This is a genomic window from Labrenzia sp. THAF187b, from assembly GCF_009363375.1.
GTDB classification, from domain to species: Bacteria; Pseudomonadota; Alphaproteobacteria; order Rhizobiales; family Stappiaceae; genus Roseibium; species Roseibium algicola.
In genome coordinates, this window is sequence record NZ_CP045344.1 from 3226026 (window position 1) to 3283696 (window position 57671).

48 protein-coding genes and 1 other RNA gene (2 of these 49 cut by a window edge) are annotated in these 57671 nt (G+C 60.1%); 35 read left to right on the forward strand and 14 right to left on the reverse strand.

Features of this window, described 5'->3' with window-relative positions; all coding sequences use genetic code 11:
* From rsmH to recN, 18 genes are all read left to right on the forward strand, one after another.
* Positions 1 to 755, forward strand: the 3' portion of a protein-coding gene (gene rsmH / locus FIV03_RS14775; protein ID WP_152510083.1) for a 16S rRNA (cytosine(1402)-N(4))-methyltransferase RsmH. It extends 286 nt beyond the left edge of the window; the window shows 755 of its 1041 coding nt (coding positions 287-1041); its start codon lies off the left edge, out of view; the stop codon is at positions 753 to 755.
* 1 nt (position 756) lies between these two features.
* Positions 757 to 1110: a hypothetical protein gene (locus tag FIV03_RS14780; RefSeq protein ID WP_023000486.1), complete on the forward strand. Its 354-nt coding sequence runs from the start codon at positions 757 to 759 to the stop codon at positions 1108 to 1110.
* A gap of 10 nt (positions 1111 to 1120) precedes the next feature.
* A complete protein-coding gene (locus FIV03_RS14785; RefSeq protein WP_023014553.1) occupies positions 1121 to 2833 on the forward strand; it encodes a penicillin-binding protein 2 in 1713 nt (570 codons plus the stop codon).
* 101 nt (positions 2834 to 2934) lie between these two features.
* Positions 2935 to 4404 (forward strand): UDP-N-acetylmuramoyl-L-alanyl-D-glutamate--2,6-diaminopimelate ligase, encoded by a 1470-nt coding sequence (locus FIV03_RS14790; RefSeq protein ID WP_152510084.1) that lies wholly within the window; start codon positions 2935 to 2937, stop codon positions 4402 to 4404.
* Positions 4401 to 5831, forward strand: coding sequence for a UDP-N-acetylmuramoylalanyl-D-glutamyl-2,6-diaminopimelate--D-alanyl-D-alanine ligase (locus FIV03_RS14795; RefSeq protein ID WP_152510085.1), 1431 nt, complete (start codon positions 4401 to 4403; stop codon positions 5829 to 5831). The genes FIV03_RS14790 and FIV03_RS14795 overlap by 4 nt, the downstream gene beginning before the upstream one ends.
* Before the next feature lie 10 nt (positions 5832 to 5841).
* Positions 5842 to 6927 carry a phospho-N-acetylmuramoyl-pentapeptide-transferase gene (gene mraY, locus FIV03_RS14800; protein WP_023000490.1) on the forward strand — a complete coding sequence of 362 codons (1086 nt, stop codon included), beginning with the start codon at positions 5842 to 5844 and terminating at the stop codon, positions 6925 to 6927.
* Positions 6928 to 6931: 4 nt separating this feature from the next.
* On the forward strand, positions 6932 to 8332 hold the full coding sequence (gene murD / locus FIV03_RS14805; RefSeq protein ID WP_152510086.1) for a UDP-N-acetylmuramoyl-L-alanine--D-glutamate ligase: 1401 nt from the start codon (positions 6932 to 6934) through the stop codon (positions 8330 to 8332).
* Position 8333: 1 nt separating this feature from the next.
* Positions 8334 to 9491, forward strand: coding sequence for a putative lipid II flippase FtsW (ftsW, locus tag FIV03_RS14810; RefSeq protein ID WP_152510087.1), 1158 nt, complete (start codon positions 8334 to 8336; stop codon positions 9489 to 9491).
* A gap of 17 nt (positions 9492 to 9508) precedes the next feature.
* Positions 9509 to 10615 (forward strand): undecaprenyldiphospho-muramoylpentapeptide beta-N-acetylglucosaminyltransferase, encoded by a 1107-nt coding sequence (gene murG, locus FIV03_RS14815; protein ID WP_152510088.1) that lies wholly within the window; start codon positions 9509 to 9511, stop codon positions 10613 to 10615.
* Positions 10612 to 12012 (forward strand): UDP-N-acetylmuramate--L-alanine ligase, encoded by a 1401-nt coding sequence (gene murC / locus FIV03_RS14820; RefSeq protein WP_023000494.1) that lies wholly within the window; start codon positions 10612 to 10614, stop codon positions 12010 to 12012. Before murG ends, murC begins: the two co-directional genes overlap by 4 nt.
* Before the next feature lie 12 nt (positions 12013 to 12024).
* Complete coding sequence (murB, locus tag FIV03_RS14825) at positions 12025 to 12996, forward strand: UDP-N-acetylmuramate dehydrogenase (RefSeq protein ID WP_152510089.1); 972 nt, start codon at positions 12025 to 12027, stop codon at positions 12994 to 12996.
* A complete protein-coding gene (locus FIV03_RS14830; protein WP_023000496.1) occupies positions 12996 to 13922 on the forward strand; it encodes a D-alanine--D-alanine ligase in 927 nt (308 codons plus the stop codon). The genes murB and FIV03_RS14830 overlap by 1 nt, the downstream gene beginning before the upstream one ends.
* A 23-nt stretch (positions 13923 to 13945) precedes the next feature.
* Entirely contained in the window at positions 13946 to 14824 is an 879-nt protein-coding gene (locus FIV03_RS14835; RefSeq protein ID WP_023000497.1) for a cell division protein FtsQ/DivIB, read from the forward strand.
* On the forward strand, positions 14821 to 16143 hold the full coding sequence (gene ftsA, locus FIV03_RS14840; protein ID WP_023000498.1) for a cell division protein FtsA: 1323 nt from the start codon (positions 14821 to 14823) through the stop codon (positions 16141 to 16143). Before FIV03_RS14835 ends, ftsA begins: the two co-directional genes overlap by 4 nt.
* Before the next feature lie 115 nt (positions 16144 to 16258).
* On the forward strand, positions 16259 to 18037 hold the full coding sequence (gene ftsZ / locus FIV03_RS14845) for a cell division protein FtsZ (RefSeq protein WP_152511940.1): 1779 nt from the start codon (positions 16259 to 16261) through the stop codon (positions 18035 to 18037).
* 257 nt (positions 18038 to 18294) lie between these two features.
* On the forward strand, positions 18295 to 19239 hold the full coding sequence (gene lpxC, locus FIV03_RS14850) for a UDP-3-O-acyl-N-acetylglucosamine deacetylase (RefSeq protein ID WP_023000500.1): 945 nt from the start codon (positions 18295 to 18297) through the stop codon (positions 19237 to 19239).
* Between the two features lie 228 nt (positions 19240 to 19467).
* Positions 19468 to 20316 carry an outer membrane protein assembly factor BamD gene (locus FIV03_RS14855; RefSeq protein ID WP_209009667.1) on the forward strand — a complete coding sequence of 283 codons (849 nt, stop codon included), beginning with the start codon at positions 19468 to 19470 and terminating at the stop codon, positions 20314 to 20316.
* Between the two features lie 122 nt (positions 20317 to 20438).
* Positions 20439 to 22106, forward strand: coding sequence for a DNA repair protein RecN (gene recN / locus FIV03_RS14860; RefSeq protein WP_152510090.1), 1668 nt, complete (start codon positions 20439 to 20441; stop codon positions 22104 to 22106).
* Positions 22107 to 22193: 87 nt separating this feature from the next.
* Here the strand turns inward: recN and FIV03_RS14865 are convergent, their stop codons facing one another.
* The gene (locus FIV03_RS14865) at positions 22194 to 22427 is read right to left on the reverse strand and encodes a hypothetical protein (RefSeq protein ID WP_023000503.1); all 234 of its coding nucleotides are present in this window, start codon (positions 22425 to 22427) and stop codon (positions 22194 to 22196) included.
* 148 nt (positions 22428 to 22575) lie between these two features.
* Here FIV03_RS14865 and ligA point away from each other — a divergent pair, with 148 nt between their 5' ends.
* From ligA to FIV03_RS14880, 3 genes are all read left to right on the forward strand, one after another.
* Positions 22576 to 24729 carry an NAD-dependent DNA ligase LigA gene (ligA, locus tag FIV03_RS14870; RefSeq protein ID WP_152510091.1) on the forward strand — a complete coding sequence of 718 codons (2154 nt, stop codon included), beginning with the start codon at positions 22576 to 22578 and terminating at the stop codon, positions 24727 to 24729.
* 321 nt (positions 24730 to 25050) lie between these two features.
* On the forward strand, positions 25051 to 25347 hold the full coding sequence (locus tag FIV03_RS14875; protein ID WP_152510092.1) for a GIY-YIG nuclease family protein: 297 nt from the start codon (positions 25051 to 25053) through the stop codon (positions 25345 to 25347).
* 390 nt (positions 25348 to 25737) lie between these two features.
* Positions 25738 to 28176 carry a UvrD-helicase domain-containing protein gene (locus FIV03_RS14880; protein ID WP_023000506.1) on the forward strand — a complete coding sequence of 813 codons (2439 nt, stop codon included), beginning with the start codon at positions 25738 to 25740 and terminating at the stop codon, positions 28174 to 28176.
* A gap of 134 nt (positions 28177 to 28310) precedes the next feature.
* On the opposite strand, the gene FIV03_RS14885 is transcribed toward FIV03_RS14880, so the two are convergent.
* Positions 28311 to 28877: a tetratricopeptide repeat protein gene (locus FIV03_RS14885; RefSeq protein ID WP_152510093.1), complete on the reverse strand. Its 567-nt coding sequence runs from the start codon at positions 28875 to 28877 to the stop codon at positions 28311 to 28313.
* A gap of 139 nt (positions 28878 to 29016) precedes the next feature.
* Here FIV03_RS14885 and FIV03_RS14890 point away from each other — a divergent pair, with 139 nt between their 5' ends.
* Entirely contained in the window at positions 29017 to 29907 is an 891-nt protein-coding gene (locus FIV03_RS14890; protein WP_152510094.1) for a 50S ribosomal protein L11 methyltransferase, read from the forward strand.
* A 214-nt stretch (positions 29908 to 30121) separates the two neighbouring features.
* On the opposite strand, the gene FIV03_RS14895 is transcribed toward FIV03_RS14890, so the two are convergent.
* A complete protein-coding gene (locus FIV03_RS14895; protein ID WP_051990144.1) occupies positions 30122 to 30325 on the reverse strand; it encodes a hypothetical protein in 204 nt (67 codons plus the stop codon).
* A 246-nt stretch (positions 30326 to 30571) separates the two neighbouring features.
* On the opposite strand from FIV03_RS14895, the gene FIV03_RS14900 reads away from it, so the two are divergent.
* Complete coding sequence (locus FIV03_RS14900; RefSeq protein ID WP_152510095.1) at positions 30572 to 32386, forward strand: aminopeptidase P family protein; 1815 nt, start codon at positions 30572 to 30574, stop codon at positions 32384 to 32386.
* Between the two features lie 70 nt (positions 32387 to 32456).
* The gene (locus FIV03_RS14905; protein WP_152510096.1) at positions 32457 to 33491 is read left to right on the forward strand and encodes a phytanoyl-CoA dioxygenase family protein; all 1035 of its coding nucleotides are present in this window, start codon (positions 32457 to 32459) and stop codon (positions 33489 to 33491) included.
* Positions 33492 to 33533: 42 nt separating this feature from the next.
* Here FIV03_RS14905 and FIV03_RS14910 read toward each other — a convergent pair whose 3' ends face one another.
* The gene (locus FIV03_RS14910) at positions 33534 to 35186 is read right to left on the reverse strand and encodes a chloride channel protein (RefSeq protein ID WP_152507600.1); all 1653 of its coding nucleotides are present in this window, start codon (positions 35184 to 35186) and stop codon (positions 33534 to 33536) included.
* 262 nt (positions 35187 to 35448) lie between these two features.
* On the opposite strand from FIV03_RS14910, the gene FIV03_RS14915 reads away from it, so the two are divergent.
* Entirely contained in the window at positions 35449 to 37263 is a 1815-nt protein-coding gene (locus FIV03_RS14915) for a chloride channel protein (RefSeq protein WP_152510097.1), read from the forward strand.
* A gap of 75 nt (positions 37264 to 37338) precedes the next feature.
* Here the strand turns inward: FIV03_RS14915 and FIV03_RS14920 are convergent, their stop codons facing one another.
* A complete protein-coding gene (locus FIV03_RS14920) occupies positions 37339 to 37791 on the reverse strand; it encodes a thioesterase family protein (RefSeq protein WP_139314309.1) in 453 nt (150 codons plus the stop codon).
* A 169-nt stretch (positions 37792 to 37960) separates the two neighbouring features.
* Here FIV03_RS14920 and FIV03_RS14925 point away from each other — a divergent pair, with 169 nt between their 5' ends.
* Both FIV03_RS14925 and FIV03_RS14930 read left to right on the forward strand, forming a co-directional pair.
* Positions 37961 to 39385 (forward strand): FAD-linked oxidase C-terminal domain-containing protein, encoded by a 1425-nt coding sequence (locus FIV03_RS14925; protein WP_152510098.1) that lies wholly within the window; start codon positions 37961 to 37963, stop codon positions 39383 to 39385.
* 181 nt (positions 39386 to 39566) lie between these two features.
* Positions 39567 to 43409 (forward strand): AsmA-like C-terminal region-containing protein, encoded by a 3843-nt coding sequence (locus FIV03_RS14930; protein WP_152510099.1) that lies wholly within the window; start codon positions 39567 to 39569, stop codon positions 43407 to 43409.
* Between the two features lie 246 nt (positions 43410 to 43655).
* Here the strand turns inward: FIV03_RS14930 and FIV03_RS14935 are convergent, their stop codons facing one another.
* The 4 genes from FIV03_RS14935 to ssrA form a co-directional block, all read right to left on the reverse strand.
* Complete coding sequence (locus tag FIV03_RS14935; RefSeq protein ID WP_152510100.1) at positions 43656 to 43889, reverse strand: ribbon-helix-helix domain-containing protein; 234 nt, start codon at positions 43887 to 43889, stop codon at positions 43656 to 43658.
* Positions 43890 to 43895: 6 nt separating this feature from the next.
* Positions 43896 to 44174, reverse strand: a complete 279-nt coding sequence (locus tag FIV03_RS14940; protein ID WP_152510101.1) for a DUF4169 family protein — start codon at positions 44172 to 44174, stop codon at positions 43896 to 43898.
* 17 nt (positions 44175 to 44191) lie between these two features.
* Positions 44192 to 44767 carry an SspB family protein gene (locus FIV03_RS14945; RefSeq protein WP_023000519.1) on the reverse strand — a complete coding sequence of 192 codons (576 nt, stop codon included), beginning with the start codon at positions 44765 to 44767 and terminating at the stop codon, positions 44192 to 44194.
* Positions 44768 to 44941: 174 nt separating this feature from the next.
* Positions 44942 to 45311, reverse strand: a transfer-messenger RNA (tmRNA) gene (gene ssrA / locus FIV03_RS14950).
* Positions 45312 to 45467: 156 nt separating this feature from the next.
* On the opposite strand from ssrA, the gene FIV03_RS14955 reads away from it, so the two are divergent.
* Positions 45468 to 46262 carry a thymidylate synthase gene (locus FIV03_RS14955; RefSeq protein ID WP_023000520.1) on the forward strand — a complete coding sequence of 265 codons (795 nt, stop codon included), beginning with the start codon at positions 45468 to 45470 and terminating at the stop codon, positions 46260 to 46262.
* Positions 46263 to 46274: 12 nt separating this feature from the next.
* Here FIV03_RS14955 and FIV03_RS14960 read toward each other — a convergent pair whose 3' ends face one another.
* Complete coding sequence (locus FIV03_RS14960; protein ID WP_152510102.1) at positions 46275 to 47609, reverse strand: multicopper oxidase family protein; 1335 nt, start codon at positions 47607 to 47609, stop codon at positions 46275 to 46277.
* Positions 47610 to 47822: 213 nt separating this feature from the next.
* Here FIV03_RS14960 and FIV03_RS14965 point away from each other — a divergent pair, with 213 nt between their 5' ends.
* Positions 47823 to 48893, forward strand: a complete 1071-nt coding sequence (locus FIV03_RS14965; RefSeq protein WP_152510103.1) for a serine hydrolase — start codon at positions 47823 to 47825, stop codon at positions 48891 to 48893.
* A 128-nt stretch (positions 48894 to 49021) separates the two neighbouring features.
* Here the strand turns inward: FIV03_RS14965 and FIV03_RS14970 are convergent, their stop codons facing one another.
* From FIV03_RS14970 to FIV03_RS14980, 3 genes are all read right to left on the reverse strand, one after another.
* Positions 49022 to 50380: a GH1 family beta-glucosidase gene (locus FIV03_RS14970; protein WP_152510104.1), complete on the reverse strand. Its 1359-nt coding sequence runs from the start codon at positions 50378 to 50380 to the stop codon at positions 49022 to 49024.
* A 107-nt stretch (positions 50381 to 50487) separates the two neighbouring features.
* Positions 50488 to 51171 carry a DUF2461 domain-containing protein gene (locus FIV03_RS14975; protein ID WP_152510105.1) on the reverse strand — a complete coding sequence of 228 codons (684 nt, stop codon included), beginning with the start codon at positions 51169 to 51171 and terminating at the stop codon, positions 50488 to 50490.
* A complete protein-coding gene (locus tag FIV03_RS14980; RefSeq protein WP_286202194.1) occupies positions 51168 to 51542 on the reverse strand; it encodes a TfoX/Sxy family protein in 375 nt (124 codons plus the stop codon). Before FIV03_RS14980 ends, FIV03_RS14975 begins: the two co-directional genes overlap by 4 nt.
* A 150-nt stretch (positions 51543 to 51692) precedes the next feature.
* Here FIV03_RS14980 and FIV03_RS14985 point away from each other — a divergent pair, with 150 nt between their 5' ends.
* The 6 genes from FIV03_RS14985 (at position 51693) to FIV03_RS15010 (ending at position 56871) form a co-directional block, all read left to right on the forward strand.
* Positions 51693 to 52211, forward strand: coding sequence for a dihydrofolate reductase (locus FIV03_RS14985; RefSeq protein WP_152510106.1), 519 nt, complete (start codon positions 51693 to 51695; stop codon positions 52209 to 52211).
* Positions 52212 to 52232: 21 nt separating this feature from the next.
* Entirely contained in the window at positions 52233 to 52706 is a 474-nt protein-coding gene (locus FIV03_RS14990) for a GNAT family N-acetyltransferase (protein ID WP_152510107.1), read from the forward strand.
* Between the two features lie 232 nt (positions 52707 to 52938).
* Positions 52939 to 54132 (forward strand): FtsH protease activity modulator HflK, encoded by a 1194-nt coding sequence (hflK, locus tag FIV03_RS14995; protein WP_152506025.1) that lies wholly within the window; start codon positions 52939 to 52941, stop codon positions 54130 to 54132.
* Positions 54133 to 54134: 2 nt separating this feature from the next.
* A complete protein-coding gene (locus FIV03_RS15000; RefSeq protein ID WP_062488168.1) occupies positions 54135 to 55070 on the forward strand; it encodes a protease modulator HflC in 936 nt (311 codons plus the stop codon).
* A complete protein-coding gene (locus tag FIV03_RS15005; protein WP_023000530.1) occupies positions 55067 to 55252 on the forward strand; it encodes a DUF2065 domain-containing protein in 186 nt (61 codons plus the stop codon). The genes FIV03_RS15000 and FIV03_RS15005 overlap by 4 nt, the downstream gene beginning before the upstream one ends.
* A gap of 131 nt (positions 55253 to 55383) precedes the next feature.
* A complete protein-coding gene (locus tag FIV03_RS15010; protein ID WP_152510108.1) occupies positions 55384 to 56871 on the forward strand; it encodes a DegQ family serine endoprotease in 1488 nt (495 codons plus the stop codon).
* 462 nt (positions 56872 to 57333) lie between these two features.
* Here the strand turns inward: FIV03_RS15010 and serB are convergent, their stop codons facing one another.
* Positions 57334 to 57671: the 3' portion of a phosphoserine phosphatase SerB gene (serB, locus tag FIV03_RS15015; RefSeq protein WP_152510109.1), read on the reverse strand. The gene runs 553 nt beyond the window's last position; 338 of the gene's 891 nt are visible here — the last part of the coding sequence; its start codon lies off the right edge, out of view; its stop codon occupies positions 57334 to 57336.

Below are 57671 nucleotides of genomic sequence, written 5' to 3' on the forward strand. Positions count from 1 at the left end.
CGCATGCCCGCGGTTGCGGTTTCGATGGTGTCGACGGAGTTGTTCTCGATCTTGGCGTTTCTTCCATGCAGCTTGATGAGGCTGATCGCGGCTTTTCATTCCTGCGCGATGGACCCTTGGACATGCGTATGGAGCAGGCCGGGCCATCGGCTGCGGATGTCGTCAATGAGCTGCCAGTGAAGGATCTGATCCGCGTCATCGGTCTGTTGGGCGAGGAAAAGCGGGCGACGACAGTTGCGCACGCCATCGACAGGGCCCGCAAGGAAAAGCCATTCACCCGGACCCTGGAGCTGGCGAACCTGATCGAAAAGGTGCTTGGCCGGTCGCCCAAGAAGGCGCAGATCCATCCGGCAACGCGAACCTTCCAGGCGCTGCGGATCTACGTGAACGGCGAGTTGCATCAGGCGGCTGAAGCGCTGGGCGCGGCCGAGCGGATCCTGAAGCCGGGCGGACGCCTTGTGCTGGTGAGTTTCCATTCCCTCGAAGATCGTATCGTCAAGCGGTTCTTCCAGGATCGGACCCGGACCCGCGGTGGCGGATCACGACATATGCCGGAGGAAGACGTGCCTCCGGCGACATTCGAATTGTTGACGCGCAAGGCGGTGGAAGCTGCCGACGCTGAAACGGACATCAATCCGCGGGCAAGATCCGCGAAGCTTCGGGCCGGGCGGCGGACCGAAGCTGAGGCGCGAGAGCTGGACATCCATCAGGCGGGTGTCCCACGTCTCGCAGCCTTCCATGGGCTAGGGGGCTAATATGGTTCGAACGCTGAACATCGTGTTCATACTGGCGGTCGTGATCGGCGCGGCGACGGTCTATGACATGAAGCTCGCAGCGACGAAGTCTGCGGAGAAGGTGGCCGATCTGAAACGGCAGATCGACGAGGAGCGCGACTCCATCCGTCATCTGAAGGCGGAGTGGAGCCTTCTCAACAAGCCGGACCGGCTGCAGTCCCTTGTCGAACGCTATAACGATTATCTTCTTCTTGAACCGCTTGATGTGAAGCAGATCGTGACGACGGAAGATCTTCCGGCGCGTCCTGTGATGCTGGAGCCAATCGGTGGCAGTCAGATGGGCGGCTATGCCGGCTCGTCTGCTGTGATCCAGTGAGGGCGCGGTCATGACGATGGTTAGCGAACCGGCCAGCTTCCTTCAGGTAAGACGGGCTCATCCGCGGGCGACAAGGGACTCCGTCTCCGCCAGCGCGGTCAAATCCCGTGTCTATGTGGCCATGCTTGCCTTTGCCTGCGTCTATGTTGCGATCGCGGGCCGGCTGGTAATGCTGGCGCAAATGGAAGAGGCGCCGTCCCATGCCTGGATTTCGGCGCAGGATTCCGTTGCCGCCTCCCGTCCGGACCTGATCGACAGGAACGGCGAGATCCTTGCTACCGACATCAAGACGGCATCGCTTTACGCTGAGCCGCGCCGCATCATGGATGTGGACGAGGCAGTCGAGGGGTTGATCCGCATCGTGCCGGATCTGAACGAGGGTCTCGTGCGTCGCCGTCTGGAAAGCGGCGCCGGCTTCGTCTGGCTGAAGCGTGAAATGACACCGCAGCAGGCCGAAAGAGTTCACAATCTCGGCCTGCCGGGTATCGGCTTCCTTTCGGAAAATCAGCGTTTCTATCCGGGTGGGCCGACCGCGGGCCATATCGTTGGTTCCGTCAACGTCGACAATCAGGGCCTCGCCGGCATCGAAAAATACATCGATGACTCCTGGCTGAGGGACCTACAGTCGCTTGGCTTCACGTCGGACCGTACGATGGAGCCGGTGAAGCTGTCCGTCGACCTGCGCGTCCAGCATGTCGTTCGCGATGAGCTCGTGAAGGCGATGGAACGCTACAAGGCGATCGCCGCGGCCGGTATCGTTCTGGATGTGAAGACCGGCGAAGTGGTCGCCATGTCCTCCCTGCCGGACTACGATCCGAACGACCGGGCCCAGGCCCTGGAAAAGGACCGCTTGAACCGGGCAACCGGTGGTGTCTTTGAAATGGGGTCGGTCTTCAAGACCTTCACCACCGCAATGGCACTGGATTCGGGGGCTGTTTCGATCAATGACAGCTTCGATGCAACCCGTCCGATCAGGGCAGGCGGCCGTACGATTTCGGATTTCCACGGGAAACACCGCATCCTGTCGGTGCCTGAAATCTTCATCTATTCATCCAACATCGGCACCGCAAAAATGATGCTGGCGACCGGTATTGCGCGCCAGCAGGACTTCCTGAAGCGCCTGCATCTGACTGATCGTCTGCAGACCGAGTTGCCGGAAAATGCGGCGCCGCTGCTGCCGCCGAAATGGAACGAACTGGCGGCGATGACCATCTCGTTCGGGCACGGTATCTCGGTAACGCCGATGCAGACCGCCGTTGCCGCCGCAGCGCTGGTGAATGGTGGCGTCCTGCTTCCGCCAACCTTCCTGCCGAGAAGCCCCGAAGACGTGCAAAAGCTTGGCAAACAAGTCGTTTCTCCGGAGACGAGCCGCATGATGCGCTATCTCTTCAGGCTGAACGTGCTCTCCGGTTCGGGCCGCCGGGCCGATGTCCCGGGGTATACGGTCGGTGGCAAGACGGGCACCGCGGAGAAGATCGAGAACGGACGATATGTCAACAACAAGCGCCGCAACTCGTTCCTGTCGGCCTTCCCGATGGACGACCCGCGCTACGTGGTTCTGGTCGTTATCGACGAGCCGAAACCGGAACGCGACGGCATTGGTGCGACGGCCGGTCTGAACGCCGCGCCGATGGTTGGCGCAATCGTTCGCCGCTCGGCTCCCATGCTTGGTGTGATGCCGCGGTTCAGCAAAGGGGATGAACCAATCGAGATTTCCTATTAAGGAGACGAGTTGAGCCTGGAAAACCGGCGGGGTCGCAGCCGAAATCCGGTTTTCCGAAAAAGCTCATTAAAGACGACGCACAAACCGGATGATCGGGTGAAATGGATCTTGAGTATTTAGCTGCCGGGCTGACCTTGCCCGAAGCGGCAGGGGCTCGGAAAATTACGGGGCTGACGGCTGATAGCCGCAAAGTTCAGCCGGGCTTCTTGTTCGCCGCCTTCAAGGGGGCTTCCGTCGACGGGACAAAATTCGCCCCGGACGCAGCAGCGGCCGGGGCAATTGCCATTTTGTGTGCTGAAGAGGCTGCAGATGCAGTGCGTGCACAGGTGCCGGAGACGGTTGCCGTTGTCAGTGCTGCAGAGCCTCGTCAGGTTTTCGCAAGAATGGCAGCCCGTTTCTACGGCGCTCAACCCGACACAATCGTTGCCGTCACCGGAACTGCTGGCAAGACATCCGTTGCTCATTTCGCCCGCCAGATCTTCCAGGCCGCCGGTCACCCAGCGGCAAGTCTTGGTACACTGGGCGTTATCAAGCCGGATGGAGAAAGCTACGGCGGCCTGACAACGCCGGACCCGGTTGCCTTGCACAAGCAGTTGGCAGAGCTGGAAGAAGAAGGCGTCAATCATGCTGCGCTTGAAGCCTCTTCGCACGGTCTCGATCAGTACCGGCTGGACGGTGTGCGGCTGACGGCAGCCGCCTTCACCAACCTTGGCCGCGATCACATGGACTATCATCCGACGATCGAGCACTACCTGAATGCAAAGCTTCGCCTGTTCAAGGAGTTGCTTCCGTCAGGCGGCACAGTGGTCTGCGATCCGGGTGAGAAATATGCTGACCGGGTCATGGCAGTCGCGCAGGAGCGAGGGCTGCCGTTCTTCACGGTCGGAGAAACCGGCCGCAACCTCACCCTGACCGGCCTGAAGCCGATGGGGGCAGGGCAGGAACTGACGATCCAGAGTGCGCGCGGCGAATACAAGGTGACGCTGCCGCTGATCGGTCGCTTCCAGGTTTCCAACGCACTCATTGCTGCCGGTCTCGCGATTGCCGCTGGCATCGACACGGGAACTGCCTTGCGGGCCCTTGAAAACCTGAAGGGGGCTCCAGGCCGTCTTGAACTTGCCGGCAAGACGCCAGCAGGCGGGCTGGTTTTTGTCGATTACGCCCACAAGCCGGACGCGCTTGATAACGCCCTTGCGGCCTTGAAGCCGTTTGCCCGTGGCAAGCTGTCCGTGATTATTGGCGCCGGTGGCGACAGGGACCCCGGAAAACGCGAGCTGATGGGGGAAGTCGCGGCTCGCAGGGCCGATCTGGTTATCGTCACGGATGACAACCCGCGCTCGGAAGATCCGGCGACCATTCGCAAGGCTGTGTTGGGTGGCGCACCCGATGCAATGGAGATTGGCGACCGGTATGAAGCGATCGCAGAGGGAGTTCGCCGCCTAAAGGATGGCGATATCCTGTGTGTGGCCGGAAAAGGTCACGAAACGGGCCAGATTGTTGGCGACACAGTGATTCCCTTTTCCGATCACGAAGCCGTAAAGCGCGCCATCAGTCTTGAAGGAAACACATGAGCGACCCGCTTTGGACCCTTGATGCCTTTGTTGAAGCTGCCGGTGGCCGCCTTCAGGGTGATGCTGGCGCTGAAATCACCGGTATATCCATAGACAGCCGGACGCTGGAGCCGGGTGATGCATTCGTCGCGATCACCGGTGACCGTCTGGACGGGCACGATTATGTTGCCGCAGCACTGGAAGCCGGCGCATCGGTTGCGATGGTTGGCGAGGATCGCTTGTCCGACCTGCCCGAAGATGGCCGCTACGTGGTTGTGGACGATCCGCTTGAAGCCATGCGCAAGCTCGGTGTTGCAGCGCGGGCCCGCAGCAATGCCCGAATTGTCGCGGTCACCGGTTCTGTCGGCAAGACCGGCACGAAGGAAGCGCTGCGCCTGACCCTGGCAGAATCCGGCAAGGTTCATGCCTCGGTTGCCTCCTTCAACAACCATTGGGGCGTACCGCTGACATTGGCACGCATGCCCGCCGACACGGATTTCGGTGTCTTCGAGATCGGCATGAACCATGCGGGCGAAATCTCGCCGCTGGTAAAGATGGTGCGCCCGCACGTGGTGATCATCACCACCGTTCAGCCGGTACACCTGGAATTCTTCGACAGCGTCGAGCAGATAGCCAAGGCAAAGGCCGAAATTTTCGACGGACTGGAGCCTGGTGGAATTGCGATCCTGAACAAGGACAATCTGCAATTCGACCTGCTGAAGTTTCTGGCGGCTGCTGCCGGCGTTTCCAAAATCCAAACCTTTGGCGAAGACCCTTCGGCGGACAGCCATCTCCAGAAGGCAGTCTCCTATCCGGCCGGATCGAGTGTCGACGCCAGCGTTCTAGGCCAGGAAATCACGTACAAGATCGGGGCGTCGGGCAAACACCACGTCAAGAACAGCCTGGCAGTCCTGACCGCGGTCGTGGATCTGGGGGCGGATCTTGCAAAAGCGGGACTGGCACTCGATTCCATGCGCGCACCCAAGGGGCGCGGCGAGGTGACCCGTCTGCCCATGCAGAAGGGCGAGTTCAACCTTATCGACGAGAGCTACAACGCCAATCCCGCCTCGATGAAGGCTGCACTTGCCGTGCTGGGCGAGGCGCCTGTCACAAGGCCGGGTCGCCGCATTGCCGTCATTGGAGACATGCGCGAACTGGGGACCGATGCCGACCGTTTGCACGCGGAGCTGCTCCAGCCGATTACCGACGCCGATATCGACGCGGTCTATTGCGCGGGCCCGCACATGCATGCGCTCTGGAAGCTGCTGCCGCATGACCTGCGCGGACACTACTGCGAAGAAGCAAAAGATCTGGAAGACGTGCTTTTGGGCGACGTGCGTTCCGGTGATGTTGTTATGATCAAGGGATCGCTCGGGACCCGGATGGGCCCGCTTGTCGAGGCCTTGAAAAAAGAATATCCGCCAGCGGACGACACCGCAGCGGCGTAAGGGGCATTGGATGTTTTATTTCTTGGGGCAATTCGCGGATCAGATTTCAGCGCTGAACGTGTTCCGTTACATCACTTTCCGAACCGGTGGCGCGATCATGACCGCGCTGTTTTTCGTTTTCCTGTTCGGACCGAAAATCATCGCCAGTCTCCGGATCCGGCAAGGGCACGGGCAGCCGATCCGCGCCGACGGACCTGAAAGTCATCTCCTGACCAAGAAAGGCACGCCCACGATGGGGGGGCTGATGATCCTGTCAGGAGCCCTGGTCGCGGCATTGCTTTGGTCGGATCTTTCCAACCCTTACGTCTGGGTGGTCATCGGCGTTACCCTCGGGTTCGGCGGTATCGGTTTTTATGATGACTATCTGAAGGTCACCAAGTCCTCGCACAAGGGATTTGGCGGCAAGGCCCGGTTGGGCCTGGAATTCCTGATCGCCGGCGGCGCGGCCTTCGCGGTTACCCTTCTGGATGTGTCCGAATACTCGGAAGCGATCACTTTTCCCTTCATCAAGGATCTGACGCTCAATCTCGGTCTTTTCTTCATTCCCTTCGCAGCCTTCGTGATGGTTGGCGCGGGGAATGCGGTCAACCTGACCGACGGTCTCGATGGCCTTGCAATCGTACCGGTGATGATCGCCTGCGCTTCCTTCGGCCTGATTGCCTATCTTTCCGGTAACGCGGTGTTTGCCAGCTATCTCCAGATCCACCACGTTGCCGGCACTGGTGAACTTGCCGTCATCTGCGGTGCCGTGATTGGCGCGGGCCTCGGCTTCCTGTGGTTCAACGCTCCCCCGGCCGCCATCTTCATGGGAGACACCGGATCACTTGCTCTCGGCGGCATGATCGGCGCAATCGCGGTTGCCACCAAGCACGAGATTGTTCTGGCCATCATTGGAGGCCTCTTCGTGCTCGAAGCCGTGTCGGTCATCGTGCAGGTGTTTTCCTTCAAGCTGACCGGCAAGCGGGTCTTCCGCATGGCGCCGATCCACCATCATTTCGAGATCATGGGCTGGACCGAAAGCCAGGTGGTGATCCGCTTCTGGATCATTTCCGTCGTGCTTGCCCTGCTCGGCCTCGCAACCTTGAAGCTGAGGTAGGCGCATGATCCCGGTCACCACATTCGACGGCAGAAAGGTTGCCCTGTTCGGGCTCGGCGGGTCCGGGCTTGCAACGGCGCGCGCGCTGAAGGCGGGTGGTGCGGATGTGGTCTGTTTCGACGATAACGAAGCCCGGGTCGCACAAGCTGCTGGCGAGGGGCTTGCAACGCAAGATCTTCGGGACCTCGACTGGTCGGACGTTGCCGCACTGGTTCTTGCTCCCGGTGTACCACTGACCCATCCGGTGCCGCACTGGTCGGTAGATCTGGCGCGTGATGCCGGCGTCGAGATTGTCGGCGATGTCGAGCTTTTCTGCCGTGAGCGGCGCAAACTATGTCCGTCCGCGCCGCTGATTGCGATTACCGGTACCAATGGCAAGTCGACGACCACCGCCCTGATCGCGCATCTCCTGAAGGCCCTCGGCCGGGACGTGCAACTCGGCGGCAACATCGGGACGCCGGTTCTGGAGCTGGATCCTCCGCAACCCGGTCGGCACTATGTGGTGGAGTGCTCTTCCTACCAGATCGATCTGGCGCCGACCCTGGATGCAACGGTCGGCATTCACATGAACCTGTCGCCGGATCATCTCGATCGTCACGGGTCCATGGAAAACTACGCCGCTATCAAGGAGCGACTTGTCGCCGGTGCCAAGGTCGCGGTTGTGGGAGTTGACGACCGGTTGTCCTCAGCAATCGCCGACAGACTTGAACTTGCACGCAAGCCCGTGTGCCGGATCGCTGGTGAAAAGGAACTCACCAACGGTATTTACGCTCGCCACGGGCGATTGATCGAGGCGCATGACGGCAGCCAGATCGAAGTGGCGCTGCTTGGCGGGATCGACAGTCTCCGCGGCGACCACAACGGACAGAATGCGGCGGCTGCCTTCGCGGCTCTACGTGCGCTGGAAATTCCGGCAGCGCAGATCGCAGAAGCCCTCAAGACCTTCCCTGGACTTCATCACCGTATGGAAGTGGTGGAGAAGAAAGGCCGGGTTCTTTACATCAACGATTCCAAGGCGACCAACGCGGACGCTGCGGCCAGAGCATTGGCAAGTTTCGACCGGATCTACTGGATCGCGGGTGGCCGGGCCAAGGCGGGCGGTATTTCCTCGCTGGACGAATATTTCCCGAAGATCGCCAAGACCTTCCTGATCGGAGAGGCGGCGCAGGATTTTGCCAAGACGCTGGATGGCCGCGTGCCCTTCAAGATCAGCGGAACGCTGACCCAGGCCGTGCAGGACGCCGCTGCCGAGGCGGCGGAGGACGATGCGGGGGAAATCGCCATACTTTTGTCGCCCGCCTGTGCGAGCTTCGACCAATTCCCGAATTTTGAACTGCGGGGCGCTGCTTTTGTAGATGCGGTGCGTGCCTTGCCCAATTCCGGCAATACCCAGGAGGTCGCCTGATATGGTTTCGCGCGCCGATCGCAGCCGCTTTGCGGAATGGCTCTGGACAGTGGATCACTATCTGCTTGCCGCCTTCAGCCTGCTGATGGTTGGCGGTGTGGTCCTTTCGTTCGCAGCCAGTCCACCGGTTGCCGAACGCATCGGCGTTGAAACCTTCTATTTCGTCAAGCGACAGGCCATGTTCCTGATCCCGGCCCTGACGATCATGCTTGCCGGCTCGCTGATGACGCCGCGCATGGTCCGGCGGGCGGCGCTCATCCTGTTCATCGTGTCGCTGGTGATGATGGTCGCCACCCTGTTCCTGGGGTTTGAGGCCAAGGGTGCGCGGCGCTGGATCTATATTGCCGGGCTGTCGATACAGCCGTCCGAATTCCTGAAGCCTGCCTTCGTGATCCTGATTGCATTCCTTTTGTCGGAAAGCGGTCGCCGGCGCGAGGTGCCTGGAGTGCTCTTCGCCTTCGTGCTCTTTGCGGTTTGCGCGGCTCTCCTGATCGCCCAGCCGGACTTCGGTCAAACCATGCTGCTCGGCCTGGTCTGGGCAGGGTTGTTCTTCCTGAACGGCATTTCCTGGCTCATCATCATGGCGCTTGGCGTCATCGGGATCGTCGGCCTGTTTGCCGCCTATGCCTTCCTGCCGCACGTGACCACCCGCGTGGACCGGTTCCTGGACCCGAGCTCCGGTGACACCTTCCAGATCGATACGGCCAAGGATTCCTTTCTTGCCGGTGGGTGGCTGGGCCGTGGTCCGGGGGAGGGCACCGTCAAGCGGATCCTGCCTGACAGCCACACCGACTTCATCTTCGCTGTTGTCGGCGAGGAGTTCGGCGTGATCGCCTGTCTGCTGCTCGTTTCCGTCTTTGCATTCATCGTCTTGAGAGGCCTGCGTCACGCCAGCCGTGATCAGGATGCCTTCAGTCGTCTTGCCACAGCAGGACTGACCGTGCTGTTCGGCCTGCAGGCCACGATCAATCTCGCGGTGAACCTTCACCTCATTCCGTCCAAGGGCATGACCCTGCCTTTCGTTTCTTACGGCGGGTCGTCGCTCTTGTCGTCCGCCATGACCGCTGGTGCCATTCTGGCGCTCACGCGCAGGCGGCCGCAGCCGTCGCGCGGTGATGTCGTCACGGTGAGCCGGCTTTCACCCTCTTCCCTGATGTAAGGCCCCAAGCCGCACTCATGAGCAAAACTGTTTTACTGACGGCCGGCGGAACGGGCGGCCACCTCTTCCCCGCACAGGCGCTGGCCAGCGAGTTGATCCGGCGCGGCTGGACCGTGGAACTTGCAACCGACGAACGGGCCGACAAATACGGCAGCGCCTTTCCCGCTCGCAAGGTTCACATCATCGCCTCGGAGACCATCCGGGGGCGCAATCCCTTCCTGCTGGCGAAGACTGCAGTGAAACTGTTTCTTGGAACGCTGCAGGCACGCAAGGTGATCAAGGCCTTGAAGCCGGATGTCGTGGCCGGGTTTGGTGGTTATCCGACGTTTCCCCCTATGTATGCTGCCCGGCTCACGGGCACGCCCTCAATCCTGCACGAAGCAAACGGCGTCATGGGGCGGGCCAACCGCCTGTTGGCGAAGGGCGTGACCGCCATTGCCACAAGCGTTCCGATCGAAGATCTGCCGGCGGATTTTAAGGCCAAGCTCACTGAAACGGGCAACCCTGTTCGGGACGCCGTACTCGCGGCTGCGGAGTTGCCCTACTCGGCACCGCTCGCCGGGGGAACGTTCAACCTGCTGGTCTTCGGCGGATCCCAGGGTGCGCGCTTCTTTTCCGATCTGTTGCCGCCGGCACTTGAAAAACTGCCCGCCGACGTCTGCGCCCGTTTGCGCATCGTGCAGCAGTGCCGTCCGGAGGACATGGGGCGGGTACAGGCGGTTTACGACAGTCTGGGCGTTCAGGCCGAATGCGCACCGTTCTTCCAGGACATGCCGCAACGAATTGCAGAGGCGCATCTGGTGATCTGCCGGTCCGGTGCGTCGTCGGTCAGCGAGCTCAGTGTGCTTGGCCGCCCTTCCATTCTGGTACCGTTGCCCGGAGCCATCGATCAGGACCAGGCTGCCAATGCCAAGGTGCTTGAAAAGGCAGGTGGGGCCTGGCCGATCCGTCAGGTCGACCTTTATCCGGAGCGGCTGGCCCAGGAAATCACCCGATTCATGAATGCACCCGAAATGCTGGGCGAAGCAGCGCAAAAGGCGCGCAGCGTCGCCAGGCCTGACGCGGTGAAAAGACTTGCCGACCTCGTCGAGAAGGTCGCAGCAAAACAAGGAGAACGGCCATGAAGATGCCGCAGGACATCGGACCGGTTCATTTTGTCGGCATCGGCGGTATCGGCATGAGCGGGATTGCCGAAGTGCTGAAGACCCTCGGCTACACGGTGCAAGGTTCGGACATGGCGGAAAACGCCAATGTTCAGCGCCTGCGTGACAACGGCATCAAGGTTTCCATTGGCCATGCCGCAGAAAACCTGGGCGATGCCGAGGTGCTGGTCGTGTCTTCCGCCATCAAGAAGGACAACCCGGAACTGGTCGCAGCCCGTGAAAAGCTGATTCCGGTGGTGCGGCGGGCGGAAATGCTGGCCGAGTTGATGCGCTTCAAGCAGGCCATCGCCGTTGGCGGCACACACGGCAAGACCACGACCACGTCGATGGTAGCAGCCCTTCTCGATGCCGGCGGTCTGGATCCGACGGTGATCAACGGCGGTATCATCAATGCCTATGGCACCAATGCCCGCATGGGCGAGGGTGACTGGATGGTTGTCGAGGCAGACGAGAGCGACGGCACCTTCGTCAAGCTGCCGGCTGATGTTGCCATCGTCACAAACATCGATCCGGAGCATCTGGATCACTACGGCGACTTCGCCGGCGTACGCGCTGCCTTCCGGCAGTTCGTTGAAAATGTGCCCTTCTACGGCTTTGCCGTCATGTGTCTCGACCATCCCGAAGTCCAGACGATGATCGGGACCATCGAGGACCGGCGTGTCGTCACCTATGGCGCCAATCCGCAGGCCGACGTTCGCTACACCGATGTGTCGATGGATGGTGGCAAGTCGATCTTCTCCGTCACCCTTCGTGACCGCCGCAGCGGGCAGGTGATCGAACTGAACGACCTGACGCTGCCGATGCCGGGCCTTCACAATGTTTCGAATGCTACCGCGGCAATCGCGGTTGCCTCGCAGCTGGGTGTCGAGGCGGACGACCTCAGAAAAGGCATTGCCGCCTTTGGCGGCGTCAAGCGACGCTTCACGCACACTGGCACGGTGGGCGGCGTTCAGATATTCGACGATTACGGCCACCACCCTGTTGAAATCAAGGCCGTGCTCCACGCGGCGCGCGAGTCGACAAAAGGCAAGGTAATCGCGGTGATGCAGCCGCATCGCTATTCGCGCCTGCACAGCCTGTTCGATGATTTCTCCAACTGCTTCAACGATGCGGACGCGGTGATTATCGCTCCTGTCTACGCCGCGGGGGAGCAGCCCATCGAGGGAGCGGCACATACCGATCTCGTCTCGGGCATGAAGACCCGCGGTCACAGGAACGTTCGAGCGATCGAGGGCCCGGAAGAGCTGCCGGCGCTTGTCAAGGAACTGGCCGAGCCGGGCGACTTCGTGGTTTGCCTCGGGGCCGGCAACATCACCCAGTGGGCATACGCGCTGCCGAAACAGCTGGAAGAGCTTTAAGGAGGACGTCACATGGCGTTTCCCGATCTGCTGGAGCAGTATCCGGAGCTTGCCGAAGGTATCGGCGGCAAGCTGACGGCCAACCAGCCGCTGTCTGCGGTCACGTGGTTCCGCACTGGTGGTCCCGCACAGTTGATGTTCCAGCCGGCGGATGAAGACGACCTTGCTGCCTTCCTGAAAAAGCTGCCGAAAGATGTTCCGGTGCTGCCGGTCGGGCTTGGTTCCAACCTGCTGATCCGTGACGGCGGCCTGAAGGGTGTTGTCATCCGACTGAGTGCAAAGGGCTTCGGTTCAATTGAGGAAGTCGGCGGCAACAGGTTGAAGGCAGGGGCAGCCGTGCCGGACAAGCGTCTGGCGGAAGCTGCGGCCAGGGCCGGTCTCGGCGGTTTTGCGTTTTACACAGGTATTCCTGGCGGTCTGGGCGGTGCGCTGCGCATGAATGCGGGCGCTCACGGCACGGAAACCCGCGAGCGCATGGTGGAGCTGACCGCGGTTGACCGGGACGGTAACCGCCACGTTCTGACGAATGAGGACATGGGCTATGCCTATCGCCACTCGGAGGCTTCAAAAGACCTGATCTTTACCTCCGCCGTCTTTGAAGGCGTGCCGCAGGACGAAGCCTCGATCCGGCAGGAAATGGCCGACGTTGTCGCCCACCGCGAGCGGGCGCAGCCGATCCGTGAAAAGACCGGCGGATCCACCTTCAAGAACCCGCCCGGAACGTCGGCATGGAAAGAGGTCGACGCTGCAGGCTGCCGTGGCCTGACCGTCGGTGGAGCGCAAATGTCCGAAATGCATTGCAACTTCATGATCAATACCGGAACGGCCACCGGTCACGATCTCGAACTGCTGGGGGAAACAGTGCGCTCACGCGTGCTGGCGCACAGCGGCATCCGCCTGGAGTGGGAGATCAAGCGCCTGGGTGAATTCGGTGCACAGGGGGCTATCGAGCCATTTCTGGGCAAGGAAGGGGAGGCTGCCTGATGGCAAGCAAACATGTCGCTGTTTTGATGGGGGGCTGGGTTAACGAGCGTCCTGTAAGCCTCGCCAGCGGCAAGGGCTGCGCCGATGCGCTGGAAGAAGCCGGCTACCGGGTCACCAGGGTCGATGTTGACCGCAATATTTCCGCTGTTCTCAAAGATTTGAAGCCCGATGTGGTCTTTAACGCTCTTCACGGTCCCTTCGGTGAGGATGGCTGCGTTCAGGGAATATTAGAAGTTCTTAACATCCCGTACACACATTCCGGTGTGCTCGCCTCGAGCCTTGCAATGAACAAGGTGAAGGCAAAAGCGGTGATGAATGCAGCCGGAATTCCGGTCACGGAACACCTTGTTGTCAACCGCAGGGAGATCACCCGCGAGCATCCGATGAAGCCGCCATATGTGCTGAAACCCATCAACGAGGGATCGAGCTTCGGAGTGCTGATTGTCAAGGAAGATCAAGAGTTTCCGCCACAGGAACTGGGTCGGGAGGACTGGCCTTACCCTGACGTGCTGATGTGCGAAAAGTTCATCAGCGGGCGGGAGCTGACCTGTGCCGTCATGGACGATACGGCCCTGGGCGTCATCGACATAGTGCCGTTAGGTCACGGCTTCTACGATTACGACGCAAAATATGCACAAGGCGGTTCAAAACACATTCTTCCTGCAAAAATTTCACCGATTGTTTACCAAACCATAGAGACACTAGCAGTTAAGGCGCATCAGGCTCTGGGTTGCCGCGGTGTTTCCCGCGCGGACTTCCGATTCGATGAGAAGGAAGACGGATCCGGAGAACTGATTTGCCTAGAAGTGAACACGCAGCCAGGCATGACGCCGACTTCTCTTGTGCCCGAAATGGCGGCCCACAAGGGGATGAGTTTCAAGGACCTGGTCAGCTGGATGGTTGAGGACGCGAGTTGCTGTCGATAAGGCGCAAACATTACCGGGACACGATGACCCCGCTGGAGGCCGAACTGGCTCCGCGCGGGCGCGGTGTGCCGCGTTTGCACCGCCAGCCGGTGTGGCGTTCGGCCGGGCGCCTGGCAGATCTGCCACGCTGGTCCGGATCTGCTGCTGCACTGACTTTCTTAACCTTAACAATTGGTTATGGAATAGTCATAGGGGGGCACGGCCGGCTTGTTGCCGACAGTCTCCTGTCCGCTGCTGGTTTCGGCATCGAGGCCGTCAAGCTGTCCGGCCAGCGTGAAATCAACGAGTTCCAGATCCTGGAAGCACTGGAAATTCACGAGGGTTCCTCGCTCGCCCTGTTCGACGCCAATAGCGCTCGCGAGCGTCTTAACGAGATGGCCTGGGTGAAGAGCGCTTCGGTGATGAAGCTCTATCCGAGCACGCTGCAGATCAACATCGAGGAACGGGTGCCCTATGCGCTGTGGCAGCGCGGCGACATGGTCTCGATCGTAAACGAATCAGGTGACGTGATCACCGACGAGGTGGATGGGCGTTATGCCAATCTGCTGCTTGTCGTGAACCACGGTGCTCAGCGCAGGGCATCCGAGATCAACACCGCGCTGGAGAAGGTCCCGGGCCTGCGTCCGCGCGTGCGCGCGGCGTTCCTGATCAGCGATCGCCGCTGGGACCTGCAGCTTGAGAATGGGATTTCTATCCGCTTGCCCCAAGACAACATCGACGCCGCCTTGGCAGATCTGGTGAAAATGGATGAAGAAAGCGGGCTTCTGTCCCGGGATATCGTTGCCATCGACATGCGTCTGGCAGACCGCGTGACCGTGCGCCTCTCCGACGAGGCTGCCGAACAGCGCAAGGTCATGACGGGCGGCAAGGGCCGCTCAGGCAAAAAGGAGCGTGACACATGAGCCGCTCCGACAACAACCTCTACCTGCCGAAGATGCGGCCGCTGCCGAGCCGTCGTGCCGTCATCATGTCGGTTCTGGACGTGGGCTCCACGAAGGTCTGCTGCCTGATCGCCAAACTGGTGCCGCAGGAAGAAAAGGCAATTCTCTCCAGTCGCTCCCACAAGGTGGAAGTGCTGGGGTACGGTTATCAGCGCTCGCGCGGGATCAAGTCCGGCGTCGTTGTCGACATGGATGCTGCCGAACAGGCCATCCGTCTGGCAGTCGACAGTGCCGAGCGCATGGCCGGCGTGACGGTCGAGTCGCTGATCGCCAACATCAGCTGCGGACGCCTGCAGAGCGAGATCTACAGCGCCAACGTTCCGCTGGCAGGCGATAGCGTGTCTGAAGCCGATATCCAGCGGGTGCTTTCCGCCGGTTCCAGCCACTCGGTGACCGATGGCCGGGCCGTCACACACGCCTTGCCGATCTCCTATTCGCTGGACGGCAGCCGCGGCATCCGCGATCCGCGTGGCATGATGGGCCACAAGCTGGGCGTCGACATGCAGGTGGTGACGGCGGAAGTTCCGCCTGTGCGCAATCTGGAACTGTGCATCAACCGCGGTCACCTTCATGTGGAAACCATGGTAGCGACGCCGTTTGCCAGTGGCCTGTCCACAATCGTCGATGACGAAGCCGAACTTGGTGTTGCCTGCATCGACATGGGCGGCGGCACGACGACACTGTCGGTCTTCGTCGATGGCCACATGGTGCACCTGGATGCGATTGCCGTTGGCGGCAATCACGTCACCACCGATATCGCCCGCGCTTTTGCAACCCGTCTGCAGGATGCGGAGCGTTTGAAAACCCTTTACGGCTCGCCGCTGGCGTCCAGCTCGGACGATCGTGACATGCTCACGGTACCGCCGCTGGAAAGCGACAGCGACCTGCCGAACCAGATCCCACGCTCGGCGTTGACCCGGGTTATCCGGCCGCGCGTGGAAGAAATCCTTGAACTCGTGAGGGATCGGCTTACGGCGTCCGGCTTTGCCGGGCGTGTCGGTAAGCAGATCGTTCTGACCGGGGGCGCAAGTCAGCTCACGGGTCTTGGAGAAGTTGCGCGTCACATCCTGGGGCGCAACGTCCGTCTTGGCCGGCCTCTAGGCGTCGCCGGTCTTCCCGAGGCTGCCAAAGGTCCGGCTTTTGCCGCCGCTGTCGGTCTCTTGATTTATCCGCAGGTCGCTCAGATCGAACAGTTCGAACACAAGAACCGGAGATCAGGGTGGGGCGGGCAATCTGGTTACCTGGCCCGCGTGGGCCAATGGATCAGGGAAAGCTTCTGACGACATGAGCCAAGAAGACGACATCCAGGAAGTTGAGCTGCCAGAAATGGCAGAGGAGATTAGGGAAGAAGAGGCTACTCCCGTACCGGGGGCGCCAGTGGGTCGCGAGGATAATATGACCATCAACCTGAAGATGCCCGACATTCAGGAGCTGAAGCCACGCATTACGGTCTTCGGCGTCGGCGGCGCGGGCGGAAACGCCGTCAATAACATGATCACTGCAGGTCTCCAGGGCTGCGACTTCGTCGTTGCCAACACGGATGCCCAGGCACTGGCCATGAACCATTCAGACAGGCTCGTCCAGATGGGCGTGGCCGTGACTGAAGGTCTTGGTGCAGGCTCCCAGCCGGAAGTCGGCTGCGCGGCTGCCGAGGAAGTGATCGACGAAATCAACGATCACCTGTCCGGATCGCACATGGTGTTCATCACCGCCGGCATGGGCGGTGGAACCGGCACCGGTGCCGCACCCGTTATCGCACGGGCGGCACGCGAGCAGGGTATACTGACGGTAGGTGTGGTGACCAAACCGTTCCAGTTCGAAGGCGCTCGCCGTATGCGGATCGCCGATTCCGGTATCGAGGAACTGCAGCGGAGTGTCGACACACTGATCGTCATTCCGAACCAGAACCTGTTCCGGATTGCCAATGCCCAGACCACCTTCGCCGACGCATTCGCGATGGCCGACCAGGTGCTCTACTCGGGCGTTGCCTGCATCACCGACCTGATGGTGAAGGAAGGTCTCATCAACCTCGACTTCGCCGACGTTCGCTCCGTGATGCGCGGCATGGGCAAGGCCATGATGGGCACCGGTGAAGCCAGCGGTGAAAAGCGTGCACAGCAGGCGGCGGAAGCTGCCATTGCCAACCCGCTGCTCGACGAATCCTCGATGAAGGGCGCAAGAGGCCTGCTCATCTCCATTACGGGCGGCAACGATCTGACGCTGTTCGAAGTGGATGAAGCGGCAACCCGCATCCGTGAGGAAGTTGACGCCGACGCCAACATCATTCTGGGCGCGACCTTCGACGAGACGCTGGATGGTCTCATCCGCGTGTCCGTCGTTGCAACCGGCATTGACAGGGAGGAAGGCCTTGCGGCCAACACGTTTCCCGGAACAGCATCTCAGCCTGTGAAGGCGGAAGCTCCGGCAGCAAGCCGGACGCCGGAAATCAACACTCAGCGCCCGGCCGCTCTGGCTGAAAAGGCTCACGCCGAAAACGCCGCTGCGAAGGCCGTTGCCAATCTGGAACGGGAACTTGCCATTCCGGATCCGCAGCCGGTCGCCGTTGCAAGCGATCCGGCAGTCGAGATCAAGAAGGTGCAGCCGGCAGCAGGTTCGCTTGCAGCCAAGCCGCAGATGCTCGACATCGAAGACGAAGCCCGGGCACCTGTTGCAGAAGACATGCCGGTCAGCCAGCCTTACATTCCGCCGGTTGCCGCCGAGCATAACCCTGCACCGCGCATGCCGCGGGTGGAGGATTTCCCGCCGATCGCTCAGCGTGAAATCCAGGCAAAGCAGCAGACTGCAAATGTAGCCCAGCCTCAGCAGGCCGTTGCCCAGCAGCGTCCTCAGCAGCCTGCTCCGGCACCGAGCTATGAAGAGCACGTCGAAGACGACCGCCGCCCGATGGGGCTGCTGCGTCGCCTTGCAAGCGGCCTTGGCCGCCATCACGAAGAAGATCAGGAACATGACATGGCTGCCGCACCGGTTGCCCGTCCTGCTCCGCAGATGCAGCCGGCTCAGCAGGCCGCTCCGCGTGCTCCTCAGCAACGTCCCGCAGCCCATGGTGCTGCCGGCCAGCTGGACAACACCGGGCGGGCAACGCCGAAGCCGGTAACTGCAACAGAAGACGAACAGTTGGAAATTCCGGCGTTTCTTCGCCGCCAGGCCAACTGATTCGAGACCCGATCATCTTCCCTGATCGTTACAGCCCGGAGTTCACGCTCCGGGCTGTTTCCGTAACGGAACAAATTCCCGTTTTAATTCAGTGATTTGAAAGCCTGTGAATCGTTACAAATCGTAATAAAGCTTTATTTCGCCCAATTGGGGTTCGGGACTATGTTCCCAGCCAACGCGGGATCGTTAAAAGTCCGTAACCCTTTAAGGGCAAATAGAGGGCTTGTTTCCGCCGCAAACCGGAAGGGCAGGGTTTTATGACCGCATATGTTGACCGACAGACGACGCTAGCCGATCAGGTGACCCTGACCGGGATTGGCGTTCATTCGGGCAAACCCGCGTCGATCACTCTCGTACCGGCCGAAGCTGGTGTGGGGATTGTGTTCACCCGCACCGACCAGGAAAACTCCACCGAAGTTCCGGCACTCTGGAACAAGGTATCCGCAACAGCACTTTGCACCGTTCTCGGCGATCCTTCCAGTGAAGGCGTCGCGACCGTTGAGCATCTCATGGCTGCTCTTTTCGGCATGGGTGTCGACAACCTGATCGTGGAAATCGACGGTCCGGAAATGCCGGTCATGGACGGCAGCAGCGTTGCGTTTGTCGAAGCAATCGAGCAGATCGGCCTGAAACGCCTGGACCGGGGACGCCGGTACCTGAAGGTGAAGAAGACCGTTCGTGTCGACAACGGCACGGCATGGTGCGAGCTGCACCCCTACAACGGCACCAAGTTCGATATCACCATCGACTTCGACACGCCGCTGATCGGTCGCCAGCAGTTCTCTTCCGACATCACCCCGGACGTGTTCCGTGACGAGCTTTCCCGTGCGCGCACCTTCGGCTACGTGAAGGATGTCGAGCAGCTTTGGAAGATGGGCTTTGCCCTGGGATCGTCGCTGGAAAATTCCGTGGCGATTGCCGAGGACAAGGTTCTCAATCCGGAAGGCACCCGCTGGCCGGACGAGTTTGCACGTCACAAGGCGCTGGACGCGGTTGGCGACCTGGCTCTTGCCGGTCTGCCGATCCTGGGTCTCTACCGCTCCTACAAGGGCGGGCACAAGATGAACCACGCGATCCTGGTCAAGCTGTTTGAAGATCCGAGCGCGTTCGAAATCGTCGAGTCGCCTGCATTCCGCAAGGTCGGCCAGGTCGACAAGGGCGGTATCGCAGCCGCAGCTGCTTTCGGGCCTGACGTCTCCTGATATAATTTTGATCGGCCGCTTTGATGAAGCGGCCGTTTTCTTTTCGGCGGAATTCGGAACCTATTTGGACCGGTTGCCATAAAATTGCTCAAAAAAACCGTCAGATGGCCGATGAGGACGTGACGGGGACCGGTGATTTCCGCTAAACACTCCTGTCGATAAATTTGCAAGGCCGCATGACATGGGCCTTAGGGGCCGGAAAGGTCCGGGAGTATAGGCGTGAACGGAATGGATACTGGTTCTGAAGTGAGCAGAGCCAAACACATGAAAACCTTCCTGAGATTGGCCGTTCTGGCTGTACCGCTTGCGCTTGCCGCATGCGGTGGCAAGGACGATCTCGATGAGTTGGCACTCAACGATACGCCGCCGGAAGTTCTGTTCAACGAAGGCCTGTCCCTGCGCGCGCAAGGCAAACTGCGCGATTCGACCCAGAAATTCGAAGAGCTCGACAAGCTCTATCCCTATTCTGAATACTCCAAGAAGTCGCTCGTGAACCTGGCGTTCCTGAACTACTCGCGCGGCAAGTACACGGAAACCGTAACTGCGGCGAAGCGGTTCGTGACGCTCTATCCGGGGGACGAGGATTCAGCCTACATGCTGTATCTCGCCGGTCAGGCCTATTTCCGCCAGATGCCGGACATTACCCGCGACCAGGCCGTGACCCGGAAGGCTGCCGGTGCGTTCAACGAGCTGATCCAGCGCTTCCCGGAATCGGAATATGTGCCGGATGCCGAAAGCAAGCTGCGCATCGTGCATGACCAGCTTGGCGGCAAGGAAATGCAGGTCGGTCGCTTCTACCTGAAGAAGCGCAACTACATCGCGGGGATCAACCGCTTCAAGACGGTTGTCGTCGATTACCAGACCACGCGGCATGTGGAAGAAGCTTTGTTCCGCCTGACCGAAGCCTACTACGCACTCGGTGTCGTCAACGAAGCGCAGACGGCCGCAGCCGTGCTCGGGCACAACTACCCGGACAGCCAGTGGTACAAGGATGCCTATTCGCTGCTCAACAAGGGTGGGTACGAGCCTTCCGAAGACAGCGGCAGCTGGATCAGCCGCGCCTTCAAGAGCATCTGACGCCTGGTTTAATCCCGAAATGGCTTCAGCCTCGCAAATGAGGTTGAAAAGGCCCAAACAGGCTCTTTCAAGACGCTTCGGTCCTCCTATATGGTGGGCCGAACTTTAAGGAGCATCCCTTCATGCTGGTCGCGCTGTCTATCCGTGACATCGTTCTGATCGACCGTCTTGACCTCGAATTTGCCGCCGGCATGTCGGTTCTCACCGGCGAAACCGGTGCGGGCAAATCCATCCTTCTCGACTCCTTGTCGCTGGCACTCGGCGCGCGTGGTGATGCCGATCTCGTGCGTCATGGCGAGGCGCAAGGGCAGGTGACGGCCGTCTTTGATGTGGCGGCGGATCATCCCGTTCGCATGTTCCTGCGCGAGAACGATGTCGATGACGATGGCGACATCATCCTGCGCCGTATCCAGACCTCCGACGGCCGCACCCGGGCCTTCGTCAACGATCAACCCGTCAGTGCAGGACTGCTGCGCCAGGCGGGCGCGCTGCTGGTGGAAATCCACGGACAGCACGACGACCGCGCGCTGGTTGACCCGGAAAGCCACCGGGCCCTCATTGATGTTTTCGGAGGGCTGACGGCCGAAGCCGAGGCCGTAGCACAGGCCTTTGCCACCTATCGCGCTGCCGACAAGGCAGTGACAGATCACGAGAAACGTATAGAAGCCGCGCGCAACGAGGCTGATTTCCTGCGTGCTGCCGTCGATGAACTGTCAGCCCTCAAGCCGGAAACCGGCGAAGAGGAGCAACTGGCGGCCCGGCGGACGGACATGATGGCGGTCGAGAAGATTGCCGGTGATCTGAACGAAGCCTTTGAAACCTTGAACGGCACTGCGTCGCCTATCCCGGAACTGGCCAGCTTGCTGCGACGTCTGGAACGCAAGGCCGACCAGGTGCCCAATCTTCTAGGCCAGCCCGTCCGCACACTTGCCGAGGCGATGGATCTTCTGGAAGAAACGCGCGGCGGACTGGAAAGCGCGCTGCGTGAGACCGAATATGATCCACGCGAACTGGAAGCTGTCGAAGAGCGGCTGTTTGCGCTTCGTGCTGCCTCCCGCAAGTTCTCGGTGCCGGTTGACGAACTGTCCGCCCTGTGTGCTCGCATGAGCGGCGATCTGGCCGATCTCGATGCGGGTGAAGACAAGTTGGCGGCGCTGGTGAGTGCTGCTGGAAAGGCCCGTGCCGAATACGACAAGAAGGCAGCCAGCCTCTCGGACAAGCGGCGAAAGACAGCCAAGGCACTGGAAAAGGCTGTTGAAATGGAGTTGCCCGACCTCAAGCTGGAGCGGGCAAAATTCATCGTCGAAGTGGAAAGCAATCCGGAAAGCCGCAGCCGTTCGGGCATCGATCAACTGGAGTTCCATGTCCAGACGAACCCAGGCACGAAGCCGGGGCCGATGATGAAGGTCGCGTCCGGTGGCGAGCTTTCCCGTTTCCTCTTGGCCCTGAAGGTGTCTCTCGCCGACAAGGGCTCTGCCCCGACGCTGGTTTTTGACGAGATCGACACAGGGGTGGGCGGTGCAGTGGCGGAGGCGATTGGTCTGCGTCTGGCACGACTTGCCGGCAGCGTTCAGGTTCTGACGGTTACCCACGCCCCGCAGGTGGCAGCTCGCGCTGCAGGGCATTTCCTGATCGCCAAGGAAGCGACCAAGAAGGACCGGGTGGCAACGCGCGTTCAGCGTATTGATGAAGACCACCGCAGCGAGGAAATCGCCCGGATGCTCGCCGGCAGCGTTATCACGGAAGAAGCCCGTGCCGCAGCGCGCAGGCTGCTGACGGCTGCGGAATAGGAAACAGGCTCCGGAGCGGTGGACAAAAAAAGGGCGGGTTAGCCGAAGCTCCCGCCCTGTGGTGCAGTTTTCAAATGAGAAATGGTCTTACGGCTCCTTGACGAGCGGTGCTTCCTTCATGTCAGGCAGCTTCAGTTCACCTTCTCCCAGGTTGGGGACATTCAGCTCGATGCTCAGCTCTTCGTCGTTCGTGAAAAAGCCATTGGCATAGAGCAGGCCGCCTGCGATCAGCGCGACGACAAGCGCTCCGGCCATAAACCAGCCAGCGCTGTTGCCGTTCGTCTTCTCGACATAATGCGTTTCACGGTCCTGATAAGCCATTCGTGTCTCCTCATTCCAACATTGACCAGCATCGAGTTTTGCCGGTTCGATGTGCTATCAACGCTTGAGCCCGCCATTCGGTTCCGGTATCCGAATTAATCCGGTCATCAACTCGGCCTGTCCCGCTGACACATTTCGTGAAGACATCATGACTGACACTTCCTTCGCCCAAACCGACATCGATGCCCTGACGCAGGAGGAAGCACAGGTCGAGCTGAAACGGCTGGCGGCGGAAATCGCCGAGCACGACCGCCGATATCACCAGGAAGATGCCCCGGTGATCTCGGATGCGGACTATGACGCCCTGCGCCGGCGGAACGCGTCCATCGAGGCCCGGTTTCCCAATCTCATTCTTGAAGATGGTCCCTCTGCCCAGGTAGGGGCGGCCCCGGCGTCCGGTTTCGGCAAGATTACTCACCGGGTGCCGATGCTGTCGCTGGACAATGCCTTCAACGATGACGACGTCCGGGACTTCGTCGGCCGCGTGCGCCGGTTTCTGAAGTTCGATCCGCTGATGGGGGTTCTGGCGGTTACTGCGGAGCCGAAGATCGACGGTCTGTCGCTGTCTCTTCGGTATGAAAACGGCACTCTGGTTTACGCCGCAACGCGAGGTGACGGCACCACAGGTGAAAACGTCACCGAGAACGCGAAGACGATCAAGGATATTCCGGAAAAGCTGTCCGGCACGGTGCCGGGCGTCGTTGAAGTGCGCGGCGAAGTCTATATGGCGCACAAGGATTTTCAGGCGCTGAACGAGCGCATGGCAGCCAATGGCGGCAAGGTTTTCGCGAACCCGCGCAATGCTGCGGCCGGCTCATTGCGCCAGCTGAAATCCGAAATCACGGCATCCCGCCCGCTGCGGTTCTTCGCTTATGCCTGGGGCGAGATGAGCGAGCTGCCGGAAGACACCCAGTTCGGCATGGTCAAGCAGCTGGAAGCCTGGGGCTTTCAGGTCAATCCGCTGATGAAACGCTGTAAAACCGTGGAAGAGCTTCTCGGGGTCTATCACGGCATCGAGGAAAGCCGCGCCCAGCTCGATTATGATATCGATGGTGTGGTCTACAAGGTCGACCGGCTGGACCTTCAGGAGCGCCTCGGCTTTGTCTCGCGGTCTCCCCGGTGGGCGATCGCGCACAAGTTCCCGGCCGAACAGGCCTACACCATCCTCAACGACATCGAGATCCAGGTTGGCCGAACAGGTGCCCTGACGCCGGTTGCCAAGCTGGAGCCGATCACGGTGGGCGGTGTCGTCGTTTCAAACGCGACCCTCCACAACGAAGACTATATCAAGGGTATCGGCCAGGACGGAGAGACGATCCGCGGCGGCAAGGATCTTCGCATCGGTGACACGGTGAAGATCCAGCGTGCCGGCGACGTCATTCCGCAGATTGTCGATATCGATCTGGACAAACGCCCCGATGGGGCGGAAGCCTTCGAGTTTCCGACGATCTGCCCCGCCTGCGGTAGCCACGCGGTGCGCGAGGAAAAGGAAAAAACCGGGCGCCGCGATGCGGTGCGCCGCTGCACCGGCGGTCTGATTTGCCCGGCCCAGGCAACGGAAAAGCTCAAGCATTTCGTCTCGCGCAATGCCTTCGACATCGAAGGCTTCGGCGACAAGCAGGTCGACGCCTTCTACAAGGAAGGCCTTGTGATGGCACCGGCGGACATCTTCACGCTGGAGGAGCGGGACAAGCGCTCTCTCACCAAGTTGCGCAACCGGGAAGGCTGGGGTGCCGTTTCGGCGAAGAACCTTTTCGAGGCAATCAACGCGCGACGAGAGATTGACCTTCATCGCTTCATCTTCGCCCTTGGCATCCGCCATGTGGGCGAGGGCAACGCCAAGCTTCTGGCACGTGCCTATGGCTCCTGGGCGGCGTTCTATGCTGCCATGAAGGCGGCGCATGACACGGCGGGTGAAGCCTGGACAGAGCTCAATGACATCGACGGCATCGGCCATATCGTTGCCGAGGCGCTGGCGGAGTTCTTTGCCGAGCAACACAATCTCGACCAGCTCGATGCGCTTCTGGTCGAGGTGTCACCCAAGGACGCGGAAAAGATCAACGCCTCCGGCTCGCCGGTCGCAGGCAAGACAGTGGTTTTCACCGGCTCGCTGGAACGAATGACCCGCGACGAAGCCAAGGCCATGGCAGAACGCTTTGGTGCCAAGACCGCCGGTTCCGTCTCGAAAAAGACCGATCTCGTGGTGGCTGGTCCTGGTGCTGGTTCAAAGCTGAAAAAGGCACAGGAGCTGGAGATCGAGGTCATCTCCGAGGACGACTGGTTCGATCTCGTGGGAGCCTGAGCGGGTATTCCTTCGTGTTTTGTCATCCGGTTTTTTTGACGAAAGGACCGGGGCAGAGGCATTTTGCTCCACCGGTGCCTGCGTTTACTGGATCCCCGCCTGCGCGGGGATGACAAAATGGGGAGGTGGGCTCTGTTTTTATTTCACACTACACCGTCATCCATTGTCATCCCGGTTTGACGCGCAGCGGCAAGACCGGGATCCAGTACCCCCTGTGCTCGCTGGAACCACTAACCGCCGGGTTTCCCGAAACCGGTATCGGCTGCGTCATATCAGCAGGACTAACGTTTATACGGGAAGAATTTCAACGAAGGCTCCACGTTGCACCTCGATCAGCAATACTATGTCTACATTCTTGCAAGCGGACTGGGCGGCACGCTCTATGTCGGGGTGACGAATGACCTGTTGGGCAGGGTTTCGCAGCACCGTGAAGGCCTCGGAAGCCAGTTTACCGCGAAATATGGCGTGCATCGCTTGATGTATTATGAAGTTCACGAGGAAATCGAGTGGGCGATCAAGCGGGAAAAACAGCTCAAACGCTGGAATCGTGCCTGGAAGATCCGTTTGATCGAAGAACGCAATCCAAACTGGGACGACCAGTTTCCAAACCTGGCCTGACACTTTTGTGTCGCTTCCATCGTTTGCTGCGCATGGCTTGTTCTCCCGCCACTTGGTCAAGCAACAGGCTCCCTTGTTTACTGGATCCCCGCCTGCGCGGGGATGACAAGGAAGCGGCTTCATGACTTGCCTTTGCTTCTCGTCATCCCGGTTTGACGCGCAGCGGCAAGACCGGGATCCAGTAACCCCTGTGCTCGCTGGAACCGCAAACCTCCGGGGTTCCTGAAATCTGTCGCGGCTTTGTCAAAGGAGGCGGCCTCACGCAGTTGCCGGTTCAAATAAGAAAAGCCCGCTTCTTGTCCCCACCAAATCGGTCATTCCTGCCTCGCCAGCGCCGGTATGTTGCTATATTGTTCTCAAAACAAGCGCTTGAAACCGGACCAGTAAACCATGACCGACCCGGACGGGTACGACGATTCCTTTGACGATCCATTCCAGCCTATCGGCACGCGGGCGGAGTCCGCGCCTGCACCCGTGCGGCCGCAAGGTGGGATCGCGGCCAGGGCGATGGCGGCACGGCGGGCGCCGGACTATCTGACGGGTCTGAACCCGGAGCAGCGGCTGGCGGTGGAAACAACCGAAGGGCCGGTTCTGGTGCTGGCTGGTGCCGGTACGGGCAAGACCCGCGTGCTGACAACACGCATCGCCCATATCCTGGCAACAGGCTTGGCGCGGCCGTCCGAAATTCTGGCGGTCACTTTCACCAACAAGGCTTCACGCGAGATGAAGGAACGCATTGCCGGGTTTGTCGGCGGCAATGTGGAAGGCATGGCGTGGCTCGGCACGTTCCACTCCATCTGTGTGAAGATCCTGCGCAAGCATGCCGAACTTGTCGGCTTGAAATCGTCCTTCTCGATCCTCGACACCGACGATCAGATCCGCCTTATCAAGCAGATCATCCAGGCCGAAGGGCTGGACGACAAGCGTTGGACAGCCAAGGCCTTTGCCGGGATGCTGGATGGTTGGAAAAACCGGGCTCTGGGGCCGAAGGATATCCCGGAAGGCGAGGCGCGGGCGTTTGCCAACGGCAAGGGCCGAAAGCTCTACGAGGAATATCAGGAGCGCCTGTCGATCCTGAACGCGGCCGATTTCGGTGATCTGCTTTTGCATGTCATCACGCTGTTCAAGACCCAGCCGGATGTCCTCAAGGAATATCAGCGCCGCTTCCGCTATATGCTGGTGGACGAATATCAGGACACCAACATCGCGCAGTACCTGTGGCTGCGGCTGCTGGCCCAGGGCAACCCGAATGTCTGCTGTGTCGGTGATGATGACCAGTCGATCTACGGCTGGCGCGGCGCGGAAGTCGATAACATCCTGCGCTTCGAACATGACTTCAAGGGCGCCGTCGTCATTCGCCTGGAGCGCAATTACCGCTCAACCAGCCATATCCTGGCTGCCGCATCCCACCTGATTGCCTTCAACGAAGGCCGGCTCGGCAAGACGCTCTTCACGGATTTCGAGGAACCCGACCACGACCTGGTGTCAGTGGCCTCCGTCTGGGACAGCGAAGAAGAAGCGCGTACCATCGGCGACGAGATCGAGACACTTCAGTCGCGAGGTCATTCGCTCAATGAAATGGCGGTTCTGGTGCGGGCATCCTTCCAGATGCGCGAGTTCGAAGACCGGTTTGTCACGTTGGGGCTTAACTATAGGGTCATCGGCGGTCCGCGCTTTTATGAGCGCATGGAAATCCGCGACGCCATGGCCTACTTCCGCTGTGTCGCGCAGCCTGCGGACGATCTGGCGTTTGAGCGCATCGTCAACACGCCCAAGCGCGGTCTTGGCGATGCGACGCTGAAACTGGTCCATGGCGTTGCCCGGGCAGAGCGCATTCCGCTGATGCAGGCGGCAAGCCAGCTTATCGATACCGAAGAACTGAAGCCGAAGCCACGCAACGCGCTGAAGTCCGTGCTCGACAACTTCGAGCGCTGGCGGCGTCAGCTCGACCAGATGAAACACACCGAACTGGCGGAAATCATCCTCGATGAGAGCGGCTACACCGAGATGTGGCGGCAGGACCGGTCGGCGGAAGCGCCGGGACGGCTCGACAACCTGAAGGAACTGATCCGGTCGATGGACGAATTTGAATCCATGGCCGGTTTCCTGGAGCACATTTCCCTCGTCATGGACCGGGACAGCGCGGATGCGACTGACGCTGTTTCCATCATGACGCTGCACTCGGCCAAGGGGCTGGAATTCGACACGGTTTTCCTGCCAGGCTGGGAAGAGGGGCTGTTTCCCCACCAGCGCGCGCTGGATGAATCCGGTCGCGCCGGTCTGGAGGAAGAGCGCCGGCTGGCCTATGTCGGCATCACCCGGGCGAAGAAACGCGCAAAACTCTATTTCGCCTCCAACCGGCGCATTCACGGTCTCTGGCAGTCAACCGTTCCCTCACGGTTTCTGGATGAGCTGCCGCCGGACCATGTCGAGATTGCCGAAGCTTCGTCCAGCTATGGCGGCTATGGCGGTGGCGGCTACGGACCGTCCCGGTTCGACAGTCATGATCCCTTCGACAAGGGCAGCTACTCCACGCCGGGCTGGCAACGTGCGCAGCGTGCCAAGCAGTCCTCCAGCGGATTTTCCGATGGCGGCGGCCGTGGGTATCAGTCTGCGCGGCAAAAGCGTCAGGGGCCCTTGACCATCGAAGGGGAGCTGGTGGCGAAATCCGTCAGTGACACGCCATCGCAATTCTCTCTGGGTGAACGCGTGTTCCACATCAAGTTCGGCTATGGCGCCATCAAGTCGATCGAGGGAAACAAGCTGACCATCGACTTTGAAAAGGCAGGGGTGAAGAAGGTCATCGACAGTTTCGTCGAACGGCACTGACCGGCTGGTTGCAAAAACCAGTCCGGTGAGCTGCTTCCGACGACTACGCTCCAATAAACCGGGAATATGGTCTCGCGCCTGATGTGTTTTTGGGTTGGCCCCAAAGCCTGAGACACTTTGAGCCTGGGGGCGTTCTAGAGATCGACACCTTGCGGTTTGATCAGCATGTCGCGTTCCTTCAGGAAGGGATGAATTCCGATGGCCTCGCGCAGCACTTCCTGGCCCAATTGCACTCTGCCGAGCGTCATGAAGATGATTGCCTTGCCGGACAAGGCGCCAAAGTGCCGTGGTTCCAGGGCAAGGGCGCGTTCGATATCTTCGAGGCTGGCTTCGTAATTACCCTGCAGGAAGAGGATGAAGGCACGCTGGTTCCAGCCTTCCGAGTAATCCGGAGCTTCTTCCACGACCGTGTCGAGCAGATCCTTCGCACCCTGAAAGTCATAGGACCCTCGTTTACGCATGGCCTCGTCCACCTTCTGCCGGATCTCCGGCGTAGGGGCGGCATCCAGCCAGGTGTGCCAGATGCTATCCTCGATCTTGCTGGCCTCCTCTTCATTCGGAGCGTTCTTCAAGGCTTCAAACAGTTGATCCTGCTCGGACGTCGCCAAAGCGGGGAGGGTGAGAAGCTGGAGGCAAAGAAGCGCAGCAACCAGATATCCGGTCACTTGCAGCCAGTTTAGGCGCGAACGGGGGCAAGTCATGGGTGGTTCCTCGCATTTCCCAATGAAATGGGGCAGAGGCCCGGTTTGCCCAGTCACGGGGCCGTTTCAAGCTGGCATCACTGGCCGCTTCCCGCTATACCGCACGCCTTGACCCCAATAACCACAGGCGCGAGCGGCGATGAAAACCATCCGGGTACGGATCACGGCTGAAGAACTGGAAGCCAAGCGGATCTCCGAGATCCTTGAACGGGCGTTTGAGGATGACGGCAATCCGGTGACCATCTACGAAGCAACGCCGGACGGACGCCTGTGGGCGGCTGAAATTCTTCTGTTCGACAAGGAGCCGGAAGAGGCGGCTGCGACGGTGCGCGACCGTGTCGGCGCCGATGCATTTGCCGCGCCGCTGGAAGCAGAAGAACTGCCGGATATCAATTGGGTCGAGAAGAGCCTGGAAGGGCTGAAGCCGGTAAAAGCCGGTCGTTTCGTTGTTCACGGCAGCCACGACAGGGACAAGGTTCCAGGTGGTGCCATCGGCATCGAGATCGAAGCAGCGCTTGCCTTCGGAACCGGTCACCATGGCACGACCGCGGGTTGCCTGGAGGAAATCGACAGGCTTTTGTCCATGCGCGCGTATGACAGCATTCTCGATCTTGGAACGGGAACAGGCGTGCTGGCAATCGCCGCTGCGCTTCAATCCCGCCAGTTGGTTCTTGCAACCGATATCGACCCTGTTGCGACGAAAACGGCGCTGGAAAACGCCCGGCTCAACGGTGCGGGGCATCTTGTTCGTGGCTTTACCGCCAACGGAATTGAAGACCGCCGCTTTCGTCTCTTTGGTCCGTTCGATCTGGTGATCGCCAACATCCTGGCGCGGCCGCTGATGAAGATGGCGAAGTCCATCGGTGAACGCATGACGCCGACCGCAACCCTCGTGCTGTCCGGCCTCAGGGTGGAAGACGGCCCCCGGATCCTGTTCGCCTATGGCTGTCAGGGTTTCATTCTGGACAGGCGCGGCGAAAAGGACGGCTGGTTGACGCTTACTCTTGTGCGGGGACGTAAACAGGCCTGACTGCGTCCGCAATCTGCCAGGAAGCAGCAATGATCATGTCCTCGCCCGCAAGACGCTTGTCGACGCTCGGCTCCGCGGGATGAGGGAAGGGGAGAGCCGTTTCTTTTATTCTGGTGCCGGAAAATTTTGACTGCAGATACAAAAAGACCCGCCGAAAATTTCGGCGGGTCTTTTCTTGTGCACAGTGGTCTTTACTTAAACCGTCCTGAGCCCCTTAGAACGCGCTGGTAGAGGTGCCTTCGCGCTCGAGCTGGGCGCGGTCATAGCCGTGGGAGGCCAGGGTCGCGTCGTCAAGTGACAGCAGGTAGCCGTTGACATAGCGGCGTGCCTGGATGGAGCGGGCTTCAATCATGCGGTCGAAAGCGCGGCGCATGAAGCTGCCGCCAGCGCGGGTCGAAGTGGTCGTTTTCATGGTCATCGTGATCAATCCCATTTGAAGGTTAAGAGCTTCCCTAGGGAGAACGTCTTTTTCTTGTGTGACCTCTATATGCGCTTTTGCCGGGACCTCAGGTAGGCCTCGAAACGCATGCCAGCCTTGCGCTCTTCGCATATGCGAAAGATTTTGCTGCGGTGCGAAATGCGGGGAAGATTATGCTGCTGAACCAATTCAAGCGGAATAATTATCCAGCTTGATCGGATGGGGTCGCGAAATTATCTTGCGGCCATGTTCCAGACCTTTGACGATCTCAGTGATCCTTCCTGTGGTGCGCCGCATGCGGCGCTTCTCAGAGCCGAACTCTCCCGCCGTGGTCTCGACGGCTTTCTCGTGCCGCGTGCCGATGCGCATCAGGGCGAATATGTTCCGCCGCATGATTGCCGCCTCCAGTGGCTGACAGGCTTTACGGGATCTGCCGGCATGGCTGGGGTTCTGGGGGAAGAAGCCGCGATTTTCGTCGACGGCCGGTACACCATTCAGGTGCGTGACCAGGTCGACATGGCGGTCTTTCCGGCGCGCCATCTTGTCAATGAGCCCGTGACCGACTGGCTGGCCGAACGACTGCAGCCGGGGCAGAAGCTGGGCATCGATGCCATGCTGCATACGGTGCGAGAGGTTCGTCGTCTCGAGGAGATTTGTGAGTCGGCCGGCGCCACTTTGGTCAAGCTGAACGACAATCCGGTCGACAGTGTCTGGAAGGACCGTCCCGAGCCGCCACTTGGTCAGGTTTCGCTCTATCCGGTTGAGCTTGCCGGACGCGGTGCGAAGGACAAGATTGCCGAAATCCAGTCGGCCCTCGCAGACAAGAAGGCGGATGCCTGCGTGCTGACGCAGCCCGACTCGATTGCCTGGCTGTTCAACATCCGCGGGTCCGACGTCACCCATACGCCGTTGCCGCTCTCCTTTGCCACGGTTCCGGCAGAAGGCAAGCCGTCCCTGTTCATTGATGGCCGCAAGTTGTCCAATTCCGTTCGCGATGCACTCGCCGATCTGACGGACCTCAGTGAACCTGCTGATTTCAAACCGGGGCTGGAGGGTCTCGGCAAGGCTGGTGCCAGGGTGATGATTGATCCGGGCCTGGCGGGGATCGGCATCGCCGACGCCATCACCAGGGCAGGTGGAACCTTGCTGGAAGCGCAAGACCCGATCCTGCTGCCGAAGGCGATCAAGAACGAGACGGAACTGAAAGGCGCGCGCACCGCACATGTCCGCGATGCAGCTGCTTTCGTCAATTTTCTGTGCTGGTTTGACGAAGTCGCTCCCCGGGGCGATCTCGATGAGATCAGCGCTGCGGAAAAGCTTGAGGAGTTCCGCCGGGAAACCGGTGTTCTGAAGGATATTTCCTTCGACACGATTTCCGGTGCAGGCCCGAACGGGGCGATTTGCCACTACAGGGTCAGCCGGTCCAGCAATCTCAAGATCCCGGTTGGCAAACCGTTCCTGATCGATTCGGGTGCCCAGTATGAAGACGGTACCACCGACATCACCCGCACACTTGCGGTTGGAGAGGTCAGTGCGGAGATGAAGAAGCACTACACGCTGGTGCTGAAGGGACATATTGCGATCTCGACCGCAAAGTTCCCGGAAGGTACCACGGGTGCGCAGCTCGATACGCTTGCCCGGATCGATCTGTGGAAGGCCGGTCTTGATTTCGACCATGGCACCGGTCACGGCGTCGGTGCCTACCTCAGTGTTCACGAAGGACCGCAACGTATTGCCAAAACCGGCACGGTGCCGCTGAAACCGGGCATGATCCTGTCGAATGAGCCGGGCTACTATCCGGCGGGCGAATACGGCATCCGGATCGAAAACCTGGAAGTCGTCACGCCTGCGCGTGATTTGCCGGGTGGGGAACGCCCGATGCTCGGCTTCGAAACGATTACGCTTGTGCCCATGGATCTTCGGTTGATTGAGCCTGCTCTGCTGACGGTTGCCGAGCGCGACTGGTTGAACCGGTATCATGAGAGGGTCCGCGCCGAGATCGGTCCGCTTGTGGGCGCGAAAGAGCGGATCTGGCTGGAACAGGCGACAAAAGCGATCTAAAAGATCCTGGAGGCCGGTTTCGACCGGCCTTCCTATTTTGAATTCTTGTTTATCGAGCTGAGGTTTTTCAATGCGCGCCGCGGATGTTCTCAAGATGCCGCTCTACGCTGCCGAGCTGGCAACCGGAGCCAAGTCGTTTCGGGACAACCCGCTGATTGGCAGCCGCCGGCTGAACGAGGCCGGGTTGCACGCCAAGCGCATCAAGCTGGCGGAATCCATGGCGGATTCGCGCCGCCGCAGGTTGGAGCACCTGCTGCCGGAAGCTGACCGCGCAGCTTATGCAAGAGACGGATTTATCGCCACACGCAACCTTCTGCCGGAAGATGAACTGGCGGCGCTGCGCAAGGAAGTCGAAACAACGCGCTTCGATGCCTGGGACATGCGCCAGGGTAATGCCGTCACGCGGTTCGTTCCCCTGCCGCCCAGTGTGCTTGCAGATTTGCCTCGTCTGAAGGCCTTCGTCTGGAGCAAGCCGTTCCAGAACGGTCTGCGTTATGTCGGTTCGACCAATGGTGATCCACTGGTCTACCTGCATATTGTCATGACCAATCCGGACACCAAGCGGAAGGCCGACCCGCAAACGGCGTTCCATTCCGACACTTTCCATCAGACCGCGAAATCGTGGTTCTTCCTTTATGATATCGATGATGCCGAGGGACCGTTCACGTATATTCCCGGATCGCACCGGCTGACGCCGGAACGGCTGGAATGGGAACGTGAACAGAGCCTGTCGGCCTGTGGGGACAAGAACACGCTGCATGCTCGCGGTTCCTTCCGCCTTGCTCCGGAAGAACTGGGTCGGCTGAAATATCCCGAGCCGGTGAGGTTCGCGGTTCCCGGCAACACGCTGGTCGTTGCCGATACCCACGGCTTTCATGCCCGTGCCGCCAGTAAGCGGCCGTCGGTTCGCGTTGGCATTTATGGCTCGCTGCGTCGAAATCCATTCCTGCCGTGGGCGGGGCTTGACCCGTTCGATCTGCCAGGCCTCAGGGGGCGCCAGGCCCGGTTCTACATGGCCCAGAAGGATCTGCAATTCCGCCTGAAGGGCAAGGCATCGCATCGCTATGCGGGCAAGATCCTGGTAACGGAACCTTCGAAATTCTGACCTTGCGGACAATCCTGCAGGCGGGATTCCTGCTGGTGTCCGTTAGTGGTGCTCTTCCTCGTTGGCCTTGATCAGCTCCGAGTTGAAGTGATTGAGCGCCTTTACGTGGCGCGCCTGTCCGACGATCCTGGTTGCATCTTTGGTGCTGACGACGGGAAGCGAGGCTTCTCCGCAGGAATCAAAGCTTTTCAGTGCGCTTTCAAGCGAGTCGGTATCATGAAGGTAACTGCCGTCCTGACCGGGTCGGAAAATGCAATCCTCCTCATTGGCCGGGGGAGGGTCCATGAAATCCTTCACCTTGACCGTTTCTCCCAGAAAGCGGTGGATGCCGTCATTCACGAAATAGCCGCGCAGGCCAAGCAACCAGTGGAAATAGGATTTGCCATGAACGGCCTGTGTCAGGCCCGTTGCAATCGACACGGTCAGCAGCAGGGCGATCGAGAGCGTGTAGCCGCCGGTCAATTCGAAAACGATCATGGTTGTTGAAAAGGGCGCGCCGAGAACCGCTGCTGCAACGGCCCCCATTCCCAGGATTGCGTAAAGCCCCTCGCTTGAAGCCAGTTCGGGAAAGACGGAGGCGGCAATCAGCCCGAAGGCGCCTCCGGTCATTGCGCCGAGATAGAGCGATGGCGAGAAGATGCCGCCGCCAAATCGGGACGCCAGAGTGATCGCGGTCGCGGCTGTTTTCGCAAACAGCAGAGCGAACAGCATCGCCAGGGGCAACTGGTCCTTGAGGGCAGCGTCAGTGGTCTCGTAGCCGACGCCAAGCACGTCGGGAAAGACCAGAGCAATGAGCCCGACCGCGAAACCGCCGATAACGGGTCGCAGCCAGACCGGCATCGAAATGTTGCGGGCAACCCAATCCGTTCCGATCAATGCAAACTGGAACAGGATTGCAACGAGGGCGGAAACCAGGCCCAGAAGCGCAAAGGCCGGAAATTCCCAATAGGAGGTAATCTGGTGTCCCGGGATGACGAAGGCGGCAACGTCGCCGAACCAGAGCCGGGAGAATACGGTTCCCGTAACGGCGGCAATCGCGATGGGCGAAATGGCCGACATCGCATAGTGCCCGAGAATGACCTCATGTGCGAACAGAACGCCTGCGATAGGTGCGTTGAAAGACGCGGACACCGCACTGGCAACGCCGCAGGCCAGCAGAATACGATGCGCGGAATCCGGCAGCTGAAACAGGCGCCCGACCGATGCACCGATGGTTGCCCCCAGGTGCACGACCGGGCCTTCACGCCCGGCACTGGCGCCGGAGCCGAGCGATAGCGCCGTGATAAGGGCTGATGATATGCCCGGCCAGAACGGCAGCCCGCGTCCGCCTTTGACACGAGCCTCGATCACGTCCGCCACGCTGAACGTTCTTTGCATCGGTTGCATGTACTGAAGCAGCAGGCCAACCAGCAATCCGCCAATGGTGGGTCCGGCAACGATCATGTACCACGGCAGTGTCGCGGCGGCGCTGACGACACGTTCTGTCGCCGTGCCAAGCCAGGGCAGCTGCACCAGGCTGATGATTTCACGGAAGATAATGGCCGCCCAGGAGACGAAAGAGCCGATCAGAAGGGCCAGCAGCCAGACGATATGGCTTTTCTGACGCAGAAATTCCCTGAAGTTGAACCCGATGCCAGCGAGAAGCCCGGCGATGCCGGAGCGAATGGAAGGGGCGAGCCTATAAAGAAAGTTCAATCGGTCTGGCATTTGGTCGGCGTGACTCAACTGAGATTAAAAGCCAATCTGGATTACGGCCCCATTTTACGGAGGAACCGCGTCACTTCACCGTCAAAATTGAAAAAATCCGGCTTGTCCCTTGATTTTCATATGTTCAGGTTTAAGGAGGGGGTGTCGAAGCCTTCAGGCCATGTCGCCATCCCGGTCGCCTAGACCGGCTGTTTTGGGCTCCGGCAAATCGCCAGAAGTAGCCCTCTCAGCCAAAAAGTGTTGGCCTGCCATGTCCGTTGTTGAACCGTCCGATACCCCGTCACTGTCCGGTGACGGCCCCTCAGACGCGCGCGAAGAACGCGTATTTTCTGTGCCCATGTTGTGTCTTGTGGCGTTCTTTATCGGGATCGTCGCAGCCATTGGCGCGGTTTTCTTCCGATATCTGATCTCGGTCGTTCACAATCTTTTCTACTATGGAAAGTTTTCGACCGTTTACGACGCCAACCAGTTTGCCGATGCCAGTCCGCTTGGCGCTCTGGTCATTCTTGTCCCCGTCGTCGGCGGTTTGATCGTGGTGTTTCTGGTGAAGACCTTCGCTCCGGAGGCCAAGGGGCACGGCGTGCCGGAGGTGATGTTCGCGGTCTACCACAAGAAGGGCGATGTTCGCGGCGTGGTGGCGCTGGTGAAATCCTTTGCCTCGGCGATTTCCATCGGAACCGGTGCCTCGGTCGGCCGCGAGGGGCCGATCATCCAGATCGGGGCCTCCTTCGGTTCGACGATCGCCCGGGCGTTGCATCTGCCACGCTGGCAAAAGATCACGCTGCTTTCTGCCGGGGCAGGGGCGGGGATTGCCGCCACCTTCAACACACCGCTTGGCGGGGTGCTCTTTGCTGTCGAGATGCTGTTGCCCGAGGTCAGCAACCGGACATTCCTGCCCGTGGTCGTTGCCACGGCGACAGCCACATACGTCGGCCGGATTGCCTTTGGTCTCGACCCCGCCTTTATCGTGCCGATCTCCGCGGAAGAGGCTATCGAAGCCATCGCGCCGATCCAGCTGGGTGCCTATGCACTGCTCGGTGTCCTGGCCGGCATTGCCTCCTGGGCCTTCATTCGCACGCTCGCCTGGTGCGAGGACCTGTTCCCCAAGCTCCCTGGCAATGACTACACCCAGAACATCATCGGCATGCTGATTATCGGCACGCTAAGCTATGTCCTGATGCTCACCACGGGGCATTACCACACCGCGGGCGTCGGCTATGCCACGATCCAGGATATCCTGAATTCGACCCCTTACACGTTCATACTGCTGGCTGTTCTCTTCATCGCGAAAATCATCGCGACGTCGATCAGCCTTGGTGCGGGGGCCTCCGGCGGTGTCTTCTCGCCGTCGCTGTTTATCGGTGCGACGCTTGGCGGAATGGTCGGGGTCCTGTGTTCCTACCTGTTCCCGGACAGTGGCTTCACAGCGGTGGAATTTGCGCTTGTTGGCATGGGGGCGCTCGTCGGCGGTGCAACCGGCGCATCGATGACTGCCATCGTGATGATCTTCGAGATGACCCGAGACTATAACGTCATCGTGCCGCTGGTTCTGGCGGTCGCGATTGCGGTCGGTGTCCGGCGCTGGCTGATCAAGGACAACATCTACACGGTCAAGCTGCGCCATCGCGGCAAACCGATCCCGCTCAACCGGCACACCAACATGTATCTGGTGCAGCCGATCAAGGAAGTGATGGCAAAGAATTTCGTGATCCTGCCGCTTGATACGCCTGTCCAGGAAGCGATTTCCGCCGTGAGTGCCGATGGCGGATCTCACATCATCGCGTCCGATGGGCCCCGGATTGCCGGCTTTGTGCGCCTCGGCACCATTCCGTACCAGGCCGACCGCTTCGCTGGGCAAACGCTGCGCGCGATCCTCTCAAACGATTTCGTGATCGCACCGGCAACCAACATCATGAATTCGGTGATCACGCGCATGAACAACCGCAATCGCAGTTGCGCGATCATCGTGTCGGGCGATGGCCGTATTCCGCGCCCGGATGATGTGGTCGGGGTGGTCGATTCCAAGGAAATCGCCGGCGTCGTGGTCTCCAACCACTACGGCTGAGGCAATCGCGTCTGATATCAGCCCGTGGAGTGGTTTGCCGCTCCACGGGCTTTTGTTCTCGCGTCGATTGGGTGCTCAGGGCTTCTTGCGGATCTCGATATGGCGTCCAGCCCGCTCCGGGCGCGGCAGACTGGCATGAGCTTGCGACAGGGCCGTCAGGTTGGCCGCAATGTCCTCCGGCCAGGGAGCGACCTTGCGGGCGTTCATGTCGACATGAAGGCTCAGTTGTTCGGATGTCGCCGATAGCCAGCCTTCCTCGGCGTGGCGCAGTTCCTGATAGAAATGCGCACGCTTGGCGTCGAAATCGACAAGCTGAAGCGTCGCGATCACCTTCATGCCGGCGCTGAGTTCGCGCAGGTAGCACACATGTACCTCTGCGGTGAAGAACGAGCCGCCACGGGTCTTCACATAGTCGGGACCCATGCCGAGACGGTGAAAGACCTCATCGACAGCCGTATCGAACAGGACGTTGTAATAGGCCATGTTCAGATGGCCGTTGTAATCGATCCAGTCGTCCTTGACCGTCATGATTTCGCTTTCCACCGGCTTTGCGTCCCAAGTCACCTTCACAATCCTCCTTGCGCCATTGTGTCCAACCTTGCGGGAAATGCCCATTAGGCTTTGACCTTTCGGGCCGGGGCTAACATATTCGGTTTTTTACCGCGCAGACAAAAGCGCGGCCCCAGGAGGAAAGAGAATGCCGGAATTGGCAACCGCGTCCGACGGAGCGCAAGTCCTTGAAAAGAATGGCGCGATCGGCGCTGCCATCGAAAAACTGACGGGCCTGTTCAAGGACCGTTGTTCCACGTCCATGGCTCTGCGGGAACAGCATGGCCACACCACCACCTGGTTGAAGAATCAGCCGCCCGATGCCGTTGTCTTTGCGGAGACGACCGAGGAAGTCGCCGAAGCCGTCAAGATTTGCGCGGCTCTCAAGGTTCCCGTGATCGCATTCGGCACGGGGTCTTCGCTTGAAGGGCATGTGAATGCACCGTTCGGCGGCGTTTCCATAGACCTGTCCCGCATGAACAACGTTCTGGAGGTCAACGCGCAGGATCTGGATTGCCGGGTCGAGGCCGGGGTAACGCGCAAGCAGCTCAACAGCTTTATTCGCGACACCGGCCTGTTCTTTCCGATCGACCCGGGTGCGGATGCCAGCATCGGCGGCATGGCGGCCACCCGTGCATCGGGCACCAACGCTGTGCGATACGGTACGATGAAAGACGCAGTCCTCGGCCTCACCGTGGTGACCGCGGACGGACGGATCATCAAGACGGGTGGCCGGGCGAAGAAGTCCTCGGCGGGTTATGATCTGACCCGGCTTTTTGTCGGCTCGGAAGGCACGCTCGGCATCATCACCGAGTTGACCTTGCGCCTGAACGGTCAGCCGGAAGCGATTTCCGGTGGCGTCTGCCCGTTCCCGGATGTGGCGTCCGCCTGTAACGCTGTGATCACCACCATCCAGATGGGTCTGCCTGTAGCGCGTATCGAGCTTCTGGATGAAGTTCAGGTGCGCGGCTGCAACATCTATTCCAAGCTGGATCTGCCTGAAACTCCGACACTTTTCCTTGAGTTCCACGGATCTGAAGCCGGCGTGCAAGAGCAGTCGGAAACTTTTTCGGCGATTGCCGAGGAGTTTGGCGGCGGGCCATTCAAGTGGGCGACAGCGGCCGAAGACCGGACGAAACTTTGGGCAGCCCGCCATGACGCCTATTGGGCTGGCAAGTCGCTGAAGCCTGAAGCCAGCATCATGGTGACGGACGTGTGCGTGCCGATCTCGCGGCTTGCGGACTGCGTTGCCGCCACGGCCGAGGATATCCGCAACGAAGGTTTCCTGGCGCCGATCGTCGGGCACGTGGGTGACGGTAACTTCCACGTTCAGATCCTGGTCAACCTGGACGATCCGGAAGAAAAGCAACGGACGGAAGACTTTGTCGGACGGCTTGCACTGAGGGCGATCGCCATGGGCGGCACCTGCACCGGCGAACACGGTGTCGGCCAGGGCAAGCAGAAATACATGGCCAAGGAACATGGCGAGGCGCTTGACGTGATGCGCGCTGTCAAACAGGCACTCGATCCTCACAATTTGATGAATCCCGGCAAGATCCTGCCGCAGTCATGATATTGTATCGAATCAGTTCAATAAGCTCGTTTTGCTCCGCCGGACGCCGCAGGGCGGCGATCCGGCCAGCGCCGGAAATCCTGTGTTTGCACTGCAGCAGGGATCGGCTACATCTATCCGGTACGATATCCGGTGACTTTGGAGAACAAGGAGACAAGGCCTGAACTCCGTCTACATCACGTTGGGTGTAACAGTCATTCTGGTGCTGGTGGCAGCGCTGGTCGGGCCGTTCTTTATCGACTGGACCGTCTATCGGTCGACTTTCGAAAGCTATGCGGAGCGCGCGCTCGGGCACAGGGTGACTGTGCTGGGGGAGGCGGACCTGCGGCTTCTGCCCGCGCCCTCCATCAGTTTTTCCGACGTGCGTGTCGGTGGTGCCGAAGATCCGCTTCTGGTGGTCTCGCGCTTCGACATGCGCATCGAGCTTCCGTCGCTGCTGAAGGGCGAGATTCGGGTTCTCGACATGGAACTCGACCGTCCGCACCTGTCGCTTTCACTTGATGAGGCTGGTCGACTGGACTGGCTGACGGCGATGACGTCGAGCGGCGCCATAGCCAAACTGGCACCGGATGACCTGTCCTTCGAAAAGGTGACGATCCGTGATGGCGCATTGACGATCGTCGATGCGCGGTCCGGCGAAATCAACCGGATCGACGACGGAAATCTGGTCGTATCCGCACGCTCGCTGGAAGGTCCGTTCCGAGGCGCCGGCAGCCTCACGCTGAATGGTGCGCCCTATACGGTCAGTCTTGCAACTGGCCGCGCACAGGAAAACGCCGGACTGCGCGTCAAAGGCGAAGTCACCCCCACCAACAGGCCGGTGAACTTTGCTTTCGACGGTCAGCTTCAGGTGGCCGACGCCGCGCCCGAATTCGACGGCCGCTTCACCATCGCCTCGGTTGCGCTGGAAGAAAACGATCCGAATATCTGGCAGGCGGAAGGGCAGTTCACTGCCGATATCGCCGAGGTCGCGGTACCCGAATTCGAGTTCCGCTATGGTCCCGAAGACCGGCGCTTGAGCATGACCGGCAATGCGGATCTGATCTATGCCGGCGAAAAGCGTTTTGAAATCCGTGCGAAGTCGAAACAGGTCGATCTGGACAGGTTGCTGGGCGGCGGACCGCAATCACCTGTCGACATCAACGAGGCGGCGACACGGCTGATTGCTGCCCTGCGTGTCGTGCCGCTGCCGTCCATCGACGGTGCCGTTTCAATGGATGTTCCGGCGCTGGTGGCCGGTGGCGGCATCATCCAGAATGTTCGCCTGGATCTTGAAACCATGCTGGGCGGCTGGCGCGTCGCGCGCCTTGCCGGACGCCTGCCGGGCCGCACGACGGTTGCCACCCAGGGCGACCTCGGCCTCGAGCCGTCTTTGACCTATCGCGGTGCGGTGTCTATCAGCTCGGACCAGCCGGGGTCGCTTCTCAGCTGGTGGCGGCAGAAGGAAGCCGGCGTCGGTACTATCGAACCGGTTTCCCTGGAAGGACGCTTGAACCTCGTGTCCGAAGGTGCGGCGCTGGACAATCTGCGTCTGACCATCGCCGGTTCCGAAGCCCGCGGCGGCCTGGCCTACCGCATTCCACGCAGCGGCAATTCGGAATTCTCGCTCTCTCTGGAAGCAGACCGGCTCGATCTGGACCAGATCGAAAACCTGGCTGCCCTGCTTCACCCTCAGGCTGTCGAAGCGGGGGAACCGGCAGATCCAAAAGGGCTCGATGTTTCCTTGCGCCTTCGTGCCAAACAGGTGGTGGCACGCGGTGTCGAGGGCGAAGGTCTGGCGCTGGAGGCAGAGTATTCGGACGGCGGTGTCAGGATCGACAGGTTGTTTGCAAATGACCTTGCAGGCGCCCGGCTCGATGTCTCCGGCGATATCCGCAATCTCTTTTCAGCACCCGAGGGAGCCGTGTCCGGAACGCTCGACGCCCGGGACCTGTCCGGTCTTGTTGCGCTGGCAGGCGGGTTGTTTCCCGAAACAGTCTTTGTTGAACGGCTGGAACGCGCAGCCGCAAGCCTGGTGCCTGCCAAGTTCGATGCCGAGTTGAAGGCGGCTGCGGTTGGCGAAGCAACGGATATGACACTGCGCCTGGATGGGAGCGCGGGCGGCGCCGACGCTGCGATCAATGCCGAGCTCAAGGGCCGTGTCGACCAGTGGCACGATGCCGAAGTTGCTGTCGGCGTGGAACTGAAGGGCCCGGATGGCGGCCGGCTTCTGCAGCAGCTCGGTTTTGACGTCATTCCTCTGGAAGCTGCCGGAACAGGCCATCTGGCGCTGAATGTTTCCGGCATTCCGGCAAAGGGGCTGGCCACCGACCTTTCCACGGAGATCGGCGGATCCAGCGTTGAAGCCAACGGAACCTTGACCCTGAAAAAGGATGAGGCGCCGGAATACCTTGTTTCGGTGACCGCAGAGACAGCGGACCTTGGCCCACTGGCCTTGATGGCCGGTCGGGTTCTGCCGGTCATGAGCGGCACGATCCCTGCAGCGCTTTCGGTCGATGTCGAAGGGATTGGCAGCTCGATGGCCGTCAGCAGGGCCGAAGGCTCGCTCGGAACGACGACGTTCGAAGGTCGTCTGGAAGGCGACCTTGAACCGGCACCGGGCGAACGTAACAGACGTTTCTCCGGTGAGATAACCGTCTCCGAGGCCGATCTGCGCACAATGACGGAACTGGTCCTTGGTCCCGATCAGTGGTTCTCGGCGGGGGACGGTTCAAGTATCTGGCCGACAACCCCGTTCGGATCGCCGCTTCTGGATGGCCTCGACCTGACAATGCAGTTCAAGGCAGACAGAATGCTGCTGGACGAGGACACCGCCATTACCGGTCCGAGTGCCGAACTTCGTCTGTCTCCCAGCCTGTTCCGCCTGGACGGACTGCAGGGAGCCTTTGCCGGTGGTCAGCTTGACGGCAGCCTCTCGATACGCCGGACCGAGGCGGAGGCCGCAGTTTCCGGCCGGGTGAAACTGGGCAATGCCGATCTGAGGCAGGTATCCTGGCGGCCGGACAACAGGGCGGTCGCTTCCGGCACGCTCGACCTTTATCTGGAATTCGAAGGGGCGGGTCGCTCGATCTCGGCAATCGTGTCAGGCCTCAACGGTGGCGGTACGTTCTCGATGGAAAACGGCGACTTCCGCGGTCTCAATCCGCAGGCCTTCCCGCTGGTGACACGCGCGGTGGATGCGGGGCTGGACCTTCAGGAGAACAAGATCCGTGACGTTTTCGTCAGCCACATGGCGGCGGGAAGTCTTCCGTTCAAGCGCGTTGACGGCACGCTGACAATGGTGGGCGGACGACTGAGCGCCCGCAACGTTGTTGTCGATGCCGAAAAGGCGGAGATCTTCGGCAGTGCCGAGGTCAATCTCGCCAGTTACGATCTCGACGCGGATTTCTCATTGAAAGTCGATCCGGGCGAGGACGCGGTCACCGGTGCTGAACCGCAGGTCGGACTGTTGTTCGAAGGGGCGGTCGAGGCTCCGGAACGCCGCGTCGACATCGCGCCGTTTACCGCCTATCTCACCCTGCGTGCCTTTGAGCGGGAGGTTGAACGCGTTGAGAAGCTTCAGGCGGAAATTCTGGAACGTGACCGGCTTGTGCGGGAACTGAAAAACCAGCGGGAAGGCGAAGCCCGCCGGGAACGTCAGGCAGCCCGGGCGGCCGAAGAGGAGCAGCTTCGTCTTGAGCAAGAGCAGTCCGGAGGAGACATTCAGCCTCAGCCGGATCCGGACAAGCAGGAAAATTCAGCCCTTCCGCAAAAGACCGACGATGCGCCGCGCAGGGAAACCCGCGCCGCGCCGCCGCCAGTGCCTGCGCCTGCCCCGGCACCAGCTGTTGCCGCGGCTCCCTTTGCCGAGCGCATTCGGGCCGTGTTGGAGACGCCAGACCTGGAAGACCTGACCGCAGCGCCAGATACTGCCCCGGTCACCACTCCTTCGAACAGCCTGCCACCCCTGGACCCGCCGGTCTCCATCGAAGACCTTCTGACGCGCGACGTCGGCTCGCCGCTGGTTCTGCCCGGCGCGCAGTGACAGGCTGGTACGACGGGCCTTCGCTCGTCGATATTGGGCAGGTGTTGCCTGAAGCCCATTGAACGGCGATCGGAAAAGAAGCCGCCAGTCCTTTTCACTCAAAGTTTCAGCAATCTCTCCTCAGGATGAGGGAGATGTATGTTGCAGAGGCGGCAAGAGGGCTGAAGCTCAGAGGCAGTCCGGGCACTTCTAGCTGCGCTGTGGGCAGGCGAAAAGCAGGGGACCGGAAATCAGATTGTCAGCCGTTCATCCCTCCGAAATCAGACCAGCTTCCATTTGGACCCGTTTCAAGGCCCAGACCCTGACTGCCGAAGACAGCGGGTCTTCCGGGTCGCGATTGTCGTCGATTTCGGCAATCAGTCCGGCGAGGGACTTGTTCGCGGCGTCGGCGTAGGCGTCGACGACGGCCCAGAATTCCGGTTCCAGCGCCAGGCTGGTGCGGTGGCCATGAAGGGAGAGGGAGCGCTTTAACAGAGCCATTGGCGGTCAGCTGCGATCGTCGGAAGAGCCCGGGCCAGAAGGATCGGCTTCGATTTTGTCTGCGTCTGTTATTGCTTTATCGGATTGTTCGGCATCCGGGTCGTCAGGTTTTTCCAGAAGATGCCCGTCGACATGGGCATCCAGCGTTTCCCGCCGCTGACGGGCCGCCTCACGTTCGGCTTTGGACCGGCCATACTTGCGCCGGTTGTCCTCGGCCGTCTTTTCCTTGTCCTGACGGTTCTTCTGCTTGCGCACCATGCGCAGATTGATGATCTCCGCGCTCATGGGAAAGGCTCCCGATCTCAGGTCTTCTTGCGGAATGCATCCAGGGAAACGACTTCGCCGCCACCGTCACTGCTTTCGGCAGCTTGCACGGCAGGTTTCGCCTTGGTGTCTGCAGTTGCAGCTTCCTTGTCGCCTGCGCCGTCGTCCTGCCTGGCTTCGTTGTCGGCATGTTCCTGCTCGGCCCTGGCAAGCTCTTCCACGGCTTCCAGCAGCTCTTCCGGCAGTTCTTCCGCCGTCTTGCCGGGGTCGAACTCCAGCGCGAACTGTACGGACGGATCGAAGAAACCCTTGATGGCAGAGAAAGGCACCAGCAGCTTTTCCGGCACGCCGCCAAAGGACAGACCAACCTCGAACGCATGTTCGCCGATGGCAAGATCCCAGAACTGGTGCTGCAGCACGATGGTCATTTCCTGCGGATAGCGCTCCTTGAGCCGCTGGGAAATGCGCACGCCAGGGGCATTGGTGTCGAACGCGATGTAGAAGTGATGGTCTCCGGGCAGCCCGGTACGACCGACTTCGGCAAGTATTTTCTTCACCGCTCCACGCAGCGCGTCCTGGATCAGAATATCGTATCGCAGAAGGTCTTCAGACATCGGTTTTCGTCGAATCTCGCTGGAAAAGTCCACTATCAGGAGCACATTGACGGGCCGAGATCAAAAAGAAAAGGCTCTTTTCCAAGTGAACCCAGATTAATGTGTGCAACCCGGCAATCATCGCTCATTGGTCATGCAACCTATGTAGGACGCTGCAAATACATGGGAAGATCAAGTGGAGGCTTCTGTTGCCAGGTGCCTCCGAACCCCGCCCGTGAGTGCTACCTCAAAGGACTTAGTGGACTACCGGCGCAGCGTTACGCTGCGACAGCGTTGTCCATAGCATAGTTGTCATTTGCAACTATTAAGAAAGCCCGATAACGGTGGTACAATGCCGAGCAAAAGCACAGTCTTTACGCCCTCGTCGATCCTATTTCGCCCCCGCCGAAACCCATGGAGTTTCCGTAGCTTAGCCCCATGGGCTTGGGTGGAGGCGCCGGGTACCGCCCCCGGGTCCGATAGGTTTATTGCACTGACCATTTATTGCCATAGCTGGCGAACCAGCAGCCCTGATATAAGGTCTTCGGCCCTGAAATGAAAGAGGCTTCTGGTAAAGCATGTCGTTTGCCGGCTTGGCGCATGGCCATTCTTCCACAGCACGTGCCAAGTTGGGGAAAGTGCGGGGGAGGGGCTGTCTTTTCGGAAAAATCTGCCAAGTTAACCACAAACTCCAGATCTCCTGACCGCGAAGGCTTCCGCCGTGCAGCAATATCTCGATCTCTTGTCGAAAATCCTGGACGAAGGCGTTGATCGGGGCGACAGGACCGGAACGGGCACGCGCTCGATCTTCGGCCACCAGATGCGCTTCGACCTCTCGCAAGGTTTCCCCTGTGTCACGACAAAGAAGCTGCACCTGAAGTCGATCATTCACGAGCTGCTGTGGTTCCTCGCGGGCGATACCAACATTCGGTATCTGAAAGAAAACGGGGTGAAGATCTGGGACGACTGGGCGGACGAGAACGGCAATCTCGGACCGGTCTATGGCTACCAGTGGCGGTCGTGGCCCGCTCCGGACGGCAGATCCATCGACCAGATCGCCAATCTGCTGAAGATGATCCGGACCAACCCGGAAAGCCGGCGGCTGATCGTCTCGGCGTGGAACCCGGCTCTGGTCGACGAGATGGCCCTGCCGCCGTGCCACTCGCTGTTCCAGTTCTACGTGGCTGACGGCAAGCTCTCCTGCCAGCTTTACCAGCGGTCGGCGGATGTGTTCCTGGGCGTGCCCTTCAACATCGCCTCCTATGCGCTGCTGACCATGATGGTGGCCCAGGTGACCGGCCTGAAGCCCGGCGACTTTGTGCACACGTTCGGTGATGCGCATCTTTATGCCAACCACTTCGACCAGGCCCGTGAGCAGCTCACACGTTCGCCGCGGCCCTTGCCGGAAATGAAGATCAATCCGGATGTCACGGATCTTTTTGCGTTCAAGTTCGAAGACTTCGAACTGACCGGCTACGATCCGCTCCCGCATATTGCCGCGCCGATCGCGGTTTAGCCACCGGCTCGTTCAGCTCACTTCGAACCAGGTCATCATGCCGGAAGCCGCATGACCGAGCATGTGGCAATGGATCAGCCATTTCCCGGGATTGTCCGCTACAAAGGCGATCTTGACGGTCTCTCGCGGCTGACTTGTGAAGGTGTCGCGCCAGTCGGGATTCTCCAGTTTCGTGCCATCGCGCTCGATGACGCGGAAATGATGGCCATGCAGGTGGATCGCATGCGGAAAAGCCGTGTCGTTCCGGCTTTCCAGAAGGATCGTGTCACCGCGCTTGGCGGAAAACATCGGATCATCTTCCATACCGGCCACACCGTTGAAAGCCCAGAAGAGTCCCTCGGACATCATCTGGCGCATGTCCATCTCGACGCCGTGTCTCATCATCGACTGCATGCCGCCCATGGCTCCACCCGCCATCACCAATGGCAGTTCCCAGGGAGAGCTCAGATCGGGTTCCGGCAACCGGTTCGGCGGTGGCAACACGAGTGGCAGGTCTTCGCTCTCGGTTTCCGAGACGACGAAGTTGGCGAAGGTGAACGGCTTGCCGGTCATCATCTCGAACGGCAGCTTGCCTGTTTCCTGAGGTCGCAGCACCAGGTCCATGCGCTGTGCCGGCGCCAGTTGCACTGTGCCCTCGACCTCCCGCGCGGTGTCAAAGGCCTGCCCATCAAGTCCGACTATCTTCGCACCAAACCGCGCCGGAGCCAGATCAAGAATACGTGCCGTGGAGGCGTTGATCAGGCGCAGCCGGTGCCAGCGGTTCATCTTCAACGCAATGTCCGGCATCGAAGCGCCGTTGATGGTCAGCCAGTTGCCCAGACGTCCGGCATGGGCAAAGTCGTGCATGGCACCGAAGCTTGCGGTTTCCAGGATACCGTTTTCGTCCAGGCGCCAATCGTTGAGGATCAGTGTGATGTCGCAATCCGGGTCGAAGGTCTGCTCGTCGTCCTCGACAATCAGTGCGCCCGCGAGGCCGCGCGGCACCTGGTTCCAGCTCATGTTATGGGCGTGGTACCAGAAGGTGCCTGCATCCGGCACGACAAAATCGTAGTCGAAGCTTTCGCCGGGGGCGACGGGAGGCTGGGTGAGGCCGGCAACACCATCCATGGCATTGTCGATGCGGATGCCGTGCCAGTGGACCGAGGTGGGTTCGTCGAGGTTGTTGGTGAAGCGCACTCTGACGCGTTCGCCGCGCTTGACCCGTATCTGCGGGCCGGGCAGCCGGTCGTTGTAGAGCCAGAGATCCGAGAGGCCGCCGTCCTTGCCATAAAGTCGGGCCTGTCCCTTGACCGCCGCAAGGTCGAAGAAACCTTCTTCCGTTTTTGCCAGAGCAAAGGCTGGTGACATTGCAGCAAGGCCTCCTGCCACCGATGCTTTCAAGAACGAACGCCGATCCACTCTCCCACCTTCCTGACGTAAGTTGCTTATCCCCCTCACTATGGTGGTTCCAGTTGGTGGAAGGTCAAGCTCCTCGCACGGCAATAAACCTTTCAAATAACGCTCGCATTTGGCGATGAAACTGCCGACACTTCCTTCAGGTTTCACGCAAGGGAGCTCTCCATGAAGTCAACCGACGGTCTTTCGCTCTCACCCCACACGGCGGCTGCCGAGCGTCGCGGGTTCGATACGTCCCTTGGCCGCAAGCTCTGCGCCGGTGCCGAGGCAGGTTTGTTGCCGCATCTTCATGTCGTGATTGCAGAACGCGGTGGTGAGACGGTTCTGGAAAGTTATGGCAAGGGAGAGGACGAAAACTGGGGCCGTCCGATCGGTGAGGTAACCTTCGGCCCCGAGACCCTTCACGACCTGCGTTCTGTCACCAAATCCATCGTCAGCTTGCTCTACGGCATTGCACTGGAGCGGGGCGAGGTGCCGACGCTCGATACGCCGGTGCTGGAGCTTTTTCCCGAATATGCCGACCTTGCTGTGGATCCGAAACGCATGGAACGGACCGTGGAGCACGCCTTGACCATGTCGCTCGGCATGGAGTGGGACGAGACCCGCCCCTATACCGATCCGGAAAACAGCGAAATCGCCATGGAAATGGCCCCGGACAGGTACCGTTACATTCTGGAGCGGCCGCTGGTGGGAGACCCCGGCACCCGATGGATCTACAGCGGCGGAGCCACCGCGCTGGTGGGCGAGATCCTGCAACGGGGAACAGGGCAGAAGCTTGCCGATTATGCAAGGGAACGCCTGTTTTCTCCGCTTGGCATAAATCAGTTCGATTGGTCTATCGGCCGGGACGGGGCCTATTCGCCGGCGTCCGGGCTGAGGTTGGCTGCGCCCGACCTGCTGAAGATCGGACGTCTCGTTCTTGACAACGGTATCTGGCAAGGCCGGGAGATCGTTCCCGAAGCCTGGATCCGAGCTTCACTGCAGCCAATCATCGAAACCAGCGAAGGGCCGGGATACGGCTATTTCTGGTTTTGCGGCCAGGTTCCCGTTCCGGCTCTTGGCGGCCCGACACCCTGGTTTGCCGGCTTCGGTAATGGTGGCCAGCGACTCTGGCTGTGCCCCAAGGCCGATGTTGCGGCCGTCATCTATTCCGGCAATTACAACGACTGGTCCGCCTGGATCCCGCCGACCCGGGTCTGGAGCGAGATCATTCTGGCGAATTTACGGGAAGCGTAGCCTCGCCTTTGAACACCTGATCCTGACACCAACACATCCTCAGGATGAGGGGGAAGGAGGGGAGGTTATGTTAAGCGTGCGTGCTGGTTGCGCTGATCCGCAATGCAGGACGAAAGCTCGAAGCGCTTTCACCCCTGCCGATGCGCTTCCAGGAAGTCCCGGTACCACAGGGCACTGTTCTTCAGCGTACGGACCTGGGTGTCGTAATCCACGTGAACGATACCGAAGCGCATTTTGTAGCCTTCGGCCCACTCGAAATTGTCCATCAGGCTCCAGAGGAAATAGCCTTTCACCGGAACGCCAGCCTCGCGTGCATCGGCAATGGCACCGAAATGTTTTTCCAGATAGTCGATCCGGCGCTGGTCGTTGACGACACCGTCCTGCGGCTCGTCGTTGTAACAGGCGCCGTTTTCAGTGATGTAGCAGTCCGGAAGCGGGTAACGGGTGTCGAGATCCTTCAGGAGATCCGACAGGCCCTTTTCATAGACTTCCCAGCCGATATCGGTCAGCTCCGGCCCCGGAGTTGGGGGAACCGTCTCGGCCATCGGATAGGCCGCGCCGACATTGGTGTCTGCTTTCACGCGTAGCGGCGTGTAGTAGTTCAGCCCCCACCAGTCGAGAGGCTGGTGAATGGTTTCAAGGTCACCGTCGCGAATGTCCATGTGGTCGCCGAAGGCGCTGAGCACATCCGCCGGATAGCTCCCCTCGAACAACGGTTCGAAGAAAATACCGTTGTTGAACTGGAAGGCGCGCTCTGCCGCTTGCCTGTCCTGCGGCGCGTCGCTGACCGGATAGACGGAATGCGCGTTGATGACGATCCCCATCGGCAGGTCCGGCTTTACGGCCCGGGCAGCCTGAACGCCAAGACCATGTGCCAGGTTCAGCGTGTGCACACTGGCCGCGAAGGCCTCGATGCTTTTTTCACCGGGAGCATGGATGCCGTAGAGATGGCTGAGATGACAGATGCACCAGGGCTCGTTGATGGTGGCCAGTGCGTCCATCCGGTCGCCGAGCCGTTTGACGACAATCTCCGCATAGTCCGCAAACGCTTCCGCCGTGCTGCGGGCGGTCCAGCCGCCGTCGCCCGCCAGGGTCAACGGCAGATCCCAGTGGTACAGCGTCGGATAGACCTTCAGACCACGGGCAACCATGCCATCGATCAGCCGGTCGTAGAAGTCGAGACCCTTCTCGTTCACCGGTCCTCGGCCATCGGGAAGAATGCGCGGCCAGGCGATGGAAAATCGGTAGGCGTCGACGCCGAGTGACTTGATCAGATCCAGATCGCTTTCCCAAAGATGATAGTGGTCGCAGGCCAAGTCTCCGGAATGCCTCTGGTAAACGCGGCCGGGCATCTTGGAAAAGGCATCCCAGATGCTGGGTTTGCGGCCATCTTCGCTGGTTGCGCCCTCGATCTGATAGGCAGCGGTTGCAACGCCGAACAGAAAATCGCCGGGAAAACGGAGCGCAAGGTCTTTGGGAAGTGCCATGGGAACTCATCTGGAGTGGAAACGCGAATGCGATGGTCATAGGTTTCAAAGCGCTTTGGATCAAGTGATTTCGTCTTGCGTTCTGAGTATTGCCCGCCATCAATGTGTCAGGTCCGGTGCGCGTGAAGTGTCATCAGCCAGCGCCAGAAGGGGAGTGCAGGTTCAATAACCCTTGCAATCGCTTCGTGGCCGTTTGCCCCCTGAAGCGATCCGATATCGCTGACGTCTCGCCAAACGGCGAGACCCTTGTGCCGAGCGAGACCACTGCGTGGGTGGTCCGCGGGAAAGCCACGAGGAGCCTTGGCAAGATCTGGGGCGGACATTTCAAACCCGGCAGCCGTCATATGGGCGATCAGGTCTCCGATGTCCTCGCCGTTGTCCGTCTCGAGGGTCTGGAGAAACGATCCGAGCACCGGTTTTGAAAACCGCATGCACCCTGCGCCGGTGCGCACATGATCGGCTTCCACGGACAGGAAGAAGCTGGGCGGTTGCGCGTCCTTGCCCTGGAAAGCGGTGTCCTGCGGCCAGAAGGCCATGCGGACATGGGTGTTGTAGGGTGTCTTGTCCCTGGAAAAGCGCAGGTCCCTGTTGATACGAAATTGCTTTGAGGTGAGGTTGTGGCCGCAAAGCCGCGAGAGCGTTTCGGCAAGCCTGCCGCGAACCGCGTCGGCCGGAACCTTGACGAAGCGCTGGTAGTCGGCCGTGTGCGCTTCAAACCAGTCCCTGGTGTTGTTGGCGGCAAGCTCTTCCAGAAAGCGGAAGGTTTCTGGCTGAAAACCGACACCTGTCATTTTGCCGTCTTTCCGGTTTTCGGCTTTTTGGCCTTGGTAGCCTTGGGCGGGAGTGCGCTGACATAGGTTCTGGCCATCTCGATCCAGCTCTTCAGGTCTTCGTCGCTCTCGATCCCTTCCGGCGCGACCCGGATAAAGCCGGGCATGGGCCGGCCACCGATCTTGCAGACCGAGGCGAAGGGCCTTGCCACCGCCTCTTCCTGCTGCTCGGTTCCCACACGCGCCATCAGCCCGCGTCTGGAAGCGCAGACCAGCATGTTGCCGTCGACCATGAAGCAGGTGGAGCCGAACATGCGCTTTTGCTCGACATTGTCATCCGGGATCAACGCGCGGGTGCGTTCGATCAAGACGGTTTCCATCAAGTCGGACATTCCGAAAGTCTCCTGGTCGTGGCGGTCCAGTTTCAAGGACGTGCCAAGGGGCGCTTATCCGACAGCCTGGCAAGAAAAATGTCTGCGATTTTTCCTGGCTCGCGTTTCCATGCTAGGAGGCGTTTGAGGAATTGAAAACCGGATTCGGAGATGGCTTTGCCGGAACTTGTCTTGATTGCCGCGGTGGCACGAAACGGGATTATCGGATCCGATAACGACATGCCCTGGCGGTTGCCGTCGGACCTGAAGTATTTCAAGCGGCTGACGCTTGGAAAGCCGGTGATCATGGGGCGCAAGACGTTTCTGTCGTTCGGCGGCAAGCCCTTGCCGGGACGTCCGCATGTGATTGTTTCCAGGGATCCGGACTATGCGCCGGAAGGTGCGGAAGCTGCGACGTCCCTTGAAGAGGCGCTGCGGCGGGGAATGGAACTGGCCGCGGATCTTGGCGTCGACCAGGTGATGTGCATCGGCGGGGGGCAGCTTTATGCCCAGGCGATCGGTAAAGCCGACCGTCTCGAGATCACCGAAGTGGACGCGCAGCCGTCGGGAGACACCCGCTTTCCGGACATCGATCCGGCGGTGTGGCAGGAAGTCGGTCGGGAGCCGGGCCAGCGCACCGAACGCGACAGCGCAGATTTCACCTTCGTCACCTACCGCCGCAAGGCTTGAATACCTATCGGATCCGTTTTCATGAGTTTACCTGCCAATCTGACGGCCAGATGGGCCACTTTCGATGAGCTAAGCCTCAACGACCTCTATGAAGTGCTCAAACTGCGCCAGGATATATTCATTCTGGAGCAGGCGTCTTTTTATGCCGACATCGACGGCAAGGACCAGACGGCGCTGCATTACCTCATCAGAGACGAGGAGGCAGGAGCGCTTCTGGGCGCAATCCGCCTGTTCACAGAACCGCAGCATGGCCGTGCCCGCATTGGCAGGGTGGTTATTGCCAAGGCAGGCAGGGGGAGCGGGCTCGGGCGTCTCATGATGCAGGCCGGCATCGACAAGGCGGAGGCTCTGGTTCCAGGGTGTGAGATCCACGTTTCCGCACAGGCTTACCTGGAGGCTTTCTACGGCTCCCTGGGCTTTGCGACGGTGTCTGAAGAATATATCGAGGATGGTATTCTGCACGTCGACATGATCCGTTCCGCCAACGTGAACTGAGCCCGTCTTGTCGGGCCAAATACCGGCTGGGTGCGGCCAAATGTTCCGTCGGTCTTGACAGTCTCCCCGTTTACCACCACCTGCGGCACGGGAACGCACGGGTTTTGGGAGGTTTTTACGTGGGGCTTTCCGTTGAAAGCATACGGTAACCTCCCTATAACCAACGGTGAGTCAGAACGGGTGAAAATCCCTGTCCGGCATAACGTGCCGGACGTCAAAGAAGGAAGTTTTGATGCCTTGGAGCAATCAGTCAGGTGGCGGTGGCCCCTGGAAAGGTGGCGGAAACAACGGCGGCCCTTGGGGCAGCGGCGGTGGCGGCGGCGGTAATGGCAACGGCCCGTGGGGTGGTGGCTCCAACCGTGGAGGCGGAAACCCACCCGATCTTGAAGAGCTCCTGAAACGTACCCAAGACCGCATGCGCAACGTCCTTCCGGGCGGCGGCGGCGGCGGCCTGGGTTTCATCGGCGGCGGGATCGTGGTCGGCGTGGCGCTTATCGTCTGGCTGGCCTTCGGCTTCTATGTTGTCGATGAAGGCGAGGTCGGTGTCGAATTGGTACTCGGCAAGGTCGAGGATCAGACCCCTCCTGGCCTGAACTACAACTGGCCTTATCCGATCGGTGAAGTTTACACCCCGAAAGTCGAACTGCAGCGCGAAACCACTGTTGGCACCGAAGAAAACGTCAGCAGCTCCGGCGTCGTGCGCGCACGCGATGTTCAGGAAGAAAGCCTGATGCTGACCGGTGACGAAAACATCGTTGACGTCGGTTTCAAGGTGCTGTGGCGTATCCGGAATACCAACCAGGGTATTGCCGACTTCCTGTTCAATATCCAGGATCCGGAAGCGACTGTGAAAGCCGTGGCCGAAAGCGCGATGCGTGAGGTTGTCGGCGGATCGAAGATCGACTCCATCCTGACGGAAAACCGTGTTTCCATCCAGAATGACGTTGCCAGCCTGATGCAGAAGACACTCGACAGCTATCAGTCGGGTATCGAGATCGGCGAAGTCCAGATGCAGCGCGTTGACCCGCCTGCTCAGGTTATCGACGCCTTCCGTGACGTGCAGGCCGCACGTGCCGACGAAGAGCGCATCAGCAACGAAGCCAAGGCCTACGCCAACCGGGTGGTCCCGGAAGCGCGCGGTGAAGCAGCACGCGTTCTGGAAGCGGCAAACGCCTACAAGGACCAGACCATTGCCGAGGCAACCGGTCAGTCCCAGCGTTTCACCAAGATCTACGAAGAATACAGGAAAGCACCGGACGTGACCCGTGAGCGCCTGTATCTCGAAACCCTGGAAAAAGTTTTGGGCTCGAACAACAAGATCATCATCGACAGCGACTCGACAGGCTCCGGCGTGTTGCCGTACCTGCCGCTGAATGACCTGAACGGGCGTCAGACCGCCCCTGCACAGCGCGCGGGAGGCAACTGATCATGCGTAGTGGTATTCTTGCAATCGTCCTGCTGATCGCAGCGGTCGTCGCCTACCTTTCGGTCTTCATCGTCAATCCGACCCAGCAGGCGCTTGTCCTGCAGTTCGGTAAGATCGTCGAACAGCCGAAGAAGGAGCCGGGTCTCTACTTCAAGATCCCGTTCGTTCAGAACGTCGTCTACTTCGACAAGCGCATCCTGAACCTGAACATGCCGCCGCTTGAGCCGATCACCTCGGACAAGAAGCGTCTGATCGTGGATGCCTTCGCGCGGTACCAGATCTCCAATCCGGTGCTGTTCTATCAGCGTGTCCAGAACATCCAGACCGCCAACCGGCGCCTGTCGACGTTCCTGCAGTCTTCGCTTCGTTCCGAAGTCGGCCGCACCAGCTTCGTGGCACTTGTTCGCGACGACCGTACCGGCGTGATGGAAAACATTCGCCGGGATATCGATGCCAATGCCGAACAGCTCGGCATCGAGGTGATCGACGTGAAGATCCGCCGTGCGGATCTGCCGGACGCCAACTCGCAGGCAATTTACGCCCGTATGCAGACCGAGCGTCAGCAGGAAGCCACGGAAATCCGTGCACAGGGTGAAGAAGCTGCCCGCAGGATCCGGTCCCGTGCGGATCGCGACGCGACCGTTCTTGTTGCTGAAGCACGCCGTGACTCGGAAATCATGCGTGGTACCGGTGACGCTGAAAGAAACAGGATCTTTGCCGAGGCATTCGGTGCCGATCCAGAATTCTTCGCCTTCTACCGGTCCATGCAGGCCTATGAGGCAGGATTGCGGTCCGGTGATACCAGCCTGGTGCTGTCGCCTGACTCAAGCTTCTTCCGCTTCTTCAAGGACCCGACCGGTATCTTGCCGGCTCCGGGTACTGATGGAAACGGTAGCCAGGGCGTATCCGACCGGAATCCGTCGCTCGCTGCACAATGAGCGAACTGGTAACGGCGCTCGGCCTGGTCCTGGTGCTTGAAGGTGTTCTCTACGCGCTTGTGCCCGGTGGCATGAAGTCCATCATGCGCAGCGCGCTGGAGACACCGGACCAGACCTTGCGGGCAACTGGCCTGATCGTGGCGGTTATCGGCGTATTTCTTGTGTGGATCATTCGCGGATAACGAAAAGTTTTCGGGCGGGAGGCGCAAAATCTTCCCGCCCGTTCTATATTCTGAACCAAGGACCGGAACAAACCCATCGACTGGCAGCATTCTGACTGCAGTCCAACCGGCTGGGATGAGGAGAAAGCCCTATGGCTCCACTAAGTATTCGCCGTCGGATGACCAGGATCGCCGCAGTCGCGGCGGGCATCGTAATCGGTGGAATGGCAGCTTTTCAGCCTATCCAGGCAGCATACGCACAAGGACCTGTGTCCGTCGCGGATCTGGCGGAAGGTCTCGCGGATGCAGTGGTGAATATTTCCACCGCTCAAACCGTGCAGGGCCGCCGTTCGGTGCCGATGCCGCAGGTTCCGGAAGGTTCGCCCTTCCAGGAGTTTTTTGAAGAATTCTTCAACCGGCAGAACCGGGACGACGACCAGCCGCGGCGGGTTCAATCGCTGGGTTCGGGCTTCGTCATCGACGGGGAAGCCGGCATCATTATCACCAACAATCACGTTATCGAAGGGGCGGACGAAATCACCGCCAACTTCAACGACGGCACCAAGCTGAAGGCGACGCTCCTCGGCACCGACGAGAAAACCGATCTCGCAGTGCTGCAGGTGGAGCCGACCACGCCTCTGAAGGCCGTCAGTTTCGGCGATAGCGACGCCATTCGCGTCGGCGACTGGGTGATGGCGATCGGTAACCCGTTTGGTCTGGGCGGCACGGTGACCGTCGGTATCGTGTCGGCACGAAACCGCGACATTAACTCCGGTCCCTACGACAACTTCATCCAGACGGATGCCTCCATCAACCGGGGGAACTCGGGTGGACCGCTGTTCGACATGGAAGGCAACGTGATCGGCATCAACACGGCCATCATCTCGCCGTCCGGCGGCTCCATCGGCATCGGTTTTGCGATTCCGGCCAACACCGCCATGAACGTGATCGATCAGCTGCGCAAGTTCGGCGAAACCCGCCGCGGCTGGCTGGGTGTGCGCATTCAGGAAGTCACGGACGAGATTGCCGACAGCCTGGCAATGGACAAGGCCATGGGTGCGCTGGTTGCCGGTGTGACCGACGATGGTCCGGCGGCCAAGGCGAAGATCGAACCGGGTGACGTGATCATCAAGTTCGACGGCAAGGATGTCGACACGATGCGCGAACTTCCGCGCATGGTGGCGGAAACTGAAATCGGCAAGGAAGTCGAAATCACGGTTCTGCGCAAGGGCGAGGAAGTCGCCATCAGCGTGATCCTGGAGCAGCTCGTTGAAACCGAGGTGACCGAAGCCAGCGCAACCGAGGAAGAAGAGCCTGCGGAAAAGCCGGTCGAAAAGAGCGAAGTGCTCGGCATGTCGCTTGCCGTTCTGGACGACGCCTTGCGCAAGCAGTTTTCCATCGATGAAGACGTCAGCGGTGTTGTGGTCACGGAAGTGAAGCCAGGTACCTCTGCCGAGGAAAAGCGCGTGATGGCTGGCGATGTCATCAAGGAAGTCGCTCAGGAAACGGTCGAGACGCCGGAAGACGTCATGGCCGAGGTCGACAAGCTGAAAAAGGACAACCGCCGCTCGGCCCTGCTTCTGCTGGCCAATCCGACGGGTGATGTCCGCTTCGTTCCGGTACGGATCGAAGACGAGTAATCCTTCCGGACTTCGGAAGTTGAATGCAGAAGGGCGCCGTGAGGCGCCCTTTTTTTCTGCTTTTAATCACCTGCACGGTCTTCCTGAAGACGGCTGAAGGTCTGTCTGGAACGGGAAGGGGGATGCTTTGGAGCAAGAGGCCCATCCTTCGAGACAGCGCTCCGCGTTTCCTCAGGATGAGGTTGGTGGGGGGGCGGAGTTGGGGGACTTGGAGGATGTGATGGACTTGGCGAGCTGGATGTGTGGTGGGGCGAATTGACGGTTCCTAGCCTAACCACTTCAAAGGGTTTTGTGTTCGGTATCCCCACACACTCTCCCTCATCCTGAGGAAGGCCGGAGGCCTGTCTCGAAGGATGGGCTGCATACTCCGTTGAAAGGTCATTCCTTGAAAGACAAGCAAGACCGCCCGCGCGAGGCGAGGACTCGAAACCGCTCAAATCAGGATTGCCGCAGGCCCGTGCCTTAACTCAGAACGAAATCGCTTTCCGCGTAGCCTTGCAGGTAGAGCAGGGCTGTTAGGTCGCCGTGGTCGATGCGGAAGTCGGCGGCGGCGGCGACAGCCGGTTTGGCCCTGTAAGCGACACCGGCTCCAGCACGTTCGATCATGGCGAGGTCGTTTGCGCCATCTCCGACCGCAAGCGTATCTGCGAATTCCAGGCCACGCTCCGCAACGAGATATTCCAGGCGGGTGCGCTTGGCTTCGCGTCCGAGAATCGGTTCTCCGACCTTGCCTGACAGTTTTCCGTCCATTTCCAGCAGGGTATTGGCCTGGTTCTCGTCAAAACCGATCAGCGTCGCGA

What these genes read in the sequence shown, in the direction of transcription:
- FIV03_RS14985 (WP_152510106.1), top strand. Translation starts at nt 51,693, where the DNA reads ATGGCTTTGCCGGAACTTGTCTTGATTGCCGCGGTGGCACGAAACGGG.
- murD (WP_152510086.1), top strand. Translation starts at nt 6,932, where the DNA reads ATGATCCCGGTCACCACATTCGACGGCAGAAAGGTTGCCCTGTTCGGG.
- FIV03_RS14780 (WP_023000486.1), top strand. Translation starts at nt 757, where the DNA reads ATGGTTCGAACGCTGAACATCGTGTTCATACTGGCGGTCGTGATCGGC.
- FIV03_RS15010 (WP_152510108.1), top strand. Translation starts at nt 55,384, where the DNA reads ATGGCTCCACTAAGTATTCGCCGTCGGATGACCAGGATCGCCGCAGTC.
- murG (WP_152510088.1), top strand. Translation starts at nt 9,509, where the DNA reads ATGAGCAAAACTGTTTTACTGACGGCCGGCGGAACGGGCGGCCACCTC.
- FIV03_RS14835 (WP_023000497.1), top strand. Translation starts at nt 13,946, where the DNA reads ATGACCCCGCTGGAGGCCGAACTGGCTCCGCGCGGGCGCGGTGTGCCG.
- FIV03_RS14790 (WP_152510084.1), top strand. Translation starts at nt 2,935, where the DNA reads ATGGATCTTGAGTATTTAGCTGCCGGGCTGACCTTGCCCGAAGCGGCA.
- FIV03_RS14980 (WP_286202194.1), bottom strand. Translation starts at nt 51,542, where the DNA reads ATGTCCGACTTGATGGAAACCGTCTTGATCGAACGCACCCGCGCGTTG.
- FIV03_RS14905 (WP_152510096.1), top strand. Translation starts at nt 32,457, where the DNA reads ATGCGCGCCGCGGATGTTCTCAAGATGCCGCTCTACGCTGCCGAGCTG.
- recN (WP_152510090.1), top strand. Translation starts at nt 20,439, where the DNA reads ATGCTGGTCGCGCTGTCTATCCGTGACATCGTTCTGATCGACCGTCTT.
- FIV03_RS14975 (WP_152510105.1), bottom strand. Translation starts at nt 51,171, where the DNA reads ATGACAGGTGTCGGTTTTCAGCCAGAAACCTTCCGCTTTCTGGAAGAG.
- FIV03_RS14945 (WP_023000519.1), bottom strand. Translation starts at nt 44,767, where the DNA reads ATGTCTGAAGACCTTCTGCGATACGATATTCTGATCCAGGACGCGCTG.
- FIV03_RS14885 (WP_152510093.1), bottom strand. Translation starts at nt 28,877, where the DNA reads ATGACTTGCCCCCGTTCGCGCCTAAACTGGCTGCAAGTGACCGGATAT.
- lpxC (WP_023000500.1), top strand. Translation starts at nt 18,295, where the DNA reads ATGACCGCATATGTTGACCGACAGACGACGCTAGCCGATCAGGTGACC.
- FIV03_RS14830 (WP_023000496.1), top strand. Translation starts at nt 12,996, where the DNA reads ATGGCAAGCAAACATGTCGCTGTTTTGATGGGGGGCTGGGTTAACGAG.
- FIV03_RS14895 (WP_051990144.1), bottom strand. Translation starts at nt 30,325, where the DNA reads ATGACCATGAAAACGACCACTTCGACCCGCGCTGGCGGCAGCTTCATG.
- FIV03_RS14935 (WP_152510100.1), bottom strand. Translation starts at nt 43,889, where the DNA reads ATGGCTCTGTTAAAGCGCTCCCTCTCCCTTCATGGCCACCGCACCAGC.
- FIV03_RS15000 (WP_062488168.1), top strand. Translation starts at nt 54,135, where the DNA reads ATGCGTAGTGGTATTCTTGCAATCGTCCTGCTGATCGCAGCGGTCGTC.
- FIV03_RS14920 (WP_139314309.1), bottom strand. Translation starts at nt 37,791, where the DNA reads ATGACGGTCAAGGACGACTGGATCGATTACAACGGCCATCTGAACATG.
- FIV03_RS14865 (WP_023000503.1), bottom strand. Translation starts at nt 22,427, where the DNA reads ATGGCTTATCAGGACCGTGAAACGCATTATGTCGAGAAGACGAACGGC.
- FIV03_RS14915 (WP_152510097.1), top strand. Translation starts at nt 35,449, where the DNA reads ATGTCCGTTGTTGAACCGTCCGATACCCCGTCACTGTCCGGTGACGGC.
- mraY (WP_023000490.1), top strand. Translation starts at nt 5,842, where the DNA reads ATGTTTTATTTCTTGGGGCAATTCGCGGATCAGATTTCAGCGCTGAAC.
- FIV03_RS14940 (WP_152510101.1), bottom strand. Translation starts at nt 44,174, where the DNA reads ATGAGCGCGGAGATCATCAATCTGCGCATGGTGCGCAAGCAGAAGAAC.
- murB (WP_152510089.1), top strand. Translation starts at nt 12,025, where the DNA reads ATGGCGTTTCCCGATCTGCTGGAGCAGTATCCGGAGCTTGCCGAAGGT.
- ligA (WP_152510091.1), top strand. Translation starts at nt 22,576, where the DNA reads ATGACTGACACTTCCTTCGCCCAAACCGACATCGATGCCCTGACGCAG.
- FIV03_RS14900 (WP_152510095.1), top strand. Translation starts at nt 30,572, where the DNA reads ATGTTCCAGACCTTTGACGATCTCAGTGATCCTTCCTGTGGTGCGCCG.
- murC (WP_023000494.1), top strand. Translation starts at nt 10,612, where the DNA reads ATGAAGATGCCGCAGGACATCGGACCGGTTCATTTTGTCGGCATCGGC.
- FIV03_RS15005 (WP_023000530.1), top strand. Translation starts at nt 55,067, where the DNA reads ATGAGCGAACTGGTAACGGCGCTCGGCCTGGTCCTGGTGCTTGAAGGT.
- FIV03_RS14795 (WP_152510085.1), top strand. Translation starts at nt 4,401, where the DNA reads ATGAGCGACCCGCTTTGGACCCTTGATGCCTTTGTTGAAGCTGCCGGT.
- FIV03_RS14990 (WP_152510107.1), top strand. Translation starts at nt 52,233, where the DNA reads ATGAGTTTACCTGCCAATCTGACGGCCAGATGGGCCACTTTCGATGAG.
- FIV03_RS14960 (WP_152510102.1), bottom strand. Translation starts at nt 47,609, where the DNA reads ATGTCACCAGCCTTTGCTCTGGCAAAAACGGAAGAAGGTTTCTTCGAC.
- ftsW (WP_152510087.1), top strand. Translation starts at nt 8,334, where the DNA reads ATGGTTTCGCGCGCCGATCGCAGCCGCTTTGCGGAATGGCTCTGGACA.
- ftsA (WP_023000498.1), top strand. Translation starts at nt 14,821, where the DNA reads ATGAGCCGCTCCGACAACAACCTCTACCTGCCGAAGATGCGGCCGCTG.
- FIV03_RS14890 (WP_152510094.1), top strand. Translation starts at nt 29,017, where the DNA reads ATGAAAACCATCCGGGTACGGATCACGGCTGAAGAACTGGAAGCCAAG.
- FIV03_RS14880 (WP_023000506.1), top strand. Translation starts at nt 25,738, where the DNA reads ATGACCGACCCGGACGGGTACGACGATTCCTTTGACGATCCATTCCAG.
- FIV03_RS14925 (WP_152510098.1), top strand. Translation starts at nt 37,961, where the DNA reads ATGCCGGAATTGGCAACCGCGTCCGACGGAGCGCAAGTCCTTGAAAAG.
- ftsZ (WP_152511940.1), top strand. Translation starts at nt 16,259, where the DNA reads ATGACCATCAACCTGAAGATGCCCGACATTCAGGAGCTGAAGCCACGC.
- FIV03_RS14970 (WP_152510104.1), bottom strand. Translation starts at nt 50,380, where the DNA reads ATGGCACTTCCCAAAGACCTTGCGCTCCGTTTTCCCGGCGATTTTCTG.
- hflK (WP_152506025.1), top strand. Translation starts at nt 52,939, where the DNA reads ATGCCTTGGAGCAATCAGTCAGGTGGCGGTGGCCCCTGGAAAGGTGGC.
- FIV03_RS14785 (WP_023014553.1), top strand. Translation starts at nt 1,121, where the DNA reads ATGACGATGGTTAGCGAACCGGCCAGCTTCCTTCAGGTAAGACGGGCT.
- FIV03_RS14855 (WP_209009667.1), top strand. Translation starts at nt 19,468, where the DNA reads ATGGATACTGGTTCTGAAGTGAGCAGAGCCAAACACATGAAAACCTTC.
- FIV03_RS14965 (WP_152510103.1), top strand. Translation starts at nt 47,823, where the DNA reads ATGAAGTCAACCGACGGTCTTTCGCTCTCACCCCACACGGCGGCTGCC.